This is a genomic window from Allobosea sp. TAF32 (assembly GCF_052113585.1).
In the GTDB taxonomy this organism is placed as follows: Bacteria; Pseudomonadota; Alphaproteobacteria; order Rhizobiales; family Beijerinckiaceae; genus Allobosea.
Genome location: NZ_JBFRDM010000012.1, coordinates 113361 through 156218, shown reverse-complemented (window position 1 = coordinate 156218; position 42858 = coordinate 113361). Strand labels below are relative to the sequence as shown.

General features: G+C 65.3%; 48 protein-coding genes, 1 tRNA gene and 1 pseudogene (1 of these 50 cut by a window edge). 29 read left to right on the top strand and 21 right to left on the bottom strand.

The window, feature by feature from the left end; genetic code table 11:
• From AB4Z16_RS24895 to AB4Z16_RS24885, 3 genes are all read left to right on the top strand, one after another.
• On the top strand, window positions 1–113 hold a 113-nt coding region (locus tag AB4Z16_RS24895; protein WP_441511199.1), incomplete at its 5' end, for an IS3 family transposase.
• A 38-nt stretch (window positions 114–151) separates the two neighbouring features.
• A complete protein-coding gene (locus AB4Z16_RS24890; protein WP_441514011.1) occupies window positions 152–577 on the top strand; it encodes a hypothetical protein in 426 nt (141 codons plus the stop codon).
• A gap of 350 nt (window positions 578–927) precedes the next feature.
• Window positions 928–1173, top strand: coding sequence for a hypothetical protein (locus AB4Z16_RS24885; RefSeq protein WP_441514010.1), 246 nt, complete (start codon window positions 928–930; stop codon window positions 1171–1173).
• A 336-nt stretch (window positions 1174–1509) separates the two neighbouring features.
• Here the strand turns inward: AB4Z16_RS24885 and AB4Z16_RS24880 are convergent.
• The 7 genes and pseudogenes from AB4Z16_RS24880 to AB4Z16_RS24850 form a co-directional block, all read right to left on the bottom strand.
• Window positions 1510–2688: pseudogene (locus AB4Z16_RS24880) on the bottom strand (IS3 family transposase).
• Window positions 2689–2748: 60 nt separating this feature from the next.
• Complete coding sequence (locus AB4Z16_RS24875; RefSeq protein ID WP_441514009.1) at window positions 2749–2874, bottom strand: hypothetical protein; 126 nt, start codon at window positions 2872–2874, stop codon at window positions 2749–2751.
• Between the two features lie 193 nt (window positions 2875–3067).
• Window positions 3068–3922: a DNA-binding protein gene (locus AB4Z16_RS24870; RefSeq protein WP_441514008.1), complete on the bottom strand. Its 855-nt coding sequence runs from the start codon at window positions 3920–3922 to the stop codon at window positions 3068–3070.
• A gap of 287 nt (window positions 3923–4209) precedes the next feature.
• Entirely contained in the window at window positions 4210–5007 is a 798-nt protein-coding gene (locus AB4Z16_RS24865; RefSeq protein ID WP_441514007.1) for a slipin family protein, read from the bottom strand.
• Window positions 5004–6392: an NfeD family protein gene (locus AB4Z16_RS24860; protein ID WP_441514006.1), complete on the bottom strand. Its 1389-nt coding sequence runs from the start codon at window positions 6390–6392 to the stop codon at window positions 5004–5006. Before AB4Z16_RS24860 ends, AB4Z16_RS24865 begins: the two co-directional genes overlap by 4 nt.
• A gap of 185 nt (window positions 6393–6577) precedes the next feature.
• A complete protein-coding gene (locus tag AB4Z16_RS24855; protein ID WP_441514005.1) occupies window positions 6578–7114 on the bottom strand; it encodes a disulfide bond formation protein B in 537 nt (178 codons plus the stop codon).
• Between the two features lie 8 nt (window positions 7115–7122).
• Window positions 7123–7734: a YqaA family protein gene (locus AB4Z16_RS24850; protein WP_441514004.1), complete on the bottom strand. Its 612-nt coding sequence runs from the start codon at window positions 7732–7734 to the stop codon at window positions 7123–7125.
• A 205-nt stretch (window positions 7735–7939) separates the two neighbouring features.
• Between AB4Z16_RS24850 and AB4Z16_RS24845 the strand changes: the two genes are divergently transcribed.
• From AB4Z16_RS24845 to AB4Z16_RS24835, 3 genes are all read left to right on the top strand, one after another.
• Window positions 7940–8024 (top strand) — tRNA-Leu (locus AB4Z16_RS24845).
• A 426-nt stretch (window positions 8025–8450) separates the two neighbouring features.
• The gene (phhA, locus tag AB4Z16_RS24840) at window positions 8451–9326 is read left to right on the top strand and encodes a phenylalanine 4-monooxygenase (protein WP_441514003.1); all 876 of its coding nucleotides are present in this window, start codon (window positions 8451–8453) and stop codon (window positions 9324–9326) included.
• A gap of 333 nt (window positions 9327–9659) precedes the next feature.
• Window positions 9660–10403, top strand: a complete 744-nt coding sequence (locus AB4Z16_RS24835) for an aspartate/glutamate racemase family protein (RefSeq protein ID WP_441514002.1) — start codon at window positions 9660–9662, stop codon at window positions 10401–10403.
• A gap of 49 nt (window positions 10404–10452) precedes the next feature.
• Here the strand turns inward: AB4Z16_RS24835 and AB4Z16_RS24830 are convergent, their stop codons facing one another.
• A complete protein-coding gene (locus AB4Z16_RS24830; protein WP_465248674.1) occupies window positions 10453–11364 on the bottom strand; it encodes an NAD(P)-dependent oxidoreductase in 912 nt (303 codons plus the stop codon).
• A gap of 41 nt (window positions 11365–11405) precedes the next feature.
• Here AB4Z16_RS24830 and AB4Z16_RS24825 point away from each other — a divergent pair, with 41 nt between their 5' ends.
• On the top strand, window positions 11406–12542 hold the full coding sequence (locus tag AB4Z16_RS24825) for a LacI family DNA-binding transcriptional regulator (protein ID WP_441514001.1): 1137 nt from the start codon (window positions 11406–11408) through the stop codon (window positions 12540–12542).
• A gap of 152 nt (window positions 12543–12694) precedes the next feature.
• On the opposite strand, the gene AB4Z16_RS24820 is transcribed toward AB4Z16_RS24825, so the two are convergent.
• The 5 genes from AB4Z16_RS24820 to AB4Z16_RS24800 all read right to left on the bottom strand — a co-directional run bounded on the left by AB4Z16_RS24820 (window position 12695) and on the right by AB4Z16_RS24800 (window position 18345).
• Window positions 12695–13591 carry an NAD(P)-dependent oxidoreductase gene (locus AB4Z16_RS24820; RefSeq protein ID WP_441514000.1) on the bottom strand — a complete coding sequence of 299 codons (897 nt, stop codon included), beginning with the start codon at window positions 13589–13591 and terminating at the stop codon, window positions 12695–12697.
• Window positions 13592–13745: 154 nt separating this feature from the next.
• Window positions 13746–14648 carry a carbohydrate ABC transporter permease gene (locus tag AB4Z16_RS24815; protein ID WP_441513999.1) on the bottom strand — a complete coding sequence of 301 codons (903 nt, stop codon included), beginning with the start codon at window positions 14646–14648 and terminating at the stop codon, window positions 13746–13748.
• A complete protein-coding gene (locus tag AB4Z16_RS24810; protein ID WP_441513998.1) occupies window positions 14641–15597 on the bottom strand; it encodes a carbohydrate ABC transporter permease in 957 nt (318 codons plus the stop codon). The genes AB4Z16_RS24815 and AB4Z16_RS24810 overlap by 8 nt, the downstream gene beginning before the upstream one ends.
• Window positions 15598–15762: 165 nt before the next feature.
• Window positions 15763–17067: an ABC transporter substrate-binding protein gene (locus AB4Z16_RS24805; RefSeq protein ID WP_441513997.1), complete on the bottom strand. Its 1305-nt coding sequence runs from the start codon at window positions 17065–17067 to the stop codon at window positions 15763–15765.
• Between the two features lie 225 nt (window positions 17068–17292).
• A complete protein-coding gene (locus AB4Z16_RS24800; protein WP_441513996.1) occupies window positions 17293–18345 on the bottom strand; it encodes an ABC transporter ATP-binding protein in 1053 nt (350 codons plus the stop codon).
• Window positions 18346–18581: 236 nt separating this feature from the next.
• Between AB4Z16_RS24800 and AB4Z16_RS24795 the strand changes: the two genes are divergently transcribed.
• The 3 genes from AB4Z16_RS24795 (at window position 18582) to AB4Z16_RS24785 (ending at window position 21267) form a co-directional block, all read left to right on the top strand.
• Complete coding sequence (locus tag AB4Z16_RS24795; RefSeq protein ID WP_441513995.1) at window positions 18582–19358, top strand: FadR/GntR family transcriptional regulator; 777 nt, start codon at window positions 18582–18584, stop codon at window positions 19356–19358.
• A gap of 146 nt (window positions 19359–19504) precedes the next feature.
• The gene (locus tag AB4Z16_RS24790) at window positions 19505–20479 is read left to right on the top strand and encodes a 2-hydroxyacid dehydrogenase (protein ID WP_441513994.1); all 975 of its coding nucleotides are present in this window, start codon (window positions 19505–19507) and stop codon (window positions 20477–20479) included.
• Window positions 20464–21267 carry an AprI/Inh family metalloprotease inhibitor gene (locus AB4Z16_RS24785; protein ID WP_441513993.1) on the top strand — a complete coding sequence of 268 codons (804 nt, stop codon included), beginning with the start codon at window positions 20464–20466 and terminating at the stop codon, window positions 21265–21267. Before AB4Z16_RS24790 ends, AB4Z16_RS24785 begins: the two co-directional genes overlap by 16 nt.
• Window positions 21268–21310: 43 nt before the next feature.
• Here AB4Z16_RS24785 and hppD read toward each other — a convergent pair whose 3' ends face one another.
• Window positions 21311–22447, bottom strand: a complete 1137-nt coding sequence (gene hppD / locus AB4Z16_RS24780; RefSeq protein ID WP_441513992.1) for a 4-hydroxyphenylpyruvate dioxygenase — start codon at window positions 22445–22447, stop codon at window positions 21311–21313.
• A 56-nt stretch (window positions 22448–22503) separates the two neighbouring features.
• Between hppD and AB4Z16_RS24775 the strand changes: the two genes are divergently transcribed.
• The 4 genes from AB4Z16_RS24775 (at window position 22504) to AB4Z16_RS24760 (ending at window position 25246) form a co-directional block, all read left to right on the top strand.
• A complete protein-coding gene (locus AB4Z16_RS24775; protein WP_441513991.1) occupies window positions 22504–23043 on the top strand; it encodes an Lrp/AsnC family transcriptional regulator in 540 nt (179 codons plus the stop codon).
• Between the two features lie 101 nt (window positions 23044–23144).
• Window positions 23145–24041: a tellurite resistance TerB family protein gene (locus AB4Z16_RS24770; RefSeq protein WP_441513990.1), complete on the top strand. Its 897-nt coding sequence runs from the start codon at window positions 23145–23147 to the stop codon at window positions 24039–24041.
• Window positions 24042–24177: 136 nt separating this feature from the next.
• On the top strand, window positions 24178–24801 hold the full coding sequence (locus tag AB4Z16_RS24765) for a TlpA family protein disulfide reductase (RefSeq protein ID WP_441513989.1): 624 nt from the start codon (window positions 24178–24180) through the stop codon (window positions 24799–24801).
• 148 nt (window positions 24802–24949) lie between these two features.
• Window positions 24950–25246: a hypothetical protein gene (locus tag AB4Z16_RS24760; RefSeq protein WP_441513988.1), complete on the top strand. Its 297-nt coding sequence runs from the start codon at window positions 24950–24952 to the stop codon at window positions 25244–25246.
• Between the two features lie 115 nt (window positions 25247–25361).
• On the opposite strand, the gene gcvA is transcribed toward AB4Z16_RS24760, so the two are convergent.
• On the bottom strand, window positions 25362–26294 hold the full coding sequence (gcvA, locus tag AB4Z16_RS24755) for a transcriptional regulator GcvA (RefSeq protein WP_441513987.1): 933 nt from the start codon (window positions 26292–26294) through the stop codon (window positions 25362–25364).
• Window positions 26295–26397: 103 nt separating this feature from the next.
• Here gcvA and AB4Z16_RS24750 point away from each other — a divergent pair, with 103 nt between their 5' ends.
• The 6 genes from AB4Z16_RS24750 to AB4Z16_RS24725 all read left to right on the top strand — a co-directional run bounded on the left by AB4Z16_RS24750 (window position 26398) and on the right by AB4Z16_RS24725 (window position 32180).
• Complete coding sequence (locus AB4Z16_RS24750; RefSeq protein WP_441513986.1) at window positions 26398–26622, top strand: DUF1127 domain-containing protein; 225 nt, start codon at window positions 26398–26400, stop codon at window positions 26620–26622.
• Between the two features lie 227 nt (window positions 26623–26849).
• Window positions 26850–27500, top strand: coding sequence for a hypothetical protein (locus AB4Z16_RS24745; protein ID WP_441513985.1), 651 nt, complete (start codon window positions 26850–26852; stop codon window positions 27498–27500).
• A 282-nt stretch (window positions 27501–27782) separates the two neighbouring features.
• Window positions 27783–28724: an ABC transporter ATP-binding protein gene (locus tag AB4Z16_RS24740; RefSeq protein ID WP_441514016.1), complete on the top strand. Its 942-nt coding sequence runs from the start codon at window positions 27783–27785 to the stop codon at window positions 28722–28724.
• The gene (locus tag AB4Z16_RS24735; RefSeq protein WP_441513984.1) at window positions 28721–29497 is read left to right on the top strand and encodes an ABC transporter permease; all 777 of its coding nucleotides are present in this window, start codon (window positions 28721–28723) and stop codon (window positions 29495–29497) included. Before AB4Z16_RS24740 ends, AB4Z16_RS24735 begins: the two co-directional genes overlap by 4 nt.
• A gap of 216 nt (window positions 29498–29713) precedes the next feature.
• On the top strand, window positions 29714–31339 hold the full coding sequence (locus tag AB4Z16_RS24730; protein WP_441513983.1) for a peptide chain release factor 3: 1626 nt from the start codon (window positions 29714–29716) through the stop codon (window positions 31337–31339).
• Between the two features lie 154 nt (window positions 31340–31493).
• On the top strand, window positions 31494–32180 hold the full coding sequence (locus tag AB4Z16_RS24725; protein WP_441513982.1) for an OmpW/AlkL family protein: 687 nt from the start codon (window positions 31494–31496) through the stop codon (window positions 32178–32180).
• A gap of 74 nt (window positions 32181–32254) precedes the next feature.
• Here AB4Z16_RS24725 and AB4Z16_RS24720 read toward each other — a convergent pair whose 3' ends face one another.
• Window positions 32255–32728, bottom strand: coding sequence for an Lrp/AsnC family transcriptional regulator (locus tag AB4Z16_RS24720; protein ID WP_441513981.1), 474 nt, complete (start codon window positions 32726–32728; stop codon window positions 32255–32257).
• A gap of 176 nt (window positions 32729–32904) precedes the next feature.
• Here AB4Z16_RS24720 and AB4Z16_RS24715 point away from each other — a divergent pair, with 176 nt between their 5' ends.
• On the top strand, window positions 32905–33426 hold the full coding sequence (locus AB4Z16_RS24715) for a cysteine dioxygenase (RefSeq protein WP_441513980.1): 522 nt from the start codon (window positions 32905–32907) through the stop codon (window positions 33424–33426).
• 99 nt (window positions 33427–33525) lie between these two features.
• On the top strand, window positions 33526–34113 hold the full coding sequence (locus AB4Z16_RS24710) for a glycoside hydrolase family 19 protein (RefSeq protein WP_441513979.1): 588 nt from the start codon (window positions 33526–33528) through the stop codon (window positions 34111–34113).
• Between the two features lie 101 nt (window positions 34114–34214).
• Here the strand turns inward: AB4Z16_RS24710 and AB4Z16_RS24705 are convergent, their stop codons facing one another.
• Window positions 34215–35369, bottom strand: a complete 1155-nt coding sequence (locus AB4Z16_RS24705) for a trans-sulfuration enzyme family protein (protein ID WP_441513978.1) — start codon at window positions 35367–35369, stop codon at window positions 34215–34217.
• Between the two features lie 134 nt (window positions 35370–35503).
• On the opposite strand from AB4Z16_RS24705, the gene AB4Z16_RS24700 reads away from it, so the two are divergent.
• Both AB4Z16_RS24700 and AB4Z16_RS24695 read left to right on the top strand, forming a co-directional pair.
• Complete coding sequence (locus AB4Z16_RS24700) at window positions 35504–36013, top strand: Lrp/AsnC family transcriptional regulator (RefSeq protein ID WP_441513977.1); 510 nt, start codon at window positions 35504–35506, stop codon at window positions 36011–36013.
• Window positions 36014–36153: 140 nt separating this feature from the next.
• On the top strand, window positions 36154–36663 hold the full coding sequence (locus AB4Z16_RS24695; protein ID WP_441513976.1) for a TspO/MBR family protein: 510 nt from the start codon (window positions 36154–36156) through the stop codon (window positions 36661–36663).
• 3 nt (window positions 36664–36666) lie between these two features.
• On the opposite strand, the gene AB4Z16_RS24690 is transcribed toward AB4Z16_RS24695, so the two are convergent.
• The 3 genes from AB4Z16_RS24690 to AB4Z16_RS24680 form a co-directional block, all read right to left on the bottom strand.
• Window positions 36667–37044 carry a response regulator gene (locus tag AB4Z16_RS24690; RefSeq protein WP_441513975.1) on the bottom strand — a complete coding sequence of 126 codons (378 nt, stop codon included), beginning with the start codon at window positions 37042–37044 and terminating at the stop codon, window positions 36667–36669.
• A 73-nt stretch (window positions 37045–37117) separates the two neighbouring features.
• Window positions 37118–37675, bottom strand: a complete 558-nt coding sequence (gene hpt / locus AB4Z16_RS24685; protein ID WP_441513974.1) for a hypoxanthine phosphoribosyltransferase — start codon at window positions 37673–37675, stop codon at window positions 37118–37120.
• 129 nt (window positions 37676–37804) lie between these two features.
• Window positions 37805–38614 (bottom strand): zinc-ribbon domain-containing protein, encoded by an 810-nt coding sequence (locus tag AB4Z16_RS24680; protein WP_441513973.1) that lies wholly within the window; start codon window positions 38612–38614, stop codon window positions 37805–37807.
• A gap of 303 nt (window positions 38615–38917) precedes the next feature.
• On the opposite strand from AB4Z16_RS24680, the gene ftsE reads away from it, so the two are divergent.
• The 5 genes from ftsE to AB4Z16_RS24655 all read left to right on the top strand — a co-directional run bounded on the left by ftsE (window position 38918) and on the right by AB4Z16_RS24655 (window position 42835).
• Window positions 38918–39541 (top strand): cell division ATP-binding protein FtsE, encoded by a 624-nt coding sequence (gene ftsE / locus AB4Z16_RS24675; RefSeq protein WP_441514015.1) that lies wholly within the window; start codon window positions 38918–38920, stop codon window positions 39539–39541.
• On the top strand, window positions 39528–40490 hold the full coding sequence (locus AB4Z16_RS24670; RefSeq protein WP_441513972.1) for a cell division protein FtsX: 963 nt from the start codon (window positions 39528–39530) through the stop codon (window positions 40488–40490). Before ftsE ends, AB4Z16_RS24670 begins: the two co-directional genes overlap by 14 nt.
• A gap of 115 nt (window positions 40491–40605) precedes the next feature.
• The gene (locus AB4Z16_RS24665) at window positions 40606–41406 is read left to right on the top strand and encodes a YdcF family protein (protein WP_441513971.1); all 801 of its coding nucleotides are present in this window, start codon (window positions 40606–40608) and stop codon (window positions 41404–41406) included.
• Window positions 41407–41463: 57 nt separating this feature from the next.
• On the top strand, window positions 41464–42240 hold the full coding sequence (locus AB4Z16_RS24660) for a lysophospholipid acyltransferase family protein (protein ID WP_441513970.1): 777 nt from the start codon (window positions 41464–41466) through the stop codon (window positions 42238–42240).
• A 94-nt stretch (window positions 42241–42334) separates the two neighbouring features.
• Window positions 42335–42835: a hypothetical protein gene (locus AB4Z16_RS24655; RefSeq protein ID WP_441513969.1), complete on the top strand. Its 501-nt coding sequence runs from the start codon at window positions 42335–42337 to the stop codon at window positions 42833–42835.
• On the opposite strand, the gene AB4Z16_RS24650 is transcribed toward AB4Z16_RS24655, so the two are convergent.
• Window positions 42836–42858, bottom strand: partial view of a gamma-glutamylcyclotransferase gene (locus AB4Z16_RS24650; RefSeq protein WP_441513968.1) — the end only. It continues 550 nt past the right edge of the window; the window shows 23 of its 573 coding nt (coding positions 551–573); the start codon falls outside the window, past its right edge; the stop codon is at window positions 42836–42838. It abuts the gene before it with no gap.

The following is a 42858-nucleotide window of genomic DNA, read 5'->3' as shown; positions in this document are numbered from 1 at the left end:
AGGCAAGGCAGGACGTGTTCGACTACATCGAGATGTTCTACAACCCAAAGCGCAAGCACGTCAGGAACGGGATGCTGTCACCCGTCGAGTTCGAACGGCAGCACCAGATGTAGCCCGACGGCGTCTACGAAACTCGGGGCTATTCAATCTGATGGTCCAACGCTTCATCAAGTCCGGCTTTTTCACCCCGGTCGTGAAAGGCGGCGGTGAGCGCCACGAGTACGCGTTTCGTCGTGATCACATCGAAGAGTTCCTCGAACGCCTCGGAATGGGCGTTCCTGTGCTAACTGCCTGTCCAGACGGCGCGCTACCGCTCCAAAAGGCTGCGCGCGCCTACGCCGCGCCGCTGGATCGGCTGTGTATGAGTATCATTCTCGGCCATACCGAGCTCTCCGGTCGACTTGAGGATGGAAGCGGCCTGGGGCAGTTCGTGATCTCGCGGTCAGCCACCAAGCGCTTCAAAAAGCAGTATGACGAAGAAGGAGAGGACTACCTTCTGGAGGGCATGTTTCAATTCAGGCACATGAAGCAGCTGGAACTCGATCTAGACCGCAAGGCTGACAGGTCGGTCGCTTAAGCCCGGGCGGAGGGTGGCGGAGCACCTCGAAGTTTGGCTGAGTTCGTCGGCAGGTTCAGCACTGAAGGCGTTGGTAGGGATCATCCTTGCAAACCTGGAACCCTATTCCATGATTGCAAGGATAATTGACCGCGGAATGGCTGTCGAAATCGCTAGGCTTCTCAACGAAATCTCCGCTGTCGCCCTACTCGGCCCGCGGCAGCTCGGCAAGACAACGCTGCTATTGAGATCTGGGAACAGCGCCCTGCAATGGCCCTAAACCATTCCGAGGGTGACGACGAAGAGACTCGTATTCCTGTAACCAGATGTTAGCCTAGCCGGGCGGGGTTGCGTAGCGATGAGGTGGTGTCATGCCGAACGCCGACGCCTTGACGATTTCGTCCTATCAACAAAGGAAAATCGCTGTTTTGCGAGCGGCGGAGCTCCTCCCGTCCTCTCCTGGCTCAGATGGCGAGCGAGAGTTCGAGGCTCTGACAGAGGCTATCGCGGACTTTGATATCCGCCAGGAAGCACTCGGCTACATCGAGATTCCGCAGGCCTTCGTGCGCCTTCTCCACGGTTGCCATCACAGTTGGATCTCGAACAGGCAGCGTTAGGCGTGCTGTGACGAAGAAAATCCCCACACACTCAGGTTCGCTGCCGTGCACCTAACGGCTCCGTCTTGAGGTAACCGTAGTTCGAAGCGTTACCTGTTACCCACTACGCCGCGTGCTGGCATCGCTATGGGCATTCGCGCGAGCTAACCCACTCGCGCTCTATGACATCCGTCAAGCGCAGGTCGATTCAACGGCCAAGGTCATCAGGATGTTGCGTTGGCCTCTTGAGTGGAAGACGTTCGCGTCCGCCAGAACCGTCTGCTCAGGGGGCGGAAGCGTCACCAACATCCATCAGATCGTCGTGATCCGCCCCCGCCGAGAGGTCCAAGTTGATTGTTAGTGGACGGTCGGCCTGGGCGCCAGCGCGGGCGGCGTAGCTGGTCTGGGTTGCGCAGCCGCCCGTGCGGTCATGGCGGGGATGAAGACCTCCGGGGCGGGAGGCTTGTATCCGAGTGAGCCGTGCGGGCGCAGTGTATTGAAGTGCCGCCGCCAGCTTTCGACGATGATCTTCGCCTCCGCGAGGGTGTAGAAGATTTCGCCGTCGAGGAGTTCGTCGCGCAACCGGGCATTGAATGACTCGATGAAGCCGTTCTCCTAGGGACTGCCGGGCGCGATGTAGGCGGTCTTCGCGCCAACCGCGCTGATCCAACCCTGCACCGCTTTGGCGACGAACTCGGGGCCGTTGTCTGAACGAATATGCTCCGGCACACCGCGCAGGATGAACAGGTCCGAGAGCACGTCGATGATCGATCGCCTTCAGCTTCCGGTCGATGCGGATCGCCAGGCATTCATGGGTGAACTCGTCGATGATGTTGAGCATGCGATACTTTCTCCCGTCATGGGTGCGGTCCTCGACAAAGTCGTAGGACCAGACATGGTTGGGCCGCTCGGCGCGGAGGCGGATGCAGGATCCGTCTCCCAACCAGAGCCGACCTCGTTTGGGTTGTCGGGTCGGAACCTTCAGCCCCTCGCGTCGCCAGATGCGCTCGACCCGCTTGTCGTTGACCACCCAGCCTGCCGTCGAGCGCAGCAGCGCGGCGATCTTGCGATAGCCGTAGCGGCCATAGCAGCGGACCAGTTCGACGATGTCGGCGATGAGTTGCTCCTCATCGTCGCGTCCGCGCGGGACCCGGCGCTGGGTCGAGCGGTGCTGCCCCAATACACGGCAGACCCGCCGCTCCGACACCTTCAGAGCGAGCCGGACATGGTCGATGCAGGCACGGCGACGCGCGGGGCTTACCGGTTTCCCGAAGCCGCCTCCTTCAGGATCAGCTTATCGAGCGTCAGGTCCGCGACGGCGCGGCGGAGCCGGGCGTTCTCGGCTTCAAGCTCTTTCATCCGCTTGACCTGATCCGACTTCAGGCCGCCGAACTCACGGCGCCAACGATAGTAGCTAACCTCCGTTACGCCGATCGAGCGGATCGCATCGGCAACGGATTGGCCCTGCGAAACCAGCACATCGACCTGGCGCAGCTTCGCGACGATCTCTTCGGGCTTGTGACGCTTCTTCGGCATTGCGGTCCTCCTGTCTGCCAAAAGACATACTTCAGGGTGGACCAATTCAACGGGGGTGGATCAGTCGAAGGTCTGGGCAATGTCGGCGTTCTGCTCGACCTCTCGGTTCACTAGCGTCAGGATGTCGGTGAGCTTGCAGCGCCGATGGGTGCGTGCGTAGTGGAACGGCAGGCGCCCATCCCCCATGCGCTGCACGACGAGGGGGCGGGAAACCCCAAGGATCTTTCCGGGCTGAGCTCGGTGTTCAGGGGCCCAAAAGCCACGGCGCCTGCCTCGACGAGAACGTCGATGAGCTCCTTCACCAGCGGCGCGAGGCGAGCGTCGATGTGGATATGCGCACCCTGCGGGTTGAGGTAACAGCAGCTCGAAGTGTTACCTGTTACCCCGCGTGCTGATATCCCTCCAGCAGCGTGAACGCCGCGCGACCCGGCTCCTTCACGAAGAACCTCTTGTGGTTAGCCCTGGTCGTCATTCGGCTGGAAAGAACACTCGCACTTAGTTTTTCCTGGCGCCGCTCAGCCTCATCGAGCAATTTTTTCGGGAGATAAGCCAAAAGCTCGGCCGCGCGGAAAGCCTCCGGTCGTTCTGGCGACAGACGCCGCATCTGAGCCTGCACTTCGATCATCACGCGATCCCAGAATTCATTCGCCATGCGACGCCTTACGGCGGGATCAAGCGATTTGAGTTCGTGGCTGTTACCTTCCGCCGGTTCCTCCGGCGCCTTGCTGGCTTCAGGCACAACGTCGCGGTCGCTGAGCTGAAGCTCTGTAGGGCTCCCGCCCACAACATCGTCTCGACGAGTTAGGTCGTCAATTTTTGCGCGGGCGACAGCCAAATCGCACGCCAGCTGCTCAGCCCGACGCTCTGCATCCTGAATTCGCGCCTCGGCAAGATCCGCGATGACAAGGCCCTCGTCCCGCAGCCGTTCGTTTTCTGACCGGATACCTTCGATGCGCTTTCGCTCGGAGTCGAATTGCCGAGCCGCCTCCTTCACTGCCTCGTCCCAAAGTGTCTTGCCCAACGTCGCCAACTGACGTTGCAGGGCCTCCGGAAGCTGGGGTGTCTCCAGAGCGGGCTGATAGGAGCGCTCGATCTTCCAATCGGCAAGGTGCTCCCCGATTGAGCGATAGGACCCGCCGTTTGGCAGCCTCTTTCGAACACTTCGGATCGAAATCCTCACCGGTTCCTTACGCATCTCATCGGCGACACGAAAAACGTCTTCTCTCGTAGGCATAGGCTCCTCCAACGCCACCAATCCATGCCATCGAAATGTGAAGGCGGAATTGATCTGTGGAGGAGAGTTGACCGGCTTCTAGCGCGACAATTCGCCCGATATCTCGGCGCTGACGACGCCGGGCTCGAAGATAATTCAGCGCTTCCCACTTATGGGGTGCGAACCCCCTGCCGTTGCGCATTTTTGGGGTGTATTGCGACAGCCTTATACGGGTAAATGCCGACCAAAAATCAACGACCTAGACAATCATCGGCGTTCACTTATGGGGTGCGCCACAAGCTGTATGCCTAGCCACCGGGGGCGTTTGTCGTATGCCCGCCTTCACCTGCAGGCTGCTTGAGGAATTGACTCAACAGATCCACCGGCAGCGGGAACACCACCGTCGAGGAGCGCTCGCCCGCGATGTCATGCAGGGCCTCGAAATAGCGCAGCTGCATGGCTTGCGGCTCCGCTGCCAGCATGTGGCCGGCTTCGACCAGTTTTGCCGCGGCCTGCTGCTCCCCGTCGGCGTTGATGACCTTGGCGCGCCGCAGCCGCTCCGCCTCGGCCTGCTTGGCGATAGCGCGGACCATGCTTTCGTTGAGGTCGACATGCTTGATCTCGACATTGGAGACCTTGATGCCCCAGGCATCGGTGCGCTGGTCGAGAATCTCCTGGATGTCGCTGTTGAGCCTGTCGCGCTCGGCCAGCATCTCGTCGAGCTCGTGCTTGCCGAGTACCGAGCGTAGCGTCGTCTGCGCCAGCTGGTTGGTGGCAGTCATGAAATCCTCGACCTGGATGATCGCGCGCTCGGCATCGACGATGCGGAAATAGAGCACGGCGTTGACCTTCACCGAGACGTTGTCGCGTGAGATGACGTCTTGCGGAGGCACGTCCTGCACCACGACGCGCAGGTCCACGCGCACCATCTGCTGGACGAAAGGCACGAGGATGATGAGGCCCGGCCCCATGACTCCTGTGAAGCGACCGAGCGTGAAGACCACGCCGCGCTCATATTCTCTCAGGATGCGGATCGCCGCTGACAGGAAGAAAGCCGCCAGCAGCGCAATGATCAGATAGGCCACGTAGCCGACCATCGTCGTCATCGTCGTGCTCCATCGTTCGCCGCATCGCGCCGCCGTACCGTCAGGACGAGGTCGCGGACCGCGGTCACCTCGGCGCTGTCCCCGGGCATGATTGGCTCGCTAGCCTTCGCCCGCCAGCGTTCGCCGAGCGCCAGCACATGGCCTTCGCCTCCGTCCCAGTCGAGGATGTCCACCGCAAGCCCGCGCATCGCCTCGCCGCCGACGCGGGGCGGGTTGCGCCGCGCCGCCCAGACATAGGTGCCGGCCAGCAGCGCGAGCCCCAGCGTCACCGCCGCAGCGGGGCCGATGATCGCCCAGGATATGGCAAAGCCCGGGCCCTCGACCTGGAGCAGCATGGTCGCACCGAACAGAAAGGCGGCCGCGCCGCCGAGCCCGAGCACGGCCGTCGGATTGAGGGCCTCCATGATGAGAAGGGCGACGCCGAGCAGCATCAGCGCGAGCCCGGTATAGTTGATTGGCAGCAGATCGAGCGCGTAGAGGCCAAGCAGCAGGCAGGTGGCGCCGACCACGCCCGGCGCCACCGCGCCGGGGCTGATGAACTCGAAGACGAGGCCGTAGACGCCGACCAGCATCAGGACAACGGCGATGTTCGGATTGGTGATGACGGAGAGAAGCTGGATGAACCAGCCCGGCTCGAGCGTCTCGACGGCCAGGCCCTTGGTGGCCAGCACTTCCTTCTTGCCGGCCACGTCGACGGTGCGGCCATCGACCAGCTGCAGAAGCTCGGTCCTGTCGCGGGCGACGAAGTCGATGACATGCTGGTCGAGCGCCGCGCTGGCCGACAGGCTCGCCGCCTCGCGAACCGCCTTCTCGCCCCAATCGCCGTTGTGTCCGCGCAATTCGGCGAGCGAGCGGATCAGCGCCACCGCGTCATTGGTCACCTTGGCGAGCATCGCGTCGCCGGCCGGCCGCCCGCCAGCGTCCTTCCCGTTGCCGCCCGGGCCGTTATCCTTCTCACCGCCGGGGAGCGAGGGTAAACCGCCCATCTCCACCGGGGTGGCGGCCCCGATATTGGTGCCGGGCGCCATCGCCGCGACATGGGTGGCGTAGAGGATATAGGTCCCGGCACTCGCCGCATGGCCGCCCGCCGGCGCGACATAGCCGACGACGGGAACGGGCGAGGCCAGGATGTCGGCGATCATCTCGCGCATCGACGTGACCAGGCCGCCGGGCGTGTCCAGTTGGAGGATGAGGACTTCGGCATTGCGCCTGGCGGCAACGCTCAGCGCTTCCTTGAGCTGGCGCGCGCTTCCCGGGCCGATCGCGCCGTCGATCGAGGTGCTCAACGCGACCCGTTCCGCCGCCGTTCGGGCCGGCGAAAAGGAAGAAAGAACCGCTGCGGCTAAGACGGCCGCTGCGAAAAGGGCCACCCGCACGAGTCTCACGGTCAGAACTCCGTGGAATCTATATGGGCTCGATTCCAGCGAAGTCCATGACGCCGGCGACAGCGGCGGCGCGATGTCTCCTGCCAGGAGATGGCGCCCTGAAAGCCTTCGCTCATTCAGCTTGCGACCGCGGGCGAGTGACCGGCGCCCGATTTTCGAGGATCTAGTGGATCGAGCGGAACGATCTAGGGAGCGCCGACTGCCTTGCCGCGTAGCAGCCCGAAGATGGCGAGCAGGAACAGCCCGGCCGATACCAGCGCGTTCCAGCCTGCAAGCGACAGACCGAGGAAACGCCACGCCGCTTCCGAGCAGGCGACGATCCGGGTCGTCTGCAGCTGCTTCATGAAATCCTGCATGCCGGCTGCTGCCGAGGCCGCGCCCCCGCAATCATTCGGCCCGACGAACCAGCCCCATTCGACACCCGCGTGGTAGAAGCCGAGCCCTGTGCTCCAGGCCATCAGGCCGGCCAACCCGAGCAGAACGAGCCATTGCAGCCGCGGCGAACGTGCCAGCACCAGCGCCGCGAGAGCCAGGCCGATGGCGGCATAGTGCGGCACGCGTTGTTCGAGACAGAGCTTGCAGGGCTGCAGATGGATGACCAGTTCGAAGAACCAGGCGCCTCCTATCAGAGCCAGGCTCGCAAGTCCGATCAGCGCGATCAACCGCGGCGGCGTGAACAACCGGTTGGGACCGTGGGACGCAATGGCTGAAGAGGCGGTCATGGCAGGGCTCAGCAGGAAAGCAGCTGGCCCGAACCTGCAACGAGCTTGAGGCCGAAATAAAGCATGATCAGCACGGCGGCGCCGAGGACCGCGATCACTTTCAGGCGACGTTCGATGAAGTGCCGGATCGAGACGCCATAACGACGCAGCAACAACGCCAAGGCGAAGAAGCGCGCCCCGCGCGCCAGCACGCAGGAAATGACGAAGAAGGCAAGGCCGATATGGACTGCGCCGGCCAGGATCGTCACGACCTTGATCGGCGGCAGATGCGCCAGGCCCGAGGTCGTCAGCAGGATGAGCGTCATGTCCGGGCCTGCGCAGGCGCGCAGGGTCTCGAAGGCGTCAAGCTTGCCGTAGAAAGCGAGCACCGGCTTCGCCAGCGCCTCGAAGGCGTAGTACCCCAGCGCATAACCGGCGATACCGCCGAGCACCGAGAACAGCGTCGCGATGAAGGCCAGCCGGTAGGCCCGCTGCGGCCGCGCCAGAGCCATCGGCACGAACAGCACATCGGCCGGGATCAGGAAGAACGAGCTCTCGACGAAGGCGACGATGGCCAGCCAGAGCTCGGCGCGCGGCCGGGCTGCGAGCGACATGGTCCATTCGTAGAGGCGCTTGAGCATGGCGCTCTAGACCATGGGGCGGCGCGTGACGCAACGGCCCGCGCGCTCCGGGAGGATTGTCGCGGCCCCGGTGTGCCATCCTTGCAAGAGCCGTGCGTGAAACACTCCGCGACCTTCAGAGCACAGCGCACTGAAACCTGTCGCCGCTGCCGTTCCAACGATTGACCGGCATCGGCCGATCGGTATAGTCCGCCCGCCTGCATGGGCCCCTGTGGCGGAATTGGTAGACGCGCTCGACTCAAAATCGAGTTCCGCAAGGAGTGCTGGTTCGATCCCGGCCAGGGGCACCAAAAATCTGCTTTGCGGACAACCGAAAAGCCGCTCCGGCCCCCCGGGTTTGGCGGTCCTTTCGCTTTCGGCCTTCTCGAGCGTTCGTCGATGGGCGCGAGAAAATGTTGGCCTCCGACGAGCACAGGCCAGCATCTGCCGCCGAGACGGGTTCGTGCCCCCGTATGGATCGTCATCTCGACGGGCCCCGGCTCGATCAACTGATGCGGATGCCTTGGGCGGCCAGGGCTTAGGCCCGATCCAAGTCGCACCGGCCATCACAGAGTTCCCTCCGTCGGCGATCCTCAATTCACGTCCTTCGCGCCCGGCCGCAGCGAGAGTATTGTGGTTCGCGACGGCGCTGCGGGATCTGCGAGGCCATGTCGTCCGTTACGGCCATGCAGAGCGTCACAGCCGGAACTCAGGGCCGGCTCTGAGGAGAGAAGGCGATGTCGGGACATGCTCTTTTGACCGCACAGACGGTCGAGGACTGTATCATCGACCAGGGCTGGGAGCGGTACACCCCCGAGGACCACGCCATCTGGCGCACGCTGTTCGAGCGCCAGCAGCGCACCCTGAGGGGCCATGTGTGCCAGGAATATCTCGACGGTCTTGCCGCGCTGGGCATCGGCCCCGAAGGCGTGCCGAATTTCGCGCGCATGAACGAGCGGCTGCGGCGGTTGACCGGCTGGGAGGTGGTGGCGGTGCCGGGGCTCATCCCGTCGCGTCCCTTCTTCCAGATGCTGGCCAACCGCCAGTTTCCGGCCGGCACCTTCATCCGCAGCCGCGAGCAGCTCGACTATCTGGAGGAGCCCGACATCTTCCACGATGTCTTCGGCCACGTGCCGCTGCTGACCAATCCCGCCTATGCCGACTACATGAACGAATATGGCCGCATCGGGCTCGTCGCCGTCGAGACCAAGGGCGTGAAGTTCCTCGCGCGCCTCAACTGGTACACCATCGAATTCGGGCTGATCCGCAAGCCCGAGGGCATCCGCATCTACGGCGCCGGCATCGTCTCGTCCTTCGGCGAGGCGAAATATGTGGTGGACGACCCTTCCGCCCACCAGCTGGCCTTCGATCTCGAGCGCGTGCTGCGCACCGGCTATTACATCGACGATTTCCAGGCGACCTATTTCGTCATCGACCGCTTCGAGGACCTGTTCGAGCTGCTCAGGGGCGTCGATTTCACCACCCGTTTCGAGGAGCTGCGCGCCCTGCCGGCCCATACGCCCTTCGAAATCCTGCCGCAGGATGTGGTCCTCCGGCAGGGGACCGGCCATTTCTGGCGCGAATTCCCGGCCACGAAGACCAAGCTGAAGTGAGTTTGGGCTTATCGCCGTCGAGAGAATGCAGGACCGGTCATTGCGCCTCGCACGAAGGACCGCAGGGGCCGGCCAATCCGATCGTCGTCACCATTCGCACGCGCCCCTTTGCCCGGACAACGCCGCGCAGTGAGCGACGGGCGAGCTTCCTGCCTGGCGTAGCGTTCGCAGCGCCGACGGGCCTTCGTTCGAGCGGCTTCCGCCTCGCACGACAACAGACGGCTCTTGCGCGGGAAACCGCGCTCCTTCATGGCTTGGATGAGGCGTTGCCGATGAGACTTGCCCTCTCGCCGGAGCGCGCTCTGTCGCTTCGCAAATCGGGAACCAGTCGCTTTGCGCATTCTCGTAATCAATCCCAACACGATGCCGGAAATGACGGCCCTGGTCGCGCGGGTGATCGAGCCCTATCTGCCGCCGGATACCACAATGGTGCCGGTGACCGGACGCTTCGGGGCGCATTACATTGCCAGCAGGAGCGCCAGCGTCGTGGCGGCTCATGCCGCGCTTGAGGCCTTCGCCGAGCACGGCCATGGCTGCGATGGTGTCTACCTCGCCTGCTTCGGCGATCCCGGCCTACTCGCGCTCAAGGAGATGGCGCGCGTTCCCGTCATCGGCATGGCCGAAGCCAGCAGCCGCCTCGCGGCGCAGAAGGCCGAGCGCTTCGCCATCGTCACCGGCGGGGAGCGCTGGGGACCGATGCTGCGGGAGTTCGTCGGCTCGATCGGCCTCGGCGGGCGCCTTGCCGCCGTCGAGACCGTCGCGCCCACCGGAGCCGACATCGCCCGCGACCCGGACGGCTCCATCGCCATGCTGGCCGAGGCCTGCCGCCTCGTGGCGCGGCGTGATGGCGCCGGCGCGGTCATCCTCGGCGGCGCCGGCCTCGCCGGTCTTGCCACACGGGTGCAGCCGCATGTCGACATCCCCGTGATCTGCTCGGCCGAAGCGGGCGTCCGGATGCTATTGGACGCGCTGAACCAGCCCTTGCGCAAGCCCGGGAGCGGCGACCTCGCCTTGCCCGCCCCCGTCGCCAGCACCGGCCTGTCGGACGGCCTGGCCCGCCTGCTGGCGGAGCCCTGACACCCGATCGAGGCGCCCGCACGATCCTCGGACGCCCCGTTGTCCTCGCTCAGCCCTTGCCGGCAAGCGAGACACCGTTGAGCCCGGCAATCCAGTCGGAGAGCATCGGCACATAGTCCTCCCCGTGCCCGCTCGCCACCGCCGGCGCATAGCTGTTCTTGACGGCGTTGCCGATCGGGTTGGCGACGCCTGCATCGTTGGCCACGCTCTCCAGATAGCGCACATCCTTCAGGGCGTTGCTGAGTGTGAACTTGTGGGCGTCGCGGTCGCGCTCCAGCACGTATTTCATGAAGGTCTGGTAGAAGCCGCAATCCATGCGGCTGCCGCGCAGCACGCTGTCGAATGTCTGCGGCGTGATCCCGATCTTCTGGCCGAGCGTCAAAGCCTCCGCGTAGATCGCCGCATAGCCCAGCGAGAGGAAGTTGTTGATCAGCTTCATCTTGTGCCCGTCGCCGACAGGCCCGAGATGCACGATTTTCTGCGCCCAGGCCTCGCAGGCGGGCTTGATCCGGGCGAAGATATCCGGCGCGGCGCCGACCATCGCCGAAAGCTGTCCCTGTGCCGCCTGAGCCGGGGTGCCGCCGAGGGGCGCATCGGCCAGATGCAGGCCCTTCGCCTCCAGCTCAGCGGCAAGCCGCACCGTCACCGTCGGGTCAGACGTCGAGCAATCGACGATCACGGTTCCGGGCTTGGCGCCCGCCATGATGCCGTTATCGCCCTTCACCACCGCCTCGACCTGGGCCGAGCCTGTGACGCACAGGAAGATGATGGAGGAGCGCGCAGCGAGCTCCTTCGGCGTCTTCGCCTCCACTGCACCGGCCGCGACCAGCTCCTCGACCGGCTTGCGGTTGCGGTGCCCGATCACGGTGAGCGGGAAGCCCTTGTCGACCAGATTGCGGGCCATGCCCTGCCCCATCAGCCCGACGCCGATGAAGCCCACCGACTCTTTGGTTGCAGTCATCTTCAAATTCTCCCGCTGATATGGTTGAGATGAAACGGAACGTGAAGAAAACGGCCCGACTCGCCGGCTATCGCGAGGTCAGCACTCACAGTGGACGAGACATGACTGCCGACGGCCCGCCCGAAACCAGCCGGACCAGAAGCCCCAACCCGGCGGGTATGGCCGGTCGCAGCCGTGTCACCCTGCAGAGCATCGCCGACCACCTCTCGGTCTCGACCGCGACGGTCTCGCTGGCCCTGCGCGGCTCGCCGCTTGTCGCCGAGGCAACGCGCGAACGCGTACGCGAGATCGCCCGCTCGATGGGCTACAGCTACAACCGCAGCGCCGCCTCGCTGCGCACCGACCGGACCAACATCATCGGCGTCGTCTTTCACGACATCACCAACCCTTATTTCGCCGAACTGCTGGCCGCGATCGAGGAAACGGCAGGCCGCCATGGCCGCTCGATCCTGCTCGGCACCTATGCGGAAGATATCGAGAAACAGGCGCGCGTGCTCGGCAGCCTCGCCGAATACCGCCCCGACGGCATGATTCTCTGCTCGGCCGGCGGCAGCACGGCCGAGAGTCTGGCGCCGCTGATCGATGCCGGCGTCCCGATCGTGCAGCTCTCGCGCGAAGTTGCCGGCATCGATCTCGATTTCGTCGGCTCCGACGACCGGCACGGCACCACCCTGGCGATGGAACATCTCATCGGCCTCGGCCACCGCCGCATCGCCTTCCTCTGCGCGAATGAGAGCATCTCGACCGGGCGCAACCGCTATGCCGGCTATCGCGAGGCATTGGCCCGTGCCGGCCTGCCGCTTGATCCGGCGCTGGTCCATTTCGACTTCGGCACCCGCGAAACCGGCCATCAGGGCATCCTCAAGGTGCTCGACGCCGCTAACCCGCCGACCGCGGCGGTCTGCATGAACGACCTCGCCGCCTTCGGCGCCATGCTCGGCCTGCGACATCGCGGGCTCGAAGCTGGCAGGGATTTCTCGATCGTCGGCTGCGACGATGTGAAGGAGGCGGCGCAGTGGTTCCCCGCTCTCACAACCGTCTTCAACTTCCAGAACGACATGGGCGCCAAATCGGCGGAGTTCCTGCTGAACCGCATCGCCGATCCCGCCGCGCCGACGCAGCGCCTGCTGCTGACCCCGGCGCTGATCGTTCGCGGTACGACCTGCCCGCCGCGCTAGGTCCTCCCCCCTCTGGCCCTCACTCCGAGGAGCGCTTCGCAGAAGTGCGTTGGGCGAGATGTCTCCAGAGCCTCCCGGAGCATCCTTCGAGACGCCGCTGCGCGGCTCCTCAGGATGAGGGCTGAAGTCTTCGACCACCGGATCAACACCGTTCAGGCATCGTTGGCAGGTTTGGCGTTGAGCGCGCGATAAGCTCTGACCACCTGCGAATCGTCGCGCCCGCCATGGCCGAGGCCGGACGCCGCGAGGAACATCTGATGCGCGGCGGCAGCGAGCGGCAGCGCCGTCTTGGCCGCACGCCCGGCATCCAGCACGATGCCGAGATCCTTGACGAAGATATCGACGGCGCTGGCGACGGCCGGGTCGGGCTCATGCATGCGCGGCCCGCGATCCCTGAGCATCCAGGACGAGGCTGCCGACCCGCCCATGATCTCGAACAGCAGCCGCCCGTCGATGCCGGCCTTCTCGGCTAGCGAGAGCGCCTCGGCCGCAACCGCGATATGCACGCCGCAGAGCAACTGATTGACGGTCTTCACCGTCGCGCCCTGCCCCGGCTTCTCGCCGACATGGAAGACCTTGTCGCCGAGCGCATCGAGCACCGGCTTGGCCCGCGCGAAGCTTTCGGGCGCCGCGCCGACCATGATCGTCAGCGTCCCGCCCTGCGCGCCTTTGACGCCGCCGGAGACCGGTGCATCGATGAAGTGCCGGCCGGTCTTCGTGACCTCCGCCGCGATCGCCTCGGCCTCGCCCGGCGGGCAGGTCGCCATCAGGATCACCGTCGCATCCGGCGCCAGCGCCGCGAGCGCCCCGGCCTCGAACAGCACGGCACGCGCCTGAGCGGCATTGACCACCATGAGCACGAGCGCATCGGCACCTTCGGCTGCGTCGGCTGCACTCTCCGCGGCCTGCCCCCCAGCCGCGGCAAGCGCCTCCCGGGCCGCGTCCCGCATGTCGAACCCGGCCACGCGGAACTGCCGCTTGACCAGGTTCTCGGCCATCGGTGCGCCCATCGCGCCGAGCCCGATGAAGGCGATGCTGGAAATCGTCATGACAATCCTCTGGTGGGCTCCACCGTCATGCTCGCCCTTGTGGCGAGCATCCACGTCTTGAACACCGGCCTCGCCGAAGAACGACGTGGATAGTCGGGACAAGCCCGACCATGACGGCCAGCCAGGGCGTGACCCGATCCTGATTCTACAGAGCCTATTCCTTCACCGCACCGGTCATCGACGCAACGTAGTAGTCGACGAAGAAGGAATAGAGGATCGCCACGGGAATCGAGCCGAGCAGCGCACCGGCCATCAGCGAGCCCCAATGGTAGACGTCGCCCTCGACGAGCTGAGTCAAAACCGCGACCGGCACCGTCTTCTTCTCCGCCGACTGGATGAAGGCGAGCGCATAGATGAACTCGTTCCAGGACAGGGTGAAGGCGAAGATGCCGGCCGAGATCAGGCCGGGCATGGCGAGCGGCAAGGTGATGCGCCACAAGGTCTGCAACCGCGTCGCCCCGTCGATCATCGCGCATTCCTCAAGCTCGTAGGGGATCGACTTGAAATAGCCGATCAGGAGCCAGGTGCAGAACGGAATCAGGAAGGTCGGATAGGTCAGGATCAGCGCCAGGGGCGAGTCGAACAGGCCGAACTGGAAGATCAGCGTCGCGAGCGGGATGAACAGGATCGAGGGCGGCACGAGATAGGCGAGATAGATCGCCAAGCCCACATATTGCGAACCCCTGAACCGCAGCCGCTGGATCGCATAGGCGGCAAGCACGCTGGAGAACAGCGAGAGCGCCGTCGCCACCGCCGCGACCATCATCGTGGTCCAGAGCCACTGCGGATAATCGGTCTGGAACAGCAACCTGTTGATGTTCTCGAGCGTCGGCGACTTCACCCAGAACGGGTTGTTGTTCTTGTAGTCGAGCAGCTCCGCGTTCGGTTTGATCGCGGTGATCGCCATCCAGTAGAACGGGAACAGCAGCACCAGCAGGAAGAGCGACAGCGGCAAATAGAGCATGATGAAGCGCCGCGGGCCGGACGACCAGTCGATGACGCCTTCACGCTCCTTGTCCGTGAGCTGCGGACGCGCGCCGAGGGCCTGATCAGTCATTATCTTCCCCCTGCTGCCACTTGCGCCGGGCAAGGCCGAAATAGCTGAACAGCGTCGCCATCACGAGGAACGGGATCATCGCCACCGCGATCGCCGCGCCCTCGCCTAGCTGGCCGCCGGGGATGCCGCGCTGGAAGGCGAGCGTCGCCATCAGATGCGTGGCGTTGACCGGCCCGCCGCGGGTGATGGCGTAGACGAGCTGGAAATCGGTGAAGGTGAACAGCACCGAGAAGGTAAGCACGATCGCCAGGATCGGCATCAGCATCGGGAAGGTCACGTGCCGGAAGCGCTGCCAGGCATTGGCGCCGTCGAGCATCGCCGCCTCGTACAGCGCCGGCGAAATGGTCTGCAGGCCGGCGAGAAGCGAGATCGCGACGAAGGGGATGCCGCGCCAGATATTCGCGGCGATCAGCGAGAACCGCGCCGGCCAGGGCTGGCCGAGGAAGTCGATATAGGTGTCGCGCCAGCCGAGCACGTCGACCAGCACATAGGAGATGATCGAGAACTGCGGATCGTAGATCCACCAGAAGGCGATGGCCGAGAGCACCGTCGGCACGATCCACGGAATCAGGATGATCGCGCGCAGCAGCGACTTCATCGGCAGATGGTTGTTGAGCAGCAACGCCAGCCACAGGCCGAGCGCGAATTTCCCGATCGTCGCCACCCCCGTATAGAGCAGCGTGTTCCAGACCGCGGTGATGAACACCCGGTCGTACCAGAGCGATTGGAAATTCTCGAAGCCGATGAAATGGCCGGCGCGGCCGATGCGCGTATCGGTGAAGGCGAGCCAGATGCCCAGCCCCAGCGGGTAGCTCAGGAAGACGAGCAGGAACCCGGCCGCCGGCAGCAGGCAGAGGAAGATCAGGAACGGTTTGTAGTCGAACAGACGCACCAGCCAGTTTTGCTGCAGGCTGTGGACGGTTCGCGATTCGGCGGCAGCTATGGCCATGGCGCCCTCGCGTTCGGGTCGGCACTTGCATCGGACCGAAAAGGGGAATCCACCCTTCGGAAACATCCGATGCGATAAGAACTCAAGAGGCCGTCGCTGTCGCCGATCGGACGCGCGACGATCCCGTCGGCCGCCGGACGAGCCGGCGGCCTTGAGCGGGCCGGATCAGCTCCGGTAGTAGCGCTTGGCGCGGCGCTCGGCTTCCGCGGCGGCTTCCTCAGGCGTCGCCTGGCCGGCGCAGACGGAGGCGACCATCTGGACGACGACATATTCGGCGTTGACCGTGCCGGCGGCCTCGTTGATCGAGCCCTTGTACCCGCTCCACAGCGCCCGTTCCCAGGTGTCGCGATAGACCAGGATCTTGGGATCGGCCGACCAGACCTTGCTCTCGGCATACGCTTTCAGCGGCTGCGTCCAGTAGCCGTAACAGCCGGTCAGCCACTTGTCGTACTGCTCCTTCTCCATCATGAAGCGGAGATATTCCTTGGCCGCGTTCGGGAACTTGGTGTGCTTGAACGCCATGGCGTTGATCACCAGCGCCGGCTCAGACGGGCGCCCGAACGGGCCGACCGGCATGGTCGCGTGGTTCAGATCCTTGGCGATCGCGGCGGTCTTCTCGTCCTTCGAGTTCTTGATCGAGAAATAGAGCGAGACGCCGTTCTGGGTGACGCCGATCTCGCCTGCCGTCAGCGCCTTGTTGTTGCTGATGTCGAGCCAGGAGAGCGTGCCGGGGATGAAGGTCTCGTAGAGCGCCTTGGCGTATTTCAGCGCCGCGATCGTCTCCTTCGAATTGATCGCGACCTTGTTGTTCTCGTCGACCATGTAGCCGCCATGGGTCCAGACGAGCCAGTTGCAGAAGGCGTTGCCGTCACCCACCGCGTTGCCGAGCGCGAAGCCGGCGGGATGGCCGTTCGCCTTGAGCTTGCGGCAGAGGTTGAGGAAGCCGTCGAGATCCTTCGGGAAGGTGTCGAAGCCCGCTTCCTTGACCCAGGATTCACGATAGACCGCCGGCGCGCCGGAAGCACCCATCGGGATCGAGATCCACTGGTTGGTCTTGTCCTTCTTGCCGTATTTCTCGGCGATCGGGTACCAGCCGCCATATTTCTTGCCGAGATCCTCGGCGATGCCGGTGAGGTCGATCAGCTTGTCCGAGAAGATGTGCGGGTCGTCGGCCCAGCCGACCACGACGTCGGGGCCGGCGCCGGTATTGGCGGTCACCGCCGTCTGCGGGCGCAAATCCTCCCAGCCGGCATAGTCGACGCGGACCGGCACGCCCGTCGCCTTGGTGAAGGCCTCGGTATTCTCGTTGAAGATCGCCTGGTCGGGATCGACGAACTTCGTCGGGCGCAGCACGCGCAGCGTCGCACCCTGCTCGATATTGGCTTGCGCGATCGCCGGCGCGAGCGGCAGCGTTGCCCCGGCTGCAAGCCCGGCGCCGCCGATCAATACGTCTCTTCTGGAAATGCTCATGAAACCGTCTCCTCCGTGGGTGCGGCGGAGGCCTACATGGGACCTCCGTCCTGCATCGATTATGGGCACTGAACAGCCATTATCCACCGCCCGATCCAATGGGCGGCGAATTTCTGAGAGGCGGCACCGGCCTGAGCGCGTCAGCCTGCCCGGCGCCGGCTCTGAACGCGTGCCAGAGGACGCGTGGTCCGCCCGGGCCGTTGCGCGGCCCGAATGGCGCGCACTCTAGAGGCGCTTGCCGGTCGCAGCGTCGAAGAGATGCGTCACGCTGGTATCGGGCGTAATGCCGATGGTCTCGCCCGGCTTGGCTGTGATGCGCTCACGGAAGATGCAGGTCAGATCCTGCCCGCCGCAGCGGACGACGACCTGCGTCTCCGACCCCATCGGTTCGACAACCGCGACCTCGGCCTTCAGGCCATTCGGGTCGAGCTGGAAGTGCTCCGGGCGGATGCCCAGCACAGCCGCTCGCCCGTCGGAATTCGCCGGATGCTGGCCGATCGGCCAGACGACGCCGCCTTCGGTCTCGAAGCCATTGCCCGTGATCTTGCCCTTGAGCAGATTCATCGACGGCGAGCCGATGAAAGCCGCGACGAACAGGTTCGCCGGATTGTCGTAGAGATCGAGCGGCGCGCCCATCTGCTCGACGATGCCGTCATGCATCACCACGATCTTGTCGGCCATGGTCATGGCCTCGATCTGGTCGTGCGTGACGTAGACCGTCGTGGTCTTGAGGCGCTGGTGCAGTTCCTTGATCTCGGTGCGCATCTGGACGCGAAGCTTGGCGTCGAGGTTCGAGAGCGGCTCGTCGAACAGGAAGACCTGCGGATCGCGGACGATGGCGCGGCCCATGGCGACGCGCTGCCGCTGACCGCCCGAGAGCTGGCGCGGATAACGGTCCAGCAACTTGTTCAGGCCAAGGATCTGGGCAGCCTTGTTGACGCGCTCGTCGATCTCGCTCTTCGGCGCCTTCCGGAGCTTCATCGAGAAGGCCATGTTGTCGGCGACCGTCATATGCGGATAGAGCGCATAGTTCTGGAACACCATGGCGATGTCGCGCTCCTTCGGGGGCACGTCGTTCACCACGCGCGGTCCGATCCGGATTTCGCCGCCCGAAATATTCTCGAGTCCCGCGATCATGCGCAGCAGCGTCGACTTTCCGCAGCCCGAGGGGCCGACAAGGATGACGAATTCGCCGTCGTTGATGTCGATGTCGACGCCGTGGATGACCTGCGTCGACCCGTAGGCCTTGCGTACATCGGCGATCTGGACTGAAGCCATGCCGTCCTTCCCTGCTTTCCGTTCCCTCGTCGCACAGCCCGTCGTCCAGGCGTCACGACCACAATCGGCTTCTGATGACCGAATGATGAAAGCGGACCTCGCCTGCTTCGGGCGATTGTGTCCGCTCCAGTCTGCGATAAAGTCATACGATAGAAGCGGGCGTGTCAAGCGCCGCCATGGTCGGCGCCGTGCCTCGGAAGCGAGGCTGCGGCGAGACTGCAAAGGGAGGCCCTGACATGCGCGTGCGCGACTTCTCGCGTCCGACGACGCTTAATCCGGACCGGCTCTTCGGCCAGGTCGCGCAGAAGCTCGCGGTCGCTGTCATCACCGGCCGCATCAAGGCTGGCGAGGTCCTGCCCAACGAGGATGACCTGCGCTCGGACATCTCGGTTTCCCGCACCGCCTATCGCGAGGCGGTCAAGATCCTGACCGCCAAGGGGCTGGTCGAGGCGCGCCCGAAGAGCGGCACCCGCGCCGCGCCGCGCGAGCGCTGGAATCTGCTCGACCCCGATGTCCTCTCCTGGCATTTCGAAGCGGACCCGAACGAGCGTTTCATTCGCGATCTCTTCGAGTTGCGCCGCTTCGTCGAGCCCAGCGCGGCCCGCCTCGCCGCCCAGCGCCGGACCTCCGCCGACATCGCCCGGATCGAGGCCGCCTATCGCGGCATGGTCGACGGCCGGCCCTATGCCGAGGCGACCATCCGCGCCGACCTGGCCTTCCACGAAGCGATCTTTGCAGCCGCACAGAATGCCCCGCTGCAATGCCTCGCCAGCGCCGTCATCGCGACGCTGCAATGGTCGATGCTGCTCAAGACGGGCGACGAGCAAGCCTATATCGAGTCGCTCCCCGACCACGAACATGTCCTGCTCGCCATCATCGACCGCGACGGCGACCTCGCCTCCGCCCGGATGGCCGGGCTCGTGATCGATAGCCTGAACACGACTCTCGCCTCGCTGGGCACGCATTGCGCTACCGAGACGGGAAAAATCATGCGAATAAAGCATACTAAATAAGCGCCTCGCGCTCCGGCGCGAGGCGTCATCGGGTACCGCTCATGCAAAGGCGTCGCTACAATGCAGTGTCGAGCAGCGTAGTCTCGTTTTAATCGATTCAGAAGCGGCGAATCAACATTCCTTCCAGCCCTACGGACAATGTGACGATGACAGTCTCCTCCAAGCCCGAAATCATCCAGACGGGCCCGCTGATGGCCTACGCTGCCGATCAGTTGAAGACCCGCTTCACCGTCCATGAGCTGTGGAATGCGTCTGATCGCGCCGCTCTGCTCCGCGAGGTTTCCGGCCGCGTACGCGGCGTCGCGGCCGGCGGCGGCCATAACCGCGTCGATGGCGCGCTGTTCGATGCGCTTCCCAAGCTCGAGATCGCCTCGAGCTTCGGCGTCGGCTACGACCATGTCGACGCAGCCGAGGCCGGCCGCCGCGGCATTGTCGTCACCAACACGCCCGACGTGCTGACCGACGAGGTTGCCGATCTCGCGCTCGGCCTCCTGCTCTCGACCGTGCGACAGCTCCCGCAGGTCGATCGCTATCTGCGCGAGGGCAAATGGCTGAAGGGCAACTATCCGCTCACGACGTCGCTGCGCGGACGCAAGGTCGGCATCGTCGGCCTCGGCCGTATCGGCAAGGCCGTGGCGCATCGACTCGAGGCCTTCGGCCTGCCGGTCGTCTATCACGGCCGCTCGCGCCAGGAGGATGTACCCTATCGCTACTATCCTTCGCTCGTGGAGATGGCAGCTGACGTCGACACGCTGATCTCGGTCGCGCCGGGGGGCACCTCGACGCATCACATCATCAATGCCGAGGTACTGAAGGCGCTGGGTCCCAACGGCATCGTCGTCAATGTCGGCCGCGGGACCGTCATCGACGAGCAGGCCCTGATCAAGGCGCTGCAGGACAAGACCATCCTCTCCGCCGGCCTCGACGTCTTCGAGGACGAGCCCCGCGTGCCGGCCGAGCTGATCGCGATCGAGCATGCCGTGCTGCTGCCCCATGTCGGCTCGGCCTCGGTTCATACCCGTGAGGCCATGGGCCAGCTTCTGGTCGACAATCTCGTTTCATGGTTCGATGGCAAGGGTCCGCTGACGCCTGTGCCGGAGACCCCATGGAAAAAGGCCTGATTCGCCGGCTTCTGCCGCTATTCCTCCTTGGCGCCGGCGCCCTGCCGGCCGCCGCCCAGACGGCGCCGCTTCCGCGCGGCGCCAGCAAAGCCCCGGACGCGATCCGCCGCTGGCTCGGGGCCTGGGACCTTGAACTGGCCGGCGCGACCCGTAGCTGCACGATCACGCTCGGTGCGGACGCCTCCGGCAACGCGCGCCAGCTGCGCTTCCCGGCCACCTGCCGGCGCGCTCTGCCGATTCTAGACGATGCAAGGGGATGGGCATTGGCGGCGAACGGCCAGCCACAGCTGCTCGACGCCGGCGGCAAGGAACTCGTCGGTTTCCAGAAGGGCTCCCCCGAAGCAGGACTCGACGGGAAGGGCAGCGACGGCAAGGCCTATCGGCTGCTCTCCAAGGACCATCCGCGCGTAGCAGCCGCCGCGCCCGCCAATTCCCCCTCCGCCCTCGCTTCAGCGGCCCAGCGGCCGACCATCGTCGATCCCGCGAAAGCCCCTGCGATAGAAACATTGCCGGGGCGCTACGTCCTGATGCGCCAGCAGAACCGGGAGGCTTGTCGGCTCGTCTTGTCGCCGCCATCGGCCGGCGGACAGGCCCCCGCTGCGCTGGAGGGCGCCTGCCAGGATACGGGACTCACGATCTTCGACCCCGCCGGCTGGCGCTATGCCGGCGGCAGGCTCACGCTCGTCGCCCGCCGCGGCCACGGCACCGATCTGATTTTCGAGAATGGCCAGTGGCGCAAGGACCCCCCAGTCGGCGCGCCCCTCCTGATGCGCAAGCTTGCCCCATGAGACATGCCGCGCGGCGAAAGCTCGCGCCGCACAGGCAGACAGGCTAAGCTGCCGCGTCCGCGGGCTTGAGCACGCCGCGGCGAATCTGATCCTCTTCGATCGACTCGAACAGGGCGCGGAAATTGCCCTCCCCGAAGCCGTCATCGCCCTTGCGCTGGATGAACTCGAAGAAGATCGGCCCGAGCACGGTGCCCGAGAAGATCTGCAGCAACACCTTGCTCATCCGGCCGGCTTTCTCGCCAAGCGCGACAGCTCCTTCGCCGTCGATCAGAATGCCGTCGGCCTTCAGCCGCTCGACCGGCTCGCCATGGTTCGGCACGCGCGCATTGACCTTCTCGTAGTAAGTGTCCGGCGGCGACGGCATGAAAGGCAGGCCGTTGCGGCGCAATTGCTCGACGCTGGCGTAGATGTCGCGCGCGCCCATCGCGACATGCTGGATGCCTTCGCCGTTGTACTGGCGCAGGTACTCCTCGATCTGGCTCTTGTCGTCGAGCGACTCGTTGATCGGAATGCGGATCTTGCCGCAGGGCGAGGTCAGCGCCCGCGAGATCAGGCCGGTCAGCTTGCCCTCGATGTTGAAGAAGCGAATCTCGCGGAAATTGAACAGCTTGCCATACCAGCCGGCCCAATGATCCATGCGCCCGCGATGGACGTTATGGGTGAGATGATCGAGATAATAGAGACCGGCCTGCTCGGGATGCGGGTCCTGTTCTCCAATCCACTCGAAATCGATATCCCAGATCGAACCCTTCTCGCCGTAGCGATCGACGAAATAAAGGAGCGATCCGCCAATGCCGCGCACGGCGGGGATCGCGAGTTCGCCCGGCCCGATCGCGCTCTCATAGGGCTCTGCGCCGAGCGAGACGGCCCGCTCGAAGGTATGCTTAGCATCGACCACCCGGAAGGCCATTGCGCAGGCGCAGGGGCCGTGCTCGGCGGCGAAGGCCTGGGCGAAGGAATCGGGCTCGGCATTGACGACGAAATTGACGTCGCCCTGACGATAGAGTGTCACCTGCTTCGAGCGATGGCAGGCGACCGGGCGGAAGCCCATCGTCTCGAACAGGGCGCCGAGCTTCTCAGGCTCGGGATGGGCAAACTCGACGAATTCGAAGCCGTCCGTGCCCATCGGATTCGCATCGGAAATTTCCGGCGGAGCCGCATCGTGCGGAAAGGGACCCATGGCATTCCTCCTGTTCTGTTGTGAGCACATGGTCACGCAGAAGGGAGGCAAGGGGCGTGCAAATCTGTACGCCGCCGAGTAAAAGATACATCATCCATGCGCTGATCGGCGAAATGGCGCATGACATGACCACGCTCGACACCCTCGACTGGCGGCTTCTCGATGCCCTGCAGCGGGACGCTTCCCTGACCAATGCCACGCTCGCGGAACAGATCGGCCTGTCCGCCAGTCAGATTTCGCGCCGCCGCCAGCGCCTCGAGCAGGACGGGGTGATCCGCGGCTACCGCGCCGCGCTGGAACCGACAGCCGTCGGGCTCGGCGTCATCGTCTTCATCCATGTCGCGCTCGACACCCATTCGCGCGACAATGCGCGCCGCTTCCGCGATCTCGTCAGGCTCACCCCGGCGATCCTCGAAGCGCATGCCCTCACCGGCGAGGCCGATTACCTGCTGAAAGTGGCGGTCGGCGACCTCAAGGCGCTCGCCCGTCTCGTCAATGAAATCCTTATGCCGCATGAGAGCGTGGCGCGTGTCCGCTCGGAGATCGCGCTCGAAACGCTGAAGGAACCGGGGCTCTTGCCGCTGCCGATGACATAGCGCGGCGCTTGTGCAAACTGCGCCTTCGTCACGCCGCTTTCATGCGGCTGATCGATCCCGACCGCACGGCATTCCCCTGCGGCCACGACAGGAGGACTTCGATGTTCAATGCCAAATCGCTGCTTGATGCCCTGATCAGCGCGGGCAGCCAGGCAGGCGCACAGGCAGGACAGCAGGCGGGCCAGCAGGGCGGTCTCGGCGGCATGCTCGGCGGCCTCGCGGAGCAGGTGCAGCGCTCGGGCGGGCTCGGCGGGCTCGCCGGGCAGATCCTGACCCAGGCAAGCCAGGGCGTCGGTGACGCCGCGCGCCAGACCGGCGTGCAGCAGGGCGCGAATGATGCGCTCGGCCGGATCACCGGCGGCAAGACACCCGACCAGCTCATCGAGCAGGCGAAGGGCCTGTTCAACAGCAACCCTGCCCTCGCAACGGCCGTGCTCGGCGGTCTCGGTGCGCTCGTCTTCGGCACCTCCGCCGGCCGCTCCGTCGCCGGCTCGGCAGCCAAGCTCGGCGGCCTCGCCCTGATCGGCGGTCTCGCCTACAAAGCCTACCAGAACTATCAGGCCGGCAAGCCCGTGCTCGACACCCGCGAGCAGGAGTTGCTGCCCGCCCCCGCCGGAACCGGCTTCGAGCCGCAGGCGGCGAGCGAAGCGACCGCCCTCGTCCTCGTCCGCGCCATGATCGCGGCAGCGGCGGCTGATGGCCATATCGACACCGAAGAACGCGATGCGATTCTCGGCGGCCTCAAGGAAGCCAGCCTCGATCAGGACACGCATGCCTGGCTGGCGCAGGAACTCGCCAAGCCTGCCACGATCGACGAGCTCGTCGAAGCCGCCGAAAGCCCGGAATTGGCCGCGCAGATCTATACGGCTGCGCGTGTCGCCATCAATCCGGACACTGCGCCCGAGAAGGACTTTCTGGCCGGCCTCGCCGGCTCGCTGGGGCTGGACGCCGAGCTCGTCGCTAATATCGACGCTGCCGCCAGCGCCGCCAAGGTCTGAACCGGGCAAAGCAGACCACAGGCACCACAGCCGGCTTTCGCGCCCATCGCGCAAGTCGGCTGATGGCATCACAGCCTCGCGAGCTGGAGGCCGCGGCAGCTCCACTTCCGCGTCCCCTGCTGCTAGGTGCGGGGCCATGTCTGATACCAAGAACGGCGGACCGGCCCCGAAGCCGGACGCCGCCCCCTCGCCGACGCGCCGCCAAGCCCTCGCCCTGACGCTGCTCTCGCCGATGGCCTCCGTGCCCGCTCTTGCGCAGCCCCCGCTCTTTGCCGGCCCCGCCTCGCAATTCGTGCAGCTCGATCCGCCGGAGGACGCCGGCTCCCTCGCGCTCACCGACCTCGCCGGCAAGAGCAAGCCTCTCTCGGCTTATCGCGGCAAAGCCATTCTCCTGAATTTCTGGGCGAGCTGGTGCCCGCCTTGCCGGCGCGAGTTGCCGATCCTGCGGCGCCTGCAGGCAAGAGCGGCGCATGAGCCCTTCGTCGTCCTCCCGGTATCGTTGGACAAATCGGCAGCGACCGTCACCGCCTATCTCAAGCGCCTTGGGCTTGCCGACCTCTCGACCTTCATCGATGCCGCCGGCACGGTGGCTTCCGGACCGAAATCGACCCAGCCAACGCCATTCGCCCTCTACGGCATGCCGATGACCTACGTGCTCGATCATGAAGCGCGCAGCGTCGGCTATCTCGTCGGTGAAGCGGACTGGGACAGCCCTGAGGGGCTGAAATTGCTGCGCTTCTACGCAAGAGCGGCAGGCTGATTTGCCGACGGGACCGGCGCCTGCGCGTTCGCGCGGATCGGACCCGATAAAATAATCGCCGCCGCCATTGAACCTCCCTGCTCAGTCCCGCGACCAATCGGCATGGAGGGCGAGCAGTTCGCTCTCGCACCAGTCGGGAGAGACGAGCATGACGACGTTCCGCAAGACGCTGACCGCCACCCTCGCGGCCGCGACCCTGGCCACCACCTTCTTCATCGCCTCCGGCGCCGAGGCGCGCCCGCGCTGGGGTTATGGCTACGGTGGCTGGGGCGTCGGGGCCGGTGTGGTTGGCGCGCTCGCCGCGGGCGCCATCATCGCCTCCGCTACTCGCCCGGCTTATGGCCACGGCTACTATGCCGCTCCCGTCCGCTCCTGTGATCTGGTCGAGCGTTTCGACCGCTGGGGCAACGTCATCGGCTACCGCCGCGTCTGCGGCTACTACTGAGGCTGCGCCACCCCTGAGTTCTCGAGACCAGACTGAAGCCCCTCACCGAGGGGCTTTTTTGCTTCCGCTTGACCGGCATCAGGCGCCGTCCGTGACGCTGCTACGGCGCCCATGTTCACGGCCCGGTGCTGAGCGCCACATGGGCCGCGGCTTCGTCGCGGATCCACCTGCGGAAAGCAGCGATCGCCGGCCGCTGCGCCGAGGTCTCCGGGCAGACCAGATAGTATTGGTGTGGCCCCTTGACCTGATGCGGGAACGGCCGGACCAGGCGGCCGGCATCGAGATAATCCCCGATCAGGACATTGGTCGCGAGCGCCACCCCCTGCCCTGACGCGGCGGCCTGCAAGGCCAGGAAGGTGTGCGAGAAGCGTGGGCCCCGGGTCGCATCGACCTCCGTCGCGCCGACGGCCGCAAGCCAAAGCGGCCATGTCACGAAATCGGGGATGCCCTCCGGAATCTCGTGCAGCAAGGTATGATAACACAGATCCGCGGGCTCGCGCAGCGGCCGCTCGGGATCGCCGAGAAGCGCGGCGCTGCAGACCGGAAAGAAATTCTCCTCCATCAGGAGATCCGTCTGCAGCCCCGGATAGCCGCCGCGGCCGAGGCGGATGGCGACATCGACATCCTCGCGGGCGAAATCCGTCAGCCCCACCGAGATCTCGACCCGCACCTCCAGATTGGGTTCGCGCTCCTTCAGCGAGCCGAGCCTTGGGATCAGCCAGTTCAGGGCGAAACTCGGCAGGGTGCTGACCGTGAGCGCATTCGGTGCTTCCGGCCTCAGGGCTCTGGCCGTGGCTTCGTTCAGTTGGTCGAGCACCTGCGAAATCGTCGCCGCATAGCGTTCGCCGACCTCGGTCAAGGCGACACCCTTGCTCGGCAGCCGGGTGAAGAGCGGGCGCCGCAGCCAGGTCTCGAGCGACCGCACATGCTGGCCGACGGCGCTGGCCGTGACCGCGAGCTCGTCTCCTGCCTTCTCGAAGTTGCGATGCCGGGCGGCAGCTTCGAAGGCGCGCAGGGAAGCCAGTGGCGGAAGGTGTCGGCGGCTCATGTCCGGCCAAGTCCAGCTTGGGCAAGGCGAAGAACTTCGCATTTGCTTGCTTCCCGGGCAAGGCGCAGATTTGCGGGCAACCAGATCACTCGTGAGGCGCGCCATGTTCGCCAGCCCAGCCATAGCAGGACTTTCCTTCTCCGCTCCCCGCAGGCCGAGCAGCCGCGCCCTGGCGCTGTTGTTGCAGGTCGAGGCCTGGCTCGATGCCAGGAGCAGCGCTCGCACGCTCTATGCCATGGACGACCGGGCCCTCTCCGATCTCGGCCTGTCGCGCAGCGACGTCGAGCGCGTCAATGCGGATGCCAGCCGGACAGTTGGGGCCGCGTGAGGGGCAGCCGGAGCGAACGCAGGCGGACCAGGACGAAATCCAGTGGGACTGGAGGTCGACAAGACCGCCGGTCCCTTTTCTTTCCTGCGCCGGGTCGCCGCTCAGCCCTTCGCGGAGGCTCTGTCTCCTTCGGCGGATTGAGGGAAAGCTGTTACGATCGATGTCGCTGACGCGATCTGACGCGCCGAGGCTTAAGCATGCCCGCACGCTCGCAACGGAGATCGGCCATGCCCCTGCCCAATCGCGTCAGGCCTGACGGCACGCTCTTCGCCGATCCGGCGCGTGGGCTGTTCTTCGGCAATCGCGGCGGCCGCTTCCACGATCCCGACCGGCGCGAGGTGCCCACGCGCATCCAGGCGACGCAGCATTGGCTGTGCTGCGTTCTCTCATTCAAGGAGCGGCGCCGGAAGGTCTGGGGCCGCGGCTACACCGAGCTCTTCTTCTGCGACGAGGTGACGGCCCTCGCCGCCGGCCACCGCCCCTGCATGGAGTGCCGCCGCCGCGATGCCCTCGCCTATCGCGATGCGTTGGCGAAGGGGCTCGGGCTGACAGAGACGCCGCTCTTCCCGGAGATCGACCGCATCCTCGATGCCGATCGCCGGATCGGCCGGGTCAAGCGGATGCACCGGCTTCCGGCGGAAGAGCTGCCGGACGGCGCGATGCTGCGCTCCGAAAGCGAAGGAGCGTTTCTGGCGCTGCGCGGAGACACCGCTTTGCTCTGGTCGCCGGCGGGCTACCTTTCGCCTCGACCTCGCCCGCGGGGGCCTGCAACGGTCCTCACGCCACCCGCCACGCTGGCGGCCCTAAGGGAAGGCTATAGCCCGGTCTGGCACCCGAGCGCCGCGGCCCTGGCTTCCTGCCCGCTTGCGGGCGAATAGGAACCTTCCTCCCTCCGCAGGCGTTGCCGCAGCATCATCATTTCAATGAGGGGCTGCAAAATGCGTTCGATCCTCCTGTGGCTTGTGGGCGTTCCGATCCCCATCATCATCCTGTTGTGGTTTTTCATGAAATAGGTCGAAGCCTCCTTAATGAGCGAGGCCGGGCGCATGCCCGGCCTCGTTGCGTTTGGGCAGGTTACCGCCACAAGCTGACGGACAATCATGCTTCCCCATCATGCCGCTCCCGTCGCAACCCCGAGCAATCTCGCCTATATGCCGTCCATGCATTCGCCATCGACACCGCCGATCATCTCGGTTTCGGGTCTCTCGAAGACCTATGCCACCGGCTTCACCGCGCTGAAGACCGTCGACCTCGCCATCCGGCGCGGTGAGATCTTCGCCCTGCTCGGCCCCAATGGCGCGGGCAAGACGACCCTGATCAGCATCATCTGCGGGTTGGTGCGCCCCAGCACCGGCACGGTCCTCGCCGATGGCCATGACATCCAGCGCGACTATCGCGCCGCCCGCGCCGCCATCGGCCTCGTCCCGCAGGAACTGACGACCGATGCCTTCGAGACGGTCTGGGCTACGGTCAACTTCAGCCGCGGCCTCTTCGGCAAGCCCAGGGATCCGGCCCTGATCGAGCGAATCCTCAAGGACCTCTCGCTCTGGGACAAGAAGGACACGCAGATCCGCCGCCTTTCCGGCGGCATGAAGCGGCGCGTGATGATCGCCAAGGCGCTCTCACACGAACCGCGCATCCTCTTCCTCGACGAGCCGACGGCCGGCGTCGATGTCGAGCTCAGGCAGGATATGTGGCAGATGGTTCGCCGGCTCAGGGAAGAGGGCGTCACCATCATCCTGACCACGCACTACATCGAGGAAGCCGAGGAGATGGCCGACCGCGTCGGCGTCATCTCCAAGGGCGAGATCATCCTGGTCGAGGAGAAGGCCGAGCTGATGCGCAAGCTCGGCAAGAAGCAGCTCACCCTGCAGCTCCAGCAGCCGATCAGTGCCGTTCCGGTTGCGCTCGCGGATTTCGATCTCACGCTCTCCGCCGCCGGCGACGAGATCGTCTACACCTACGACACGCATGCCGAGCGTACCGGCATCACCACGCTGCTCCAGGGCCTGTCGGAAGCCGGCATTCGCTTCCGCGACCTCAGCACGAGCCAGAGCTCGCTGGAAGAAATCTTCGTCAATCTGGTGAGGGAGCGGGCATGAGCGCCGCGAGCTTCAACCCGCGCGCCATCGCCGCGATCTATCGCTTCGAGATGGCCCGTACCTGGCGTACGCCGCTGCAGAGCATCGTCTCGCCCGTGCTCTCGACCTCGCTCTATTTCATCGTCTTCGGCGGGGCGATCGGCTCGCGCATGCAGTCGATCGACGGCGTGCCCTATGGCGCCTTCATCGTGCCCGGCCTGATCATGCTTTCGCTCTTGACGCAGAGCATCGCCAACGCCTCCTTCGCGATCTATTTCCCGAAATTCACCGGCACGATCTACGAACTGCTCTCCGCGCCGGTCGCCTGGTGGGAGGCGGTGATCGCCTATGTCGGCGCCGCCGCGTCGAAATCGATCCTGCTCGGCCTGATCATCCTGCTGACGGCCACCTTTTTCGTGCCGCTCAGGATCGAACATCCCTTCATGATGCTGCTCTTCCTGGTGCTGACCGCGACCACCTTCAGCCTGTTCGGCTTCATCATCGGCATCTGGGCGGATGGCTTCGAGAAGCTGCAGGTCATCCCGCTGCTGATCGTGACGCCGCTGGCCTTCCTCGGCGGCTCCTTCTACTCGATCAGCATGCTCCCGCACTTCTGGCAGACGGTGACGCTGTTCAATCCGGTCGTTTATCTGATCAGCGGCTTCCGCTGGAGCTTCTTCGGACTCGCCGATGTCAGCCTCGGTGTGAGCCTCGGCATGACGCTGATGTTCCTCACAGCCTGCATCGCCGTGGTCGGCTGGATCTTCAAGACGGGCTACCGGCTGAAGAATTGAACCGGCCTGTCATTCCGGGGCGGCCCGAAGGGCCGAACCCGGAACCCACGACCGGGTGAGACATCAGGGTTCTCCTCTGCCGGACATATCGATCCAAAACCACGGCCGCCCACCCGGCCGTGCGTTCCGGGTTCTTCGCTGACGCCAAGGCCCGGAATGACGAGCAGGCAGCGCCAACCGATTGACTTCCGTCCCCCTTCCGTCTTCATGCGCGCCATGACCGATCTTTCGACATTTGAGGCTCCGGCTGCGGCCAGTGGCGCGCCGCATGCGCGCCGGCGCACCTTCGCGATCATCTCGCACCCGGACGCGGGCAAGACCACGCTGACCGAGAAGCTGCTCTATTTCGGCGGCGCCATTCAGCTCGCCGGCGAAGTGCGCGCCAAGCAGGGCCGTCGCCAGACCTCCTCGGACTGGATGAAGATCGAGCGCCAGCGCGGCATCTCGGTGGTGACCTCGGTGATGACCTTCGAATATGGCGGCCACGTCTTCAACCTGCTCGACACGCCCGGGCACGAGGACTTCTCCGAGGACACCTACCGGACGCTGACCGCCGTCGACTCCGCCGTGATGGTGATCGACGCCGCCAAGGGCATCGAGGACCGCACCAAGAAGCTGTTCGAGGTCTGCCGTCTGCGCGACATCCCGATCGTGACCTTCATCAACAAGGTCGACCGCGAGACGCGCGATCCCTTCGACCTGATCAACGAGATCGAGACCACGCTGGCGCTCGACGTCGCGCCGATGACCTGGCCCGTAGGCCGGGGCCGCGAGTTCGCCGGCACCTACGATCTCAAGGCCAACACCTTCCGCCGCAACCAGAAGGGCGACGAGAGTGCCGAGGACAGACAAGTCTCCGGCTGGGACGATCCGCTCTTCGATGAGCTCCTGCCGCATGGCGCTGCCGAGCCCTGGCGCGAGGAGGTCTTCCTCGCCAGCGAGGGCCTGAAGCCCTTCGATCTGCAGGCCTTCCGCGAAGGTCACCTGACGCCGCTCTATTTCGGCGCGGCTTTGCGCGATTACGGCGTACGCGACCTGATCGACGCGCTCGGTGCCTACGCCCCGAGCCCGCGCGCCCAGCTTGCCGACAAGCGCCCGATCGAGGCAGACGAGCCGAAGATGACCGGCTTCGTCTTCAAGATCCAGGCGAACATGGACCCGAACCATCGCGACCGCATCGCCTTCATGCGCGTCTGCTCGGGCAAGCTCACCCGCGGCATGAAGGCCAAGCTCGTTCGCACCGGCAAGCCGATGCCGCTCAACGCGCCGCAATTCTTCTTCGCCCGCGACCGCTCGATCGCCGAGGAGGCCTTCGCCGGCGACATCGTCGGTCTGCCCAACCACGGCACGCTGCGCATCGGCGACACGCTGACCGAGGGCGAGGATATCGTCTTCAAGGGCGTGCCGAGCTTCGCCCCGGAAATCTTGCGCCGCGTCAAGCTGAAGGACGCGATGAAGGCCAAGAAGCTGCGCGAGGCCTTGCAGCAGATGGCAGAGGAAGGCGTCGTCCAGCTCTTCCTGCCGCATGACGGAGCGCCGGCCATCGTCGGCGTCGTCGGAGCCCTCCAGCTCGACGTGCTCAAGGAGCGCATGGACGCCGAGTACTCGCTTCCCGTCGATTTCGAGCCCTGCCAGTTCTCGATCGCCCGCTGGGTTTCCTCCGACGACAAGGCGGCGCTGGCGAAGTTCGTCGGCCTGAAGCCCTCCGCAATGGCCGATGATCTCGACGGCGACCCGGTTTTCATGGCGTCCAGCCAGTTCACGCTGAAATACGATGCCGAGCGCGCGCCGGATATCACCTTCTCGGACGTGAAGGACTATCAGAAGGTCACGAAGGCCTGATTCAACGCTGTGGCCTGAAAGAGACAGGCCTCTGCGCGCTCCCTTGGGGTTGATCCGCATCAATTCGCATCGCGCGAATCCGGCGCTGATGGAGACATGAGCCTGGCGGCGCACCCTGCGTCGTGGGCTCTCGACTCCGGGGGCTGCTGCCTAAATGTCTCGCTCGATCCGACTTTCTCTCGCCGCTGTACTGCTCGGCGCAACCGCTCTGACCGGTGCCCATGCAGCCGATCTGCCCACGACCAAGGCGCCGCCTCTTGTGCCAGTTCTGTCCGCCTGGAGCCCGTGGATGATCCGCGGCCGCGCCCTGTTCGTCATGCCGCAGGAAGATGCAAGCCTGAGGCTCGGTGGCGCCCCGATCGTCGGCGGCAAGGTCGACATCTCCAACTCGGTCGTGCCCGAGCTCGACATCACCTATTTCTTCACGAAGAACATCGCTGCCGAGCTCATCCTCGGCGTCACCCCGCATAATGTGAAGGGCGCTGGCAGCCTTGCCGGTGCGCGCATCGGTTCGGCCTGGCTGCTGCCGCCGACGTTGATGCTGCAATACCATTTCACCGATCTCGGCGCCTTCAAGCCCTATCTCGGCGTCGGCGTGAACTACACCGTCTTCTTCGACGAGAAGGCCAAGGGCGGCTTCACTGATTTCGATCTGAAAGATTCATTCGGCTTCGCCCTCCAGGCCGGCTTCGACTACATGATCGACCAGCACTGGGGCATCAACTTCGACGTCAAGAAGATCTTCCTGGAGCCCAAGGTGAAGGTGAACAACGGGCTCATTGCCGGCAAGGTCAAGATCGATCCCCGGCTGATCGGCGCAGGCGTCACCTACCGCTTCTGAGGCCCGGTACGGCCTCGGTCGATCGGGCTCGGGGAGAAGGGAGCGCTTCGCCGCTCCCTTTTTGCTGTCAGCACTCAAACCTCGGCAAAGCCCAGCGGGATCGCCGAGGTGGATTTGAGTTCCTCCATCGCGAACATCGAGGTCACGTCACTGAGATCGATGCGCGAGATCAGCTTCTTGTAGAGCGCGTCATAGGCGGCGATGTCGGCGACATAGGCCTTGAGCAGATAGTCGATCTCGCCGCTCATCCGGTAGAAATCGACGATTTCCGGCAGGTCGTGCACGGCCTGGTGGAAGCGTTCGAGCCACTCCATCGAATGACGGGCCGTCTTGATCGCGATGAAGACGGTGACACCCGCCTTGAGCTTGTCCCGGTCGAGCAAAGCGACGCGGCGCTTGATGTAGCCGCCCTCCTCCAGCTTCTGGACCCGGCGCCAGCAAGGCGACGACGACAGCCCGACCGCCTCCGCAAGCTCTGCGAGCGGCAGGCTCGCATCCTCCTGGAGCCGCGCCAGAATGCGCAGATCGAAAGCATCGAGCTTGGCCATGACACCTCGGCGGTTCGGAATCAGCTTCTTTCCAGAAGACCGAAATGGGGAATATTTTCCACATATGATCTCACACCGGGTACGAACTTCCAATAAGGGAAGAAAATTCTCCAACTCCGCAAACTGATGCCTGCGCGCCTCCCTTATGATTTTCTGGCAATCGCAAGGGGAATGGCATGCAAGGATTTCTGAGCGAGGAGCGGCGCGGGGCCGTGCTGCAGAGCCTGCGGACCGATGCCGGCACCCTGTCGCGCGACTACCTCACGGCGGCGCGCGAAGTCCTGCGGGAGCTCGTCGATATGCCCGATTTGGTTCAGCGCCTGCCGCTGGAGCGCAAGACGGGCGCCTACAGCCGCAATCTGCTGGCGGGCAATGAGAATGTCAGCGTCTGGGCCATCGTCTGGGGCGAAGGCTCGGCCACCTCGATCCATGATCATCATTGCTCATGCTGCTTCGGCGTCGTCTCCGGCACCGTGACCGAGACGTGGCATCGCGCCATCGACGCCACCCGCGCCGTGCCCACCGAGGAACAGGAGCGCAGGCCGGGCTATGTCGCCTGCATGCTGCCCTCGGGCCCGAATATCCACCGCATGCGCAATTTCGGACCGGGCGAAGCGATCTCGATCCACATCTACGGCTTCGACCACGAGGTCCGCGCCTCGTCGATCGAGACCGAATACACCGCCGTCAGCGGCTGACATTCGCGCGCCACGCTGCGGGGACAAAGCAGCAACCATGTCCCCGGTTCCGACGGCGGCGGCATACTGGCCGGCTCGATCCTCTGGGGAGCCGCGCAGATGTCGATTTTTGGCTGGACGGGTGCGTCTCCCGCGATCGTGGCGCCAGCGCCCTCGGCCGTCACCGAACCAAAGCTTCGTCAGCTCGCGCCCAATGGTAACGCCGCGATCCTCGTCGGCATTGCCGGCGGCTTCGACGGGCTGGCGCCCGGCTATAGCGTGACGACTGCGCTGCGCATCTGCCATTTTCTCGCACAGGCCGCGCATGAGACCGACGGTTTCCGCACGCTCGAGGAATATGGCGGCCCCGCCTATTTCGCCCGCTACGAAAGCCGGCGCGATCTTGGCAACACCTTGCCGGGCGATGGCATTCGCTACCATGGCCGCGGCATTTTCCAGCTCACCGGCCGGGCGAATTATCGCCGCCTCGGCCAGATTCTCGGCGTCGATCTCGAAGACGAGCCCGAGCGCGCGAAGGAACCCGCGATCGCTCTCTCCATCGCCTTCGCCTACTGGCGCGAGCGCGGCATCGGCGCGGCCGCCGATGCCGACGACCTCGAGCGCGTGACAAAGCTCATCAATGGCGGGCGCAACGGCCTGGCCGAGCGGGCGCGCCATCTCGCGAAGGCGAAGGAGATTTGGGTGTGAAGCCAGCCGTCTTGCTCGGGCTTGACCCGAGCATCTCGGAAACCAGCACCCTTCTGGTCATGAGATGGTCGGATCAAGCCAGGGCATGACGGCAAACAACCTCAGCCGTGTCCCGCCTTCAACGCCTGATCGAGATCGGCATAGATGTCCTCGACGTCCTCGATACCGGTCGAGAGGCGCAGCAGGTCGGTCGGACAGGGCGAGCCGGCCCCCTCTATCGAGGCGCGGTGTTCGATCAGGCTCTCGACGCCGCCGAGCGAAGTCGCACGCTTATAGAGCCCGACATGGGCCGCAGCCTTGACTGCCGCGGCCTCGCCGCCGGTAACCTGGACCGACAGCATGTAACCGAAGCCGTTCTCCATCTGCCGCGCGGCGATGTCGTGCCCGGGGTGCTGCGGCAGACCCGGATAGAGCACGCGCGCGACCAGCGGATGCGCGGAGAGGCGCTGCGCCAGCTCCATCGCCGAGGCGGACTGGCGCTCCTGCCGCAGATGGAGCGTGCGCATCCCGCGCATCAGCAGATAGGCCTCGAACGGGCCGAGGATGCCGCCCTGCCCCTTGCGCACCGTCTTGATCCGGTTCCAGAACTCATCGTCGGCATTGGCACAGAGCGCGCCGGCGACGACGTCGGAATGGCCATTGAGAACCTTGGTCGCCGCATGCATCACGATGTCGGCGCCCAGCGTCAGCGGCCGCGTATGCACGGGCGAGGCGCAGGTCGAATCGACCGCGAGCCGGGCGCCGGCCTTGTGCGCGATTTCGGCCGCCGCCGCGATGTCGGTGATGGTCCAGAGCGGGTTGGAGGGCGTCTCGACCCAGACGAGCTTGGTCGCACCGGGCTTTACAGCGGCCTTGAGGGCAGCGAGATCGTCGGTCTCGACGAAGTCGACCTTCAGACCCCAGCGCGTGGCTTCGTTGAGCAGCCAGGCCCGCAGCGCCCAGTACATCACCTTGGAAGCGACGACATGGTCGCCGGGCGAGAGCGCCTGGAAGACGGAGGTCGCCGCCGCCATGCCCGAACCGAACAGCAGCGCGCCGGCCTTGGCCTCTTCCAGCATGCCGAGCACGGCCTGCGCCTCATGCACGGTCTCGTTGTCGGGCCGGCCATAGATGAAGCCGGAGGAATAGCCGTTGTCCTCGTCGCGGATGAAGGTCGTCGAGACATGGATCGGCGGCACCACCGCTCTGGTCAGCGGGTCGACCTTGCCCATCGCCTGCGCTGCGAGGCTCCGCGGGCTCCAGCTCTTCCTGCTCATGTTCTCTCCAACCGTCATGCTGCTGTATCGACACGATCTCGCATGATCGGTCGGAAGCACTCTAGCGATCGGCAAAAATTTAAGTTGGTGTTTTTCACCGCAGAGCGACTATTTTCGTCGCCAGGAAATTCTTGATGCTGAAAATCGCCGATCTCGATCATTTCGATCATGCACTGCTCGAAGAGATGCAGCGCGACAACCAGACGCCGGCCCGCGTCCTGGCAGAGCGAGTCGGGCTGTCTCAGAGCGCGGTGCTGCGCCGCCTGCGCCGGCTCCGGGCGGAGAAGGTCATCGCGGCCGACGTCTCCATCGTGAACCCGGCCGTGCTCGGCGTTCCCGTCACGATTCACGTGCTGGTGTCGATCGACAGGGGCTCTCAACTCGCCGATGCCTTCGCACGCAAGCTGCGCGCGCGCCCGGAAGTTCGGCACGCCTCCTATGTGACGGGAGGCGCCGATTTCGTCCTCCACCTTCAGGTCGAGAGCATGGAAGCCTATGCTGCTTTCGCGCGCGAGGTTTTCCACGACGACCCGAACGTCTCGTCATTCTATACCTATGTCGCCATGCGCGAAGTGGTCGGGCCGGCGCAAACCGGCCGGCCGAAGCGCGCCACCGCGCCGGCCCGCTCTGAGCGACCTGTCTAGCGCCCGATTTTGCAAGCGGGCCAGTCTCGGCTCCTCCGGAAAAGTTCCATGACCGGAAGACATGCCATGCGGGGCAGGATGCATGCCCGCGGCCGCCCGGCGGCCTTGCCGACCGATGCCGCCGGCCTCATCTTCCGGACATGAACACGCTTACCGGGTCCCCCTCACAACGCCGCTCCCCGCTCTGGGCGGCGCTGATCATCGCGATCCTGCCGGTGGTTGCGGCGTCGCTGCTCGGCAGCGCGGCCACGGTTCCGCAGATTGCCGGCTGGTATGCCGGTCTCGCAAAGCCGCCCTTCAATCCGCCGAACTGGATCTTCGCACCGGTCTGGACCGCGCTCTATGCGCTGATGGGGCTGGCCGCCTTCCGCATCCTGCGCATTCCTGTCGGAACGCCCGGGCGGCGACGCGCGCTGCTGGTCTATCACCTGCAGCTGCTCATCAATATCGGCTGGTCCTTCGCCTTCTTCGGCGCCAACAGCCCTCTTGCCGGGCTGATCGTCATCCTGCCGCTGCTCGTCCTGATCCTCGCGACCATCGCCGCCTTCAGGCCGCTAGACCGGCTCGCCGCCAACCTGCTCTGGCCCTATTTCGCATGGGTCGGCTTCGCGACCCTGCTCAATGCCTCGATCTGGTGGCTCAACCGCTGAGGATTATCCGCCGATCGAGCGCTCGATCACCTTCATCACGGTCGCACGCAGCTCTGCGATGGTGAAGGGCTTCGACATCACCTCCGCGACGATCGTCTCCAGGCTCTTCGCCTGTTCGCGCTGCTCGGCATAGCCGGTCATCAGCATGATCGTCAGCTCCGGGAAGCGCTGCTTGGCGGCGAGCGCCAGCGCGATCCCGTCCATCAGCGGCATGCGGATATCCGTCAGCAGCAGGTCGAAGCGCCCTTCCTCCGCAAGGAGGATGTCGAGCGCCTCGGCGCCATCGGCAGCAGTGAGGCAGCTATGGCCGTCCAGGCTGAGGCCGCGCGCCACCAGCACGCGCAGCGGCTCCTCATCGTCGACGACCAGAATACGTGACATCGTAGTTCCCTAGAGCATTTTTCGGCGAAGTGGACACTGCTTCGCGCGAAGAAAATGCGACAAAACAAAAATTCTAGATGCCCGGCAGCCCGGCCTGATCTTCCGTCTCGATCACGCCGACGAAGGGCAGCTGCCGATAGGAATGCGCGACATCCATGCCGTAGCCGACCACGAAGTAGTCCGGGCATTCGAAGCCGACATAATCAGCCTGGATGTTGACGGCGCGCTTGTGCGGCTTTTCCAACAGGACCGCGGTGGACACCTTCGCGGCGCCGCGTGCGGCCAGCAGATCCTTGGCGAAAGCCAGCGTGCGGCCGGATTCCAGGATGTCGTCGACCAGAAGCACGTCGCGCCCGCGCACCTCGCTCTGCACATCGCGCAGGATCTCGACCTGGCCCGTAGAAACCGTTCCGGTCCGATAGCTCGACAGATGAATGAACTCGACCTGCGGCGCGAGCCCGATGCGATGCATCGCCCGGATCAGGTCGGCCGCGAACATGAAGCTGCCCTTGAGAACGGCAACGACGAGCAGATCCTTGGGATTGCTGGCGGCGATGGCCTCGGCCATCTCCTGGTTGCGCCGCGCGATCGCAGCCTCGTCGTAAAGAACCCTGATCCGCCGTTCGGGCATAATCTCTCCGTCGTCGTTTCCGGCCGCAACCGGCCCCGCGCAAGCTGGATGCGCCGGGCCCCGCAGCAATGAGTCATGAACGCCGTCCGGCCGAATGGGCCCGATCGACAGGCACCCGTCCTAGCAGCATCAGTGCGTGCTGGCGATATTGGCGGTTGTCGCGGCCGAAGTGAAGCGCACCTGCACGGACCGCCCGCTTTCCGGGGGAGAAGCCAGCCGGGCTCGGAAACGGATCAGTTCGGCGGGCTCCAGGCTGGCCCGCGGTGGCTCCGTCGTCCAGCTGTAGAGCGTCGCGCCGGCCGCATCCTTCACAGCGACCTCGATCAGCGGCACCCTCGCCTTGCTCTTTGTGACGTTGGTGACATCGCCCTCGACCACCAGGAAACGGTTCGCGCCATCCTCGATCAAACCGCTCTCGATGGCGCCCAGGCTCAGGCCCCGCACATTCACCGGCAGCCCGACCGTCTCGAAGACGCTTGCGAGCTGCGGCGCAGCGCGGACGACTGCGTTGCGCTGCCACGCGGCGAAGCCGAGCAGGGCAAGACCCGCGACAGCGGCGGCGGCGGGCAACGCGACGGCACGCTCCCGCAAGCCTTTCGTCGTCGATGCCCTGGGCGAACCACGCCTGGCCGAACCACGCTTGCCGCGTCTCGCGGAAGGCCGGCTGTCGGCGGCAGCTATTTCAGCTTCCGCACCCGCCTTTTCACTGGTTTCGGCGGCAAGCGCCGTGATCTCGGCGTCGATGGCGGCGGCGCGCTCCATCTCCTCTGCCAGCAGGGCTTTCGTCTCCTCCTCGCTGGGTGCGTCAGGAAAGACGGCGACTGGCGCGACATGCCATGCGGTCTTGCAACTCGCGCAGCGCACTTTTCGGCCTTCCGGCCCCAGTTTAGCCGCGTCGAGTTCATACTGGCTGGCGCAGGATGGGCAGACGATCAGCATGGGCTTTCGGGCAATCTCTTCGCAACGATGGCCGGGTGTCTCCGGTACGCTTCGGTCCGGGATTCGCTCTTCGGAGCCTGGCGCAACGACAGGCGCTGAAGCACGGATGACGGCGAACGGAAATGCCCGCTGCTATTGGCACGATTTATGGTTAACGCCCCGTGAAGAATCTGTAGCGCAAACTGCTGCCCTCCAGCGGTTCCGGGCCGGCTTGCTTGCGGTGTAGGATCGGCCCGGATACGCGTTTCGCTGAATGAGGAAGACCGCTTGGTTCGGTTCGAAAATGTCGGCCTGCGTTATGGCATGGGACCGGAGGTGCTGAAGGACATCAACTTCAGCATCGCGCCGCGCTCGTTCCAGTATCTCACCGGGCCGTCCGGTGCCGGCAAGACGACGTTGATGCGCCTTATCCTGATGGCGTTGAAGCCGACACGCGGGCTGGTGAACCTGTTCGGCCAGGACGTCTCACGCCTCGATGCCGACACGCTCACCGCCTTTCGCCGCCGCATGGGCGTGGTCTTCCAGGATTTCCGCCTGCTCGATCATCTCACCGTCTACGAGAATGTCGCGCTGCCCTTGCGCGTGCTCGGCAAGGAGGAGGCGAGCTATCGCGCCGAGGTCGTCGAATTGCTGCGATGGGTCGGGCTCGGCGAGCGCATGCATGCCGTGCCGCCCGTGCTCTCAGGCGGCGAGAAGCAGCGCGCCGCCATCGCCCGCGCCCTGATCGGCCGTCCGGAACTGTTGCTCGCCGACGAGCCCACCGGCAATGTCGATCCCGGTCTCGGCCGGCGGCTGCTCCGGCTGTTCATGGAGCTGCAATCGCTCGGCACCGCCGTGATCATCGCGACGCATGATCTCAACCTGATGGAAATCTACGACGCGCCGCGCCTCGTGCTGGCCGACGGGCAACTGCATGTCGATGCCTGAGCCCGGCCATCACGAACCGGAACATGCGGAACGGGCGCTGCCGCCCAATCTGCGGCGCGACCTGCCACTCGTGCCTGTCGACACCGTTGCCGGCCGCGCGCTGATGGCGGTGATCGCGATCCTGACCTTCCTCGCTGCGCTTAGCGCCGGCGCCGCCGTGCTCGCCGCGCGCGCTTCCGATCAGTGGCGGGGAGCCATTTCCAACGAGATGACCATTCAGATCCGGCCTGATTCGCATCGCAGCATCGATGACGATGTCGCGCGCGCCGTGGCGATGGCGCAGGCGCTCGACGGCATCGACAGCGTGCGCGCCGTTCCCAAGGCCGAATCAGACAAGCTGCTCGAACCCTGGCTCGGCACGGGCCTCGACCTCGTCGAGCTGCCGATTCCGCGCCTGATCGTGCTCAAGCTCAAGGGTGGCGCCAGCCCGGATCTTGCGAGTTTCGGGCCGACGCTGCGCCGCGAGGTGCCGACGGCGATCCTCGACGATCACCGGCTCTGGGTCCGGCGCCTTTCGGCCATGGCCGGTACCATCGTCGCCTCCGGCTTCGCGATCGTCCTGCTGGTGCTGACGGCGGCCGCTCTCGCCGTCGCCTTCGCCACACGCGGCGCGATGGCGGGCAGCCGCGACAGTGTCGAAGTGCTACATTTCGTCGGCGCCAATGACGGTTTCATCGCGCGCGAATTCCAGAGCCGCTTCATCAGGCTGGGACTCAAGGGTGGCGCATTCGGCGGCCTTGCCGCGATCCTCGCCATCGCCCTCATCGGCTTAGTCGTCTCGCGCTGGCGCACGGCGCCGGAAGCCGAGCAGCTGCAGGCTCTGTTCGGTGCCTTCGAGATCGGCTGGGCCGGCTATGCCGCAGTGCTTCTCGTCGCGGTTGTGGTCGCCGCGATTGCCGGTCTCGTCTCGCGCTTCACCGTCCGTCACTATCTGCGGATGCTGTCATGAGCGAGCGCGGAGCGGCGGCCGGTCGTCAACCGATCCTTCACTCCTGCGGCGGGAACCGGCATGTTGCCGCCGCCGTTATGCCCGAATGCCGGGTTATGCCAGCAATATCATGGCCATGATCGGCAGCACCAAGCGCGATCTCTCGATCGAGCCGCCGGATTCAGCGGCGCGGCGCTCGACGCCGGCCGCAGGCCCGGCGCTGCGCCGCATCCTGGCACTGGCCGTGGCTGCACTCGCCGCCGCCGGCACGCTGCTGCTCGGCCTCGGCTATGTCAGCTTCGCCGCGGGCATCGACGCGCAGGAGCCGACGGCGACGCCCCGCACCGACGCGATCGTCGTGGTCACCGGCGGCGCCCAGCGCATCGGCGACGCCATCGGCCTGCTCGGGGCCGATCGCGGCGCCCGCCTCCTGATCAGCGGCGTCAACGAGAAGACGAGCCGCGAGGAACTCGCCAAGCTCAACCCCGCCTCGCGCGACCTGCTGAATTGCTGCGTCGACCTCGATTATCGCGCCCGCAACACCATCGGAAACGCCATCGAGGCCCGGCGCTGGGTCCGTCAGCATGGTTTCCGCTCGCTGCTGGTCGTGACCTCGAACTACCACATGCCCCGCACAGTCGCGGAATTCGCCCATGCCATGCCGGGCGTGACGCTGATCCCCCACCCGGTCGTGACCGAGCATCTCGACACGACGGGCTGGTGGTATCGCTGGGCGACGATCAAGGTTCTCGCACCGGAATATGTGAAATATCTCGTTGCGCGTCTGCGCAGCCTCGTCGAACGCGATCCCGAGAATTCGCGGCTCTCGGTGATCACCGGCGGCCGCAAGCCTGTCTCGTCGAAGCCGGCGGAGCTTCTGGGGCCGGCGGCCGAGAAGCGGTCGCGGCTGCCGGGCCATATCCGTCACGAGGGCTGAGTCCCGAAAACCGCGCAGGCGCTTGACCGGAGCCGCATCTCAGGCTCATTGCGCAGCATGCTCGTTCTGCGCTCCCTCGCCTTCAACACGCTGTTCTATGCCAATCTCGTCCTCTGGCTGATCTTCATCATCCTGCCGGCGCTGTTTCTGCCCAAGCGGATCCTGCTGGCCGCGGCGATCGCTTGGTCGCGATCCTCGCTCTGGCTGCTGCGCGTGGTCGCCGGCACGCGCTACGAGGTCACCGGCATCGAAAACATTCCCCAGGGCGGCCTGATGGTGGCGGCGAAGCATCAGTCCTTCGTCGAGACCTTCACACTCATCACCTTATTCCCGGACCCCGTTTTCATCCTGAAGCGCGAGTTGACCTGGATCCCGCTCTTCGGCTGGGCTCTGAATCGGCTGCGAATGATTCCCGTCAATCGCGGAGCCCGCGCCCGCGCCCTGTCCGATGTGACCCGCCGCGCCAAGGTCGAGCTCGGCCAGAACGGCCGTCAGCTGCTGATCTTCCCGGAAGGTACGCGCCGCCCTCCCGGCGCGCCACCGGCCTACAAGTTCGGCGCCGCCCATCTCTACGCCGAGCTCGGCGTTCCCTGCGTCCCCGTAGCACTCAATACCGGCCTCTACTGGCCGCGCCGAAAGTTCCTGCGCCGCCCCGGCACGATCCGCATCGAGATCCTGCCACCGATCATGCCCGGCCTCGGCAAGCTCGCCTTTCAGCGTGAGCTGCAGGAACGAATCGAAACAGCCTGCGACAGGCTGCTGGCGCAGGGGCGTGCGGAGCTCGCCGCGCTCGGCCTCGACCCGCTGGCGACGCAGGCTCCTGACAAGCCCTGACAGCAGAGACGGCGCCGTCCCGGAGTCTGCCGGGTCCGACGCTTGACTTATCCCCATGTCGTTCCCATTTTGTTCCCACCACGGAGGAACGGACATGGCCGCTCTCGCCTATCGCTACACCCCCGATCTCTTCGACGAGCCGCTGGAGCGTCGGGCCGAGAAGCGGAATCGTCTTTTCGGAGAGATCCGACGCTCGAACAAGGAGATGGATCGCCGCTTCGCGCCCGAGGAGACGCAGGACGATCTGGTGGCGCGCGAGATGCCGCTGCGCAGCACGGCCGGCCTCGGCGAGCGCCGCTTCACCGCCTGGCGCGGCCGGTCCGGCCGGCGCTATGTCGCGTCGGTGTTCTCCATCGACGATGTTCATGCGCTCGGCTTCATCGACGCCGTGCTGCTCGCAGTCTCGCCCGATCGGCGCATCATCGCGGCGCGCGATTCCGGCCCCTTCGGCGTCGAGGCGGCCCTGAGCCGCTGGCAGCGCGCGATCATGGCTGCGGGCGCTGCCGAGATCCATGTGCACCTTCTCGCCGAGGATGGCTTGAGCCGTCGCGCCGCGCTGCTCGACCTGATGCCGGAAGCCTGCCCAGAGGGCTGATCAGCCGCGCGCCAAGGGCGGAT

Bases quoted from the DNA above. Each gene is read 5' to 3' on its own strand.
- AB4Z16_RS24850 (WP_441514004.1), bottom strand. From the start codon at position 7,734: ATGCTCAAGCGCCTCTACGAATGGACCATGTCGCTCGCAGCCCGGCCG.
- AB4Z16_RS24800 (WP_441513996.1), bottom strand. From the start codon at position 18,345: ATGGCTTCAGTCCAGATCGCCGATGTACGCAAGGCCTACGGGTCGACG.
- AB4Z16_RS24660 (WP_441513970.1), top strand. From the start codon at position 41,464: ATGCTCGTTCTGCGCTCCCTCGCCTTCAACACGCTGTTCTATGCCAAT.
- AB4Z16_RS24665 (WP_441513971.1), top strand. From the start codon at position 40,606: ATGATCGGCAGCACCAAGCGCGATCTCTCGATCGAGCCGCCGGATTCA.
- AB4Z16_RS24725 (WP_441513982.1), top strand. From the start codon at position 31,494: ATGTCTCGCTCGATCCGACTTTCTCTCGCCGCTGTACTGCTCGGCGCA.
- AB4Z16_RS24740 (WP_441514016.1), top strand. From the start codon at position 27,783: ATGCATTCGCCATCGACACCGCCGATCATCTCGGTTTCGGGTCTCTCG.
- AB4Z16_RS24690 (WP_441513975.1), bottom strand. From the start codon at position 37,044: ATGTCACGTATTCTGGTCGTCGACGATGAGGAGCCGCTGCGCGTGCTG.
- AB4Z16_RS24875 (WP_441514009.1), bottom strand. From the start codon at position 2,874: ATGGGGGATGGGCGCCTGCCGTTCCACTACGCACGCACCCATCGGCGC.
- AB4Z16_RS24765 (WP_441513989.1), top strand. From the start codon at position 24,178: ATGTCTGATACCAAGAACGGCGGACCGGCCCCGAAGCCGGACGCCGCC.
- AB4Z16_RS24815 (WP_441513999.1), bottom strand. From the start codon at position 14,648: ATGACTGATCAGGCCCTCGGCGCGCGTCCGCAGCTCACGGACAAGGAG.
- AB4Z16_RS24710 (WP_441513979.1), top strand. From the start codon at position 33,526: ATGTCGATTTTTGGCTGGACGGGTGCGTCTCCCGCGATCGTGGCGCCA.
- AB4Z16_RS24680 (WP_441513973.1), bottom strand. From the start codon at position 38,614: ATGCTGATCGTCTGCCCATCCTGCGCCAGCCAGTATGAACTCGACGCG.
- AB4Z16_RS24695 (WP_441513976.1), top strand. From the start codon at position 36,154: ATGAACACGCTTACCGGGTCCCCCTCACAACGCCGCTCCCCGCTCTGG.
- gcvA (WP_441513987.1), bottom strand. From the start codon at position 26,294: ATGAGCCGCCGACACCTTCCGCCACTGGCTTCCCTGCGCGCCTTCGAA.
- AB4Z16_RS24705 (WP_441513978.1), bottom strand. From the start codon at position 35,369: ATGAGCAGGAAGAGCTGGAGCCCGCGGAGCCTCGCAGCGCAGGCGATG.
- AB4Z16_RS24790 (WP_441513994.1), top strand. From the start codon at position 19,505: ATGACAGTCTCCTCCAAGCCCGAAATCATCCAGACGGGCCCGCTGATG.
- hpt (WP_441513974.1), bottom strand. From the start codon at position 37,675: ATGCCCGAACGGCGGATCAGGGTTCTTTACGACGAGGCTGCGATCGCG.
- phhA (WP_441514003.1), top strand. From the start codon at position 8,451: ATGTCGGGACATGCTCTTTTGACCGCACAGACGGTCGAGGACTGTATC.
- AB4Z16_RS24890 (WP_441514011.1), top strand. From the start codon at position 152: ATGGTCCAACGCTTCATCAAGTCCGGCTTTTTCACCCCGGTCGTGAAA.
- AB4Z16_RS24830 (WP_465248674.1), bottom strand. From the start codon at position 11,364: ATGACTGCAACCAAAGAGTCGGTGGGCTTCATCGGCGTCGGGCTGATG.
- AB4Z16_RS24855 (WP_441514005.1), bottom strand. From the start codon at position 7,114: ATGACCGCCTCTTCAGCCATTGCGTCCCACGGTCCCAACCGGTTGTTC.
- AB4Z16_RS24820 (WP_441514000.1), bottom strand. From the start codon at position 13,591: ATGACGATTTCCAGCATCGCCTTCATCGGGCTCGGCGCGATGGGCGCA.
- AB4Z16_RS24745 (WP_441513985.1), top strand. From the start codon at position 26,850: ATGCCCCTGCCCAATCGCGTCAGGCCTGACGGCACGCTCTTCGCCGAT.
- AB4Z16_RS24805 (WP_441513997.1), bottom strand. From the start codon at position 17,067: ATGAGCATTTCCAGAAGAGACGTATTGATCGGCGGCGCCGGGCTTGCA.
- AB4Z16_RS24655 (WP_441513969.1), top strand. From the start codon at position 42,335: ATGGCCGCTCTCGCCTATCGCTACACCCCCGATCTCTTCGACGAGCCG.
- AB4Z16_RS24785 (WP_441513993.1), top strand. From the start codon at position 20,464: ATGGAAAAAGGCCTGATTCGCCGGCTTCTGCCGCTATTCCTCCTTGGC.
- AB4Z16_RS24870 (WP_441514008.1), bottom strand. From the start codon at position 3,922: ATGCCTACGAGAGAAGACGTTTTTCGTGTCGCCGATGAGATGCGTAAG.
- AB4Z16_RS24730 (WP_441513983.1), top strand. From the start codon at position 29,714: ATGACCGATCTTTCGACATTTGAGGCTCCGGCTGCGGCCAGTGGCGCG.
- AB4Z16_RS24700 (WP_441513977.1), top strand. From the start codon at position 35,504: ATGCTGAAAATCGCCGATCTCGATCATTTCGATCATGCACTGCTCGAA.
- AB4Z16_RS24795 (WP_441513995.1), top strand. From the start codon at position 18,582: ATGCGCGTGCGCGACTTCTCGCGTCCGACGACGCTTAATCCGGACCGG.
- AB4Z16_RS24715 (WP_441513980.1), top strand. From the start codon at position 32,905: ATGCAAGGATTTCTGAGCGAGGAGCGGCGCGGGGCCGTGCTGCAGAGC.
- AB4Z16_RS24760 (WP_441513988.1), top strand. From the start codon at position 24,950: ATGACGACGTTCCGCAAGACGCTGACCGCCACCCTCGCGGCCGCGACC.
- AB4Z16_RS24865 (WP_441514007.1), bottom strand. From the start codon at position 5,007: ATGACGACGATGGTCGGCTACGTGGCCTATCTGATCATTGCGCTGCTG.
- AB4Z16_RS24670 (WP_441513972.1), top strand. From the start codon at position 39,528: ATGTCGATGCCTGAGCCCGGCCATCACGAACCGGAACATGCGGAACGG.
- AB4Z16_RS24810 (WP_441513998.1), bottom strand. From the start codon at position 15,597: ATGGCCATAGCTGCCGCCGAATCGCGAACCGTCCACAGCCTGCAGCAA.
- AB4Z16_RS24750 (WP_441513986.1), top strand. From the start codon at position 26,398: ATGTTCGCCAGCCCAGCCATAGCAGGACTTTCCTTCTCCGCTCCCCGC.
- hppD (WP_441513992.1), bottom strand. From the start codon at position 22,447: ATGGGTCCCTTTCCGCACGATGCGGCTCCGCCGGAAATTTCCGATGCG.
- AB4Z16_RS24720 (WP_441513981.1), bottom strand. From the start codon at position 32,728: ATGGCCAAGCTCGATGCTTTCGATCTGCGCATTCTGGCGCGGCTCCAG.
- AB4Z16_RS24735 (WP_441513984.1), top strand. From the start codon at position 28,721: ATGAGCGCCGCGAGCTTCAACCCGCGCGCCATCGCCGCGATCTATCGC.
- ftsE (WP_441514015.1), top strand. From the start codon at position 38,918: ATGGGACCGGAGGTGCTGAAGGACATCAACTTCAGCATCGCGCCGCGC.
- AB4Z16_RS24770 (WP_441513990.1), top strand. From the start codon at position 23,145: ATGTTCAATGCCAAATCGCTGCTTGATGCCCTGATCAGCGCGGGCAGC.
- AB4Z16_RS24885 (WP_441514010.1), top strand. From the start codon at position 928: ATGCCGAACGCCGACGCCTTGACGATTTCGTCCTATCAACAAAGGAAA.